The sequence below is a fragment of the Haematobacter genomosp. 1 genome (assembly GCF_002196855.1).
GTDB lineage: Bacteria > Pseudomonadota > Alphaproteobacteria > Rhodobacterales > Rhodobacteraceae > Haematobacter.
This window is the reverse complement of record NZ_NIPW01000040.1, coordinates 1-57,671: the sequence shown is the minus strand read 5'-3', so window position 1 is coordinate 57,671 and position 57,671 is coordinate 1. Positions and strand designations below refer to the sequence as shown.

The 57,671-nt window shown below is 65.2% G+C and carries 47 protein-coding genes (1 of these 47 running past the window's edge); 19 read left to right on the top strand and 28 right to left on the bottom strand.

All coding sequences use genetic code 11. The features are described 5' to 3' along the window. On the bottom strand, nt 1–110 hold the 5' portion of the coding sequence (locus CDV49_RS17500) for a chloride channel protein (RefSeq protein ID WP_256947392.1). Its footprint begins 1,489 nt before the window's first position; only the first 110 of its 1,599 coding nucleotides appear in the window; its start codon is at nt 108–110; its stop codon lies off the left edge, out of view. A gap of 273 nt (nt 111–383) precedes the next feature. On the opposite strand from CDV49_RS17500, the gene CDV49_RS17495 reads away from it, so the two are divergent. Continuing rightward, nucleotides 384–1,622, top strand: a complete 1,239-nt coding sequence (locus CDV49_RS17495; RefSeq protein ID WP_088216674.1) for a DUF937 domain-containing protein — start codon at nt 384–386, stop codon at nt 1,620–1,622. Between the two features lie 942 nt (nt 1,623–2,564). Here the strand turns inward: CDV49_RS17495 and CDV49_RS17490 are convergent. Beyond that, entirely contained in the window at nt 2,565–2,789 is a 225-nt protein-coding gene (locus tag CDV49_RS17490) for a DUF1902 domain-containing protein (RefSeq protein ID WP_035713504.1), read from the bottom strand. 414 nt (nt 2,790–3,203) lie between these two features. Here CDV49_RS17490 and CDV49_RS17485 point away from each other — a divergent pair, with 414 nt between their 5' ends. The 3 genes from CDV49_RS17485 (at nt 3,204) to CDV49_RS17475 (ending at nt 5,862) form a co-directional block, all read left to right on the top strand. Next, nucleotides 3,204–4,460: an Nramp family divalent metal transporter gene (locus CDV49_RS17485; protein WP_088216673.1), complete on the top strand. Its 1,257-nt coding sequence runs from the start codon at nt 3,204–3,206 to the stop codon at nt 4,458–4,460. Nucleotides 4,461–4,569: 109 nt separating this feature from the next. Next, the gene (locus tag CDV49_RS17480; protein WP_088216672.1) at nt 4,570–5,301 is read left to right on the top strand and encodes a class I SAM-dependent methyltransferase; all 732 of its coding nucleotides are present in this window, start codon (nt 4,570–4,572) and stop codon (nt 5,299–5,301) included. Between the two features lie 291 nt (nt 5,302–5,592). Further along, a complete protein-coding gene (locus CDV49_RS17475) occupies nt 5,593–5,862 on the top strand; it encodes a hypothetical protein (RefSeq protein ID WP_088217279.1) in 270 nt (89 codons plus the stop codon). Between the two features lie 156 nt (nt 5,863–6,018). Here CDV49_RS17475 and CDV49_RS17470 read toward each other — a convergent pair whose 3' ends face one another. Both CDV49_RS17470 and CDV49_RS20955 read right to left on the bottom strand, forming a co-directional pair. Continuing rightward, the gene (locus CDV49_RS17470; RefSeq protein WP_179209255.1) at nt 6,019–6,771 is read right to left on the bottom strand and encodes a YbaY family lipoprotein; all 753 of its coding nucleotides are present in this window, start codon (nt 6,769–6,771) and stop codon (nt 6,019–6,021) included. 1,066 nt (nt 6,772–7,837) lie between these two features. Next, nucleotides 7,838–7,960, bottom strand: a complete 123-nt coding sequence (locus CDV49_RS20955) for a hypothetical protein (protein ID WP_256947391.1) — start codon at nt 7,958–7,960, stop codon at nt 7,838–7,840. A gap of 382 nt (nt 7,961–8,342) precedes the next feature. Here CDV49_RS20955 and CDV49_RS17460 point away from each other — a divergent pair, with 382 nt between their 5' ends. Beyond that, complete coding sequence (locus tag CDV49_RS17460) at nt 8,343–9,977, top strand: hypothetical protein (RefSeq protein WP_088216670.1); 1,635 nt, start codon at nt 8,343–8,345, stop codon at nt 9,975–9,977. On the opposite strand, the gene CDV49_RS20305 is transcribed toward CDV49_RS17460, so the two are convergent. Together CDV49_RS20305 and CDV49_RS20540 are read right to left on the bottom strand one after the other, a co-directional pair. Continuing rightward, the gene (locus tag CDV49_RS20305; protein WP_143413198.1) at nt 9,965–10,630 is read right to left on the bottom strand and encodes a hypothetical protein; all 666 of its coding nucleotides are present in this window, start codon (nt 10,628–10,630) and stop codon (nt 9,965–9,967) included. The two genes, CDV49_RS17460 and CDV49_RS20305, sit on opposite strands and share 13 nt — an antisense overlap. 435 nt (nt 10,631–11,065) lie before the next feature. Beyond that, complete coding sequence (locus tag CDV49_RS20540; protein ID WP_156969593.1) at nt 11,066–11,221, bottom strand: hypothetical protein; 156 nt, start codon at nt 11,219–11,221, stop codon at nt 11,066–11,068. A gap of 191 nt (nt 11,222–11,412) precedes the next feature. Here CDV49_RS20540 and CDV49_RS17455 point away from each other — a divergent pair, with 191 nt between their 5' ends. Beyond that, nucleotides 11,413–12,579, top strand: a complete 1,167-nt coding sequence (locus CDV49_RS17455; protein ID WP_088216669.1) for a hypothetical protein — start codon at nt 11,413–11,415, stop codon at nt 12,577–12,579. 29 nt (nt 12,580–12,608) lie between these two features. Here CDV49_RS17455 and murB read toward each other — a convergent pair whose 3' ends face one another. Beyond that, nucleotides 12,609–13,649 carry a UDP-N-acetylmuramate dehydrogenase gene (gene murB / locus CDV49_RS17450; protein ID WP_084684211.1) on the bottom strand — a complete coding sequence of 347 codons (1,041 nt, stop codon included), beginning with the start codon at nt 13,647–13,649 and terminating at the stop codon, nt 12,609–12,611. Further along, nucleotides 13,639–14,952, bottom strand: coding sequence for a UDP-N-acetylglucosamine 1-carboxyvinyltransferase (locus tag CDV49_RS17445; RefSeq protein WP_088216668.1), 1,314 nt, complete (start codon nt 14,950–14,952; stop codon nt 13,639–13,641). Before CDV49_RS17445 ends, murB begins: the two co-directional genes overlap by 11 nt. Nucleotides 14,953–15,240: 288 nt before the next feature. Between CDV49_RS17445 and CDV49_RS17440 the strand changes: the two genes are divergently transcribed. After that, a complete protein-coding gene (locus CDV49_RS17440; protein ID WP_131389083.1) occupies nt 15,241–16,302 on the top strand; it encodes a glycosyltransferase family 2 protein in 1,062 nt (353 codons plus the stop codon). Between the two features lie 46 nt (nt 16,303–16,348). On the opposite strand, the gene CDV49_RS17435 is transcribed toward CDV49_RS17440, so the two are convergent. From CDV49_RS17435 to CDV49_RS17395, 10 genes are all read right to left on the bottom strand, one after another. Then, nucleotides 16,349–17,056 (bottom strand): beta-1,6-N-acetylglucosaminyltransferase, encoded by a 708-nt coding sequence (locus tag CDV49_RS17435; protein ID WP_256947390.1) that lies wholly within the window; start codon nt 17,054–17,056, stop codon nt 16,349–16,351. After that, nucleotides 16,962–17,201 carry a hypothetical protein gene (locus tag CDV49_RS20535; protein WP_179209253.1) on the bottom strand — a complete coding sequence of 80 codons (240 nt, stop codon included), beginning with the start codon at nt 17,199–17,201 and terminating at the stop codon, nt 16,962–16,964. The genes CDV49_RS17435 and CDV49_RS20535 overlap by 95 nt, the downstream gene beginning before the upstream one ends. 29 nt (nt 17,202–17,230) lie before the next feature. Beyond that, nucleotides 17,231–18,241, bottom strand: coding sequence for an NAD-dependent epimerase/dehydratase family protein (locus CDV49_RS17430; protein WP_088216679.1), 1,011 nt, complete (start codon nt 18,239–18,241; stop codon nt 17,231–17,233). Nucleotides 18,242–18,254: 13 nt separating this feature from the next. Further along, nucleotides 18,255–19,559: a UDP-glucose dehydrogenase family protein gene (locus tag CDV49_RS17425; protein ID WP_088216665.1), complete on the bottom strand. Its 1,305-nt coding sequence runs from the start codon at nt 19,557–19,559 to the stop codon at nt 18,255–18,257. Nucleotides 19,560–19,668: 109 nt separating this feature from the next. Further along, nucleotides 19,669–20,985, bottom strand: a complete 1,317-nt coding sequence (locus tag CDV49_RS17420; RefSeq protein WP_088216664.1) for a lipopolysaccharide biosynthesis protein — start codon at nt 20,983–20,985, stop codon at nt 19,669–19,671. Nucleotides 20,986–21,112: 127 nt separating this feature from the next. Beyond that, entirely contained in the window at nt 21,113–22,162 is a 1,050-nt protein-coding gene (locus CDV49_RS17415; RefSeq protein WP_035713479.1) for a glycosyltransferase, read from the bottom strand. Between the two features lie 249 nt (nt 22,163–22,411). Further along, on the bottom strand, nt 22,412–22,882 hold the full coding sequence (locus CDV49_RS17410) for a glycosyltransferase (protein ID WP_035713477.1): 471 nt from the start codon (nt 22,880–22,882) through the stop codon (nt 22,412–22,414). Next, nucleotides 22,879–23,277, bottom strand: coding sequence for a hypothetical protein (locus tag CDV49_RS17405; protein WP_218822000.1), 399 nt, complete (start codon nt 23,275–23,277; stop codon nt 22,879–22,881). The genes CDV49_RS17410 and CDV49_RS17405 overlap by 4 nt, the downstream gene beginning before the upstream one ends. 622 nt (nt 23,278–23,899) lie before the next feature. Continuing rightward, nucleotides 23,900–24,406: a VPLPA-CTERM sorting domain-containing protein gene (locus tag CDV49_RS17400; protein WP_088216661.1), complete on the bottom strand. Its 507-nt coding sequence runs from the start codon at nt 24,404–24,406 to the stop codon at nt 23,900–23,902. A 389-nt stretch (nt 24,407–24,795) separates the two neighbouring features. Next, the gene (locus CDV49_RS17395; protein WP_373447814.1) at nt 24,796–25,830 is read right to left on the bottom strand and encodes a replication initiator protein A; all 1,035 of its coding nucleotides are present in this window, start codon (nt 25,828–25,830) and stop codon (nt 24,796–24,798) included. A gap of 612 nt (nt 25,831–26,442) precedes the next feature. On the opposite strand from CDV49_RS17395, the gene CDV49_RS17390 reads away from it, so the two are divergent. The 3 genes from CDV49_RS17390 to CDV49_RS17380 all read left to right on the top strand — a co-directional run bounded on the left by CDV49_RS17390 (nt 26,443) and on the right by CDV49_RS17380 (nt 31,557). Continuing rightward, nucleotides 26,443–27,831 carry an AAA family ATPase gene (locus CDV49_RS17390; protein WP_035713472.1) on the top strand — a complete coding sequence of 463 codons (1,389 nt, stop codon included), beginning with the start codon at nt 26,443–26,445 and terminating at the stop codon, nt 27,829–27,831. 355 nt (nt 27,832–28,186) lie between these two features. After that, the gene (locus CDV49_RS17385) at nt 28,187–29,326 is read left to right on the top strand and encodes a ParB/RepB/Spo0J family partition protein (RefSeq protein ID WP_242685137.1); all 1,140 of its coding nucleotides are present in this window, start codon (nt 28,187–28,189) and stop codon (nt 29,324–29,326) included. Nucleotides 29,327–29,682: 356 nt separating this feature from the next. After that, a complete protein-coding gene (locus CDV49_RS17380) occupies nt 29,683–31,557 on the top strand; it encodes a hypothetical protein (RefSeq protein WP_088216659.1) in 1,875 nt (624 codons plus the stop codon). Nucleotides 31,558–31,611: 54 nt separating this feature from the next. On the opposite strand, the gene CDV49_RS17375 is transcribed toward CDV49_RS17380, so the two are convergent. After that, the gene (locus CDV49_RS17375) at nt 31,612–32,619 is read right to left on the bottom strand and encodes an acyltransferase family protein (protein WP_088216658.1); all 1,008 of its coding nucleotides are present in this window, start codon (nt 32,617–32,619) and stop codon (nt 31,612–31,614) included. 72 nt (nt 32,620–32,691) lie between these two features. Next, complete coding sequence (locus CDV49_RS17370) at nt 32,692–33,405, bottom strand: acyltransferase family protein (RefSeq protein ID WP_143413196.1); 714 nt, start codon at nt 33,403–33,405, stop codon at nt 32,692–32,694. Between the two features lie 1,170 nt (nt 33,406–34,575). Here CDV49_RS17370 and CDV49_RS17360 point away from each other — a divergent pair. From CDV49_RS17360 to CDV49_RS17345, 4 genes are read left to right on the top strand one after another with little or no spacing between them, the layout of a single operon-like run. Further along, entirely contained in the window at nt 34,576–35,754 is a 1,179-nt protein-coding gene (locus CDV49_RS17360) for a glycosyltransferase (protein ID WP_088216655.1), read from the top strand. A 42-nt stretch (nt 35,755–35,796) separates the two neighbouring features. After that, on the top strand, nt 35,797–36,777 hold the full coding sequence (locus CDV49_RS17355; RefSeq protein WP_035714984.1) for an NAD-dependent epimerase/dehydratase family protein: 981 nt from the start codon (nt 35,797–35,799) through the stop codon (nt 36,775–36,777). Beyond that, nucleotides 36,774–37,940, top strand: coding sequence for a DegT/DnrJ/EryC1/StrS family aminotransferase (locus tag CDV49_RS17350; RefSeq protein ID WP_088216654.1), 1,167 nt, complete (start codon nt 36,774–36,776; stop codon nt 37,938–37,940). Before CDV49_RS17355 ends, CDV49_RS17350 begins: the two co-directional genes overlap by 4 nt. After that, nucleotides 37,933–39,147 (top strand): hypothetical protein, encoded by a 1,215-nt coding sequence (locus tag CDV49_RS17345; RefSeq protein WP_088216653.1) that lies wholly within the window; start codon nt 37,933–37,935, stop codon nt 39,145–39,147. The genes CDV49_RS17350 and CDV49_RS17345 overlap by 8 nt, the downstream gene beginning before the upstream one ends. Here the strand turns inward: CDV49_RS17345 and CDV49_RS17340 are convergent. The 3 genes from CDV49_RS17340 to CDV49_RS21135 all read right to left on the bottom strand — a co-directional run bounded on the left by CDV49_RS17340 (nt 39,065) and on the right by CDV49_RS21135 (nt 41,817). After that, on the bottom strand, nt 39,065–39,697 hold the full coding sequence (locus tag CDV49_RS17340; protein WP_179209251.1) for a VanZ family protein: 633 nt from the start codon (nt 39,695–39,697) through the stop codon (nt 39,065–39,067). The genes CDV49_RS17345 and CDV49_RS17340 overlap by 83 nt on opposite strands. 341 nt (nt 39,698–40,038) lie before the next feature. Beyond that, complete coding sequence (locus tag CDV49_RS17335; protein ID WP_035714978.1) at nt 40,039–40,782, bottom strand: SDR family NAD(P)-dependent oxidoreductase; 744 nt, start codon at nt 40,780–40,782, stop codon at nt 40,039–40,041. Nucleotides 40,783–40,788: 6 nt separating this feature from the next. Beyond that, complete coding sequence (locus tag CDV49_RS21135) at nt 40,789–41,817, bottom strand: AMP-binding protein (protein ID WP_373447816.1); 1,029 nt, start codon at nt 41,815–41,817, stop codon at nt 40,789–40,791. On the opposite strand from CDV49_RS21135, the gene CDV49_RS21130 reads away from it, so the two are divergent. Next, a complete protein-coding gene (locus CDV49_RS21130; protein WP_373447815.1) occupies nt 41,725–42,054 on the top strand; it encodes a pentapeptide repeat-containing protein in 330 nt (109 codons plus the stop codon). The genes CDV49_RS21135 and CDV49_RS21130 overlap by 93 nt on opposite strands. Nucleotides 42,055–42,695: 641 nt before the next feature. On the opposite strand, the gene CDV49_RS17325 is transcribed toward CDV49_RS21130, so the two are convergent. Further along, on the bottom strand, nt 42,696–42,977 hold the full coding sequence (locus CDV49_RS17325; protein ID WP_035714976.1) for an acyl carrier protein: 282 nt from the start codon (nt 42,975–42,977) through the stop codon (nt 42,696–42,698). A 45-nt stretch (nt 42,978–43,022) separates the two neighbouring features. Then, the gene (locus tag CDV49_RS17320) at nt 43,023–43,478 is read right to left on the bottom strand and encodes an acyltransferase (protein WP_051911470.1); all 456 of its coding nucleotides are present in this window, start codon (nt 43,476–43,478) and stop codon (nt 43,023–43,025) included. A gap of 581 nt (nt 43,479–44,059) precedes the next feature. Between CDV49_RS17320 and CDV49_RS17315 the strand changes: the two genes are divergently transcribed. Together CDV49_RS17315 and CDV49_RS17310 are read left to right on the top strand one after the other, a co-directional pair. After that, nucleotides 44,060–46,561, top strand: a complete 2,502-nt coding sequence (locus CDV49_RS17315) for a hypothetical protein (RefSeq protein WP_088216651.1) — start codon at nt 44,060–44,062, stop codon at nt 46,559–46,561. 612 nt (nt 46,562–47,173) lie between these two features. Continuing rightward, nucleotides 47,174–49,387, top strand: a complete 2,214-nt coding sequence (locus tag CDV49_RS17310) for a right-handed parallel beta-helix repeat-containing protein (protein WP_035714972.1) — start codon at nt 47,174–47,176, stop codon at nt 49,385–49,387. A 206-nt stretch (nt 49,388–49,593) separates the two neighbouring features. Here CDV49_RS17310 and CDV49_RS17305 read toward each other — a convergent pair whose 3' ends face one another. Further along, nucleotides 49,594–49,821 (bottom strand): hypothetical protein, encoded by a 228-nt coding sequence (locus CDV49_RS17305; protein ID WP_131389012.1) that lies wholly within the window; start codon nt 49,819–49,821, stop codon nt 49,594–49,596. A 576-nt stretch (nt 49,822–50,397) separates the two neighbouring features. Here CDV49_RS17305 and CDV49_RS17300 point away from each other — a divergent pair. Continuing rightward, nucleotides 50,398–51,009: an acyltransferase gene (locus CDV49_RS17300; RefSeq protein ID WP_051911475.1), complete on the top strand. Its 612-nt coding sequence runs from the start codon at nt 50,398–50,400 to the stop codon at nt 51,007–51,009. Between the two features lie 294 nt (nt 51,010–51,303). Continuing rightward, nucleotides 51,304–52,731, top strand: coding sequence for a mannose-1-phosphate guanylyltransferase/mannose-6-phosphate isomerase (locus CDV49_RS17295; RefSeq protein WP_088216675.1), 1,428 nt, complete (start codon nt 51,304–51,306; stop codon nt 52,729–52,731). Nucleotides 52,732–53,012: 281 nt separating this feature from the next. Here CDV49_RS17295 and CDV49_RS17290 read toward each other — a convergent pair whose 3' ends face one another. Both CDV49_RS17290 and CDV49_RS17285 read right to left on the bottom strand, forming a co-directional pair. After that, a complete protein-coding gene (locus CDV49_RS17290; protein WP_088216650.1) occupies nt 53,013–55,502 on the bottom strand; it encodes a hypothetical protein in 2,490 nt (829 codons plus the stop codon). Nucleotides 55,503–55,598: 96 nt separating this feature from the next. Next, on the bottom strand, nt 55,599–57,671 hold a 2,073-nt coding region (locus tag CDV49_RS17285; RefSeq protein ID WP_143413194.1), incomplete at its 5' end, for a right-handed parallel beta-helix repeat-containing protein.

Genomic DNA, 57,671 nt, shown 5'->3' with positions numbered 1-57,671 from the left:
GAGGGGGGAGAGGTGCCGCTTTCCCCGCCTCCGGCATTTGCGGTGGAAGCGGGTCCGGCTTCGGCCGGTTCCTGAAGCGGGTGCGTGGCGGGGGGCCTCTTGTAGGGCATGACACCTCCGGGATTTCCTTTCCCGCCTGCACCCGTTCGGCGCTGGACGCAAGCTTCCTGCCCGTCCTGCGGCTGTCCAGCCACCCCCTCCGGCCGATCTTTACTGACAGCCCATCGTTCCCCCAAAGGGAAGGATGGCCATTTCCCGCTTTTTCGCCGTTTTTAGGGGTGGCTTTTGCACCCATTGCGATATGTCTACAAGTTCGGGGCATTCCGTGCCGGGACGGATACGGAAAGGACCCCTGCAGGAACGGCTTTCCAGAGGGAGGTTCCATGTCACTCGTTCAGACGCTTTTAACCACGGTATTGTCCGGTCCTGTCGTGGACCGCATCGCCGGGTTGATCGGGGTCGATCCTGCCAAGGCGCGGCAGGCGATCACGGCGGCAGCCCCTGCCTTGCTGGCGGGTCTCGTCAGCGCAGCCACCAATCCGCAGGGCAGCAAGGCGCTTGTTTCTGCGCTTACCGGGCTCGGCAAGCAGGAGGGGGATCCGCTGGCTGACGACCTGACCGCCACCGGGGCGGGCGTGACCGGCGTGGGGGGGATACTTTCCTCCCTCTTCGGGGAGGGGACGCTCAAGACGCTGTCCTCCAAGGTAGGGGATTACGCCGGTCTTTCGCAGGAGAAGTCGGCCCCGCTGATGGGGGCGGTGGGCAGCCTCCTGCTCGGCTCGCTCGGCAAGGCCGTGGCGGCGCCGGGGGCTACGCCCGCGGGTATCCTCGATCAGCTCATCGCCGGAAAGGATGAGATCGCCAAGGCCCTGCCTTCCGGCCTGGCCCAGAGCCTCGGCGCGGCGGGCGGGTTGCTCGGCGGGCTGGGCGGGGCTGCCGCCTCTGCGGCGACCACGGCTTCGACTGCCGCGGCGAGCGGCGTGGAATCCGTGACGGCCAAGGCCGCAGCCGCCAAGACGGCCGTGGAAACACCGCCTGCCGCCACAGCGAAACCCGCGGCCACTCCCAAGAAAGAGACACCGCCGGCCCAGAAAAGCCCTTCGAAACTGCCGCTGATACTGGGGGTCGTGGTACTGGCCCTGCTGGCCGCATGGGCCCTCGGCGCCTTCCGCTCGCCGCCCCCGGCTCCGCCCGCTCCCCCGCCTGCGGCAGCCCCGGCGCCGACATCTACGCCGCCCGCGACCTCAACGGCCCCCGAACCAACAACTCCCGCACCAACCCCGGCACCGACCACCACCCCGGCTCCGTCCGGCGGGCCGACGGATGTGATCACAGGGGCTATCGACCGGCTGCGCAGCACGCTTGACACCGTGACGGACCGCGCCAGTGCCGAAGCGGCGCTTCCCGCCCTGCAAGGGGTGAGCGACAGTCTCGGTTCCGTTGCCTCGATGGTGAGCGCCCTGCCAGATACCGCGAGGACTGCGATCAACGGGGTCATCAACAGTGCCCTGCCTGCCCTGCAATCCACACAGGAACGGCTCTTCGGCAATAGCGAGATCGCCGAGGTGATCCGCCCGGTGCTCACCGATGTGATGAGCCGCCTGCGCGGGCTGGTCGAGTAACAGGTCGACTGATCTTGCGGGAGGCACCACGAGCCTCCCGCAATTTGGCAATCCGGGTCACCCCTGTCCGGGGAGCGGCTCCTTCCTGCATGGGTCGGAAAATCCCCGTAGAGGTCGCCGCCCTGCTCCTGTTGCGGGGCCAAGAGACAGGGGCCAAGGGACAGGGGACGACCCCACCCTTCCCCTTCGGCGCCAGCCCACCCGCCGTTTGCTGAGCCGATCCACACCTTCAGCCCGCTTCCGATGAACATGGCGTCGTCGCCAGCGCCCCTGGTTCGCTCAGCGCCGTGGCGGCGTCCTGAAACACCGCCCCTGGCAATGGCACGACCGCGACTTCGGCAGAGCGCCTCCACCCCCCCCGGCAGCGGCGGCGGCCCCATTGCCAATGCATTGCGGCATGTGGAACCGCTGCGCCAGGACAGAAGGGCCCATGCCGGCGCCTTCTGAAAGTCCGACCCACGGAAAGGCTGGCATTTCAGGCGACAGGCCGGAATGGGGCGATCACGCTCCGCCCGATCAGCGGCGCCGGGCCACGCGTCGCAGCCCTTCTGGCAGGTGACGTCGACCTGACCGAAGCCCCGCCGGTGCAGGAAGGCGACCTTGGGCAGCCAGCGCAGGGGCTGTGGCAAAGGGGCCGCGCGGCAGCTCGCTATCCGCATGGCCTCCGGCGGACGACCGGGCCTCATGCTGCTGGAGGAGCAGGCCCTTGGCGTCTCGGTGAATAAGTTTCGGTGGAAATGGTAGAAATGATGGCGATGACGGGGATCGACCCGCTCCCGCGACAGCCTTGCATGCTCATCATATAGGGCAGCCTTGCTGGCAAAGGGCCGTGAAAGGCAGAGAGCCAGACTACAGGTCAGGGAAGCATCATGACCCGCAGGATCCGCAACAGGACGGGATTCCAACGCGGATTTCCCTGCCGCCCTCCCCTTCTGAGGCCATTCAGGCCCTGCCCTGTTCCCCCTTCTGGAGACCTGCTGCCGGCCGTGACCGGGCGAGAAGGCTTCTCAGAACTCCCGGCAGCCGCTCCTGCAACTCGCCGAAACTATGGGCGGAGAGCCTGAGACCGGCGATATCGCCGGAGGTGGCCGTCCAGACTCCGGCGGCATCGTTCCAGCGGGTACTGACGGTAATCTTCGGCTGTGGCATTCCAGTCCTCTCGATCATCTTCTGTTCCTCAATCTCCGCACCCCCTGCCGGGTTCCCGCGTCTTTTGCGTCTGCGGCGATGGGGCGCGGCGCCTGATTGCTGTGATGTGGTTGCCGGGGTGGCCCGTCTGCGACAGGCCCGCAGTACTCAGGCCCGGAGCAATCGGCGCTGGACACCCGGCCCGGAGCATCCGGCCTAAACACCTGACCCCGAACACCCTGGACACTTGGCCCGGATTTGGTCGCCTTCGTGCCCATTTAGCGCGCACCGCCCGCCAAAGAGGCACAGGAAGAAGACAAATATCTTACCTTGTGTGACAAAGCGACACATGACACTCCCTTCGTTATGTGCCGAAGGCCCTTTGGCGGGCGCATCGGTTGCCTAGGGCAGGTGCGCCGATTATGGGGGCCTCATTGTAACAAGGGAGTGAGGATGACCCAGCAATCCCAACAGGCCGCCGAGCCGAAGTGGAGCATCGTCGGGCCTGGGCTCGTCGTGGCCGCGACCGGCGTCGGGGCGGCCGACCTTATCGCCACCACTGTCGCAGGCAGCAAATACGGCTATGCCCTGCTGTGGTCGGTGATCGCAGGCTGCATCATGAAGGTGATCCTGGTGGAGGGCGCTGGTCGCTATACCCTCGCCACGGGCAACACGATCTTCGAAGGCTGGTCGAGCCTTGGCAAATGGACCAGCTGGTATTTCGGTCCCTATATCGTCATCTGGGGCTTCGTCTATGGCGCGGCCGCCATGGCGGGCACGGGACTTGCGCTCTATTCGCTGTTCCCCTTCTTCAGCGTCGCCGTCTGGGGCATCATCTCGGGGCTGCTGGGCATGGCGCTCGTCTGGTCGGGCAAATACGACCTGTTCGAGAAGGTGCTGACCGTGATGGTCATCCTGATGTTCATCTCGATGGTCGCCGCCGCCGCCTTTACCGTACCGAACCTCGGAGAGATCGTGCGGGGGCTCGTCCCTCATATCCCCGAAGGCGCGATGATCAACGTGCTCTCCGTCGCGGGCGGCGTGGGCGGCACGATCACGCTTGCCGCCTATGGCTACTGGTTGCGGGAAAAGGGCTGGGGCACGCCGCGCTACATGAAGGTCATGCAGATCGACAACGGCGTCGCCTATCTGGTGACCGGCATCTTCGTCGTGGCGACGCTGATCGTGGGCGCGGAGCTGCTTTACTCGGCCAATATCGCCATCGGTGGTGGCGATCAGGGGATGGTGGACCTCGCCACCGTGCTGGGCGAACGCTATGGCACCTGGATGAGCAAGCTGTTCCTGATCGGCTTCTGGTCGGCGGCCATGTCCTCTCTCGTCGGCGTGTGGAACGGGGTGAGCCTGATGTTCGCGGACTTCCTCGGCCATGTGCAGGGCAAGCCGCATAACGACCCCGACCGGCTCGCGGGCGGACGGTATTACAAGTTCTACATCGTCTGGCTGACGATCCCGCCCATGGTGATGCTGTTCCTGGGCCAGCCGGTCTATCTGATCCTGGCCTATGGGGTGCTCGGCGCGCTGTTCATGCCCTTCATGTCGGTGACGCTGCTGTGGATCCTGAATACCGACCGCGTGCCGAAGCAATGGCGCAACGGGCTGTTCATCAACATCATGCTGCTGCTCTGCACGCTGGCCTTCGCCGCTCTCGCGGTGGATCAGCTCCGCGGCGCGATCATGCGGGTGTTCTGAGCTGCCCTGAAAACCGGAAAAGCCCCGCCTTCGCGCGGGGCTTTTTCATTTGGGGCTTCTCCTTTCAGGCAGAGGTCGGGCATGGTCGGCCCCCGGCATGAGGGAAACCATGGCCCAGAACATCTACGACACCCCCGATTTCTTTGCCGGCTACAGCCAGCTTCCGCGCCAGGTTCTGGGGCTGGCAGGCGCGCCGGAATGGGACGCCATCCGCGCCCTGCTGCCGGATGTGAGGGGCGCGCGCGTGGCTGATCTGGGCTGTGGCTTCGGCTGGGCCTCCCGCTGGTTCCGGGCCGGGGGCGCCGCCTCGGTTCTGGGGTATGATCTGTCGGAGAACATGATTGCACAGGCGCGGGCCAGGACCGATGATCCGGCCATAGAGTACCGCATCGCTGATCTGGAAGGGCTCACCCTGCCCGCGAGTGCCTTCGATCTGGTCTACAGCGCGCTCACCTTCCATTACATCGTCGACTTCTCCCGGCTGGCCGACATGATCCATCGGGCGCTGGTGCCGGGGGGCAGCCTGGTCTTCACCATCGAACATCCGGTCTACATGGCCGCGGCGCATCCCCGCTGGACGGAGGATGAGGACGGCCGCCCGACCTGGCCCGTCAACGGCTATGCCGATGAGGGGGAGCGGCGCACCGACTGGTTCGCACCCGGAGTGGTCAAGCAGCACCGTAAGCTCGCCACGACGCTCAACACGCTGATCGCGGGCGGTTTCGATCTGCTGCGGCTGGACGAATTCGCCCCGACCAGGGCACAGGTCACCGCCATGCCGGAACTTGCGGTGGAGCGGGAGCGGCCGATGATCCTGCTCGTCGCCGCCCGGAAGCGCTGAGATATCGGGATCGGCACTGTAGGGGCCTTCAGGCGCCGTCAGGGCGCGGGCATGGACCATTGACGGATTTCCGTTTTCTTCCAGCCATACTTTCTGTGATCACAGTAAGGGAGATGCGGCAAAGTCAATCGTGACTATCGGAAAATGTATGTGCGTTAGTGCACATATCATGTGTGATTACGGTACTTATCTACTTTTATGTTTGAGCCTATATCAGTGCCGTAGCCGATGGAAAGATCGGTGGACCGCAAGAGTGAAACTGCAAGACGGTCCAAACGAAGGATGAAAGAGATGTTTGCCAAATCCATGCTCGCCGTTGCTCTTCTGGGTCTTGCCGCTCCCGTCATGGCGCAGGGCGTCAATCCCGGCAAAGCCCAGCTTGCCCAGCAACTCGGTGTGAACCCCACGGAATTCAGCCTGAACGAGCTGGTCCAGCTCGACAATGCGAAACGCAACAATGACCATGAGCGGATCAACCTGATCCTCAGCCATGATGCGATGGTCACCCGCGGTGCCAACACCCCTACCGCGCTGATCGTACCGGATTACGTTGACGACTGATCCCCCGGATCACTGCACCACTCGCACAGGGCACGCCATTCGCGTGCCCTTTTGCTTTGCCGCCTGTGTGCCGATCCCGGGCAAACAGGCACGCGACGGGGGCTTTTCCGCCATCGCCGCCCGATGCGGCTTTCCGGGATATTTCTGGCGTTCCGCTCATCTTTCGGTGCTGCGGAACGCCGCAAGCCCACCCCCAGCCTCATCAAAGAGGATAAGGGCCTGACCGGTGGGATCTATCTGCCAGCGCCGCGCCGCTTCGAGCGCCTGGAAAAGCGCCATTTCCTGCCCCATCGCGATGGGCGGACAGGCCATCATCGTGCTGGCGACGCGGCCGAAATCGATCCGCTCCCCCTCTATCCTCGCCTTGCCGGTGATCATGTTACAGCCGCCAGAGCCGGACAACGTGCCATCTGCTGCAATCTCGATCACCGACTGGACGCCCGCCTCCGCCGGCTGACCCATGAGGCTTTCGAGCCGCCAGAGGCCCGCGGGGCTTGCGGCGGGGGTGGCGACGCGTTCCACCACGATTTCGGCCTGCCCTTCCGGGTGCTCGAAGGCCGGATGATGGGCTGTGGTGATGAAAAGCAGCTGCCCCCCTGCCGTGATGCGGGCCTGCAACGCATAGCTGTGGTTCGGCACGATGGCGGCCGCGTCATAATCCAGAGCGAAGGGAAACGGCGCGGCATGGTCGGACTGCAGCGTGGTTTCGCCAAGAACCGTCGCCGGCGCATCGGCGCGGGAGACATCGACGAGCTTCACCTCCACTTCGGCTCCGGGCGGCAGGGCCATACGCTCCCGATAGGTGACGGTTCCACGCAGGGTCTCGGCGGAAAGGGGACTGGTGGAAAGGGAACCGGTCAAGACAGCCGCGGCCAGCATGGCGCAGGCAGGGAAGCGGGAACGGATCATCTGCGGCCTCTTCATGTAAGGGCATGGACCGGCAGTGTAGCAGGGGCAAGGCCACTCTGTGGAGCAGTCAGCCGCTCCCTGACATTCTTTCGCCCGCGCCCCCCTGTGATCACATGTTCAGAGCGGCGGGCCGCAGGGCATCGGGGGGCCATGCCTTCAGGAAGCGGTGAGTGGCATGGCAACGGCGCGCGGCAATGACGGCTGATGTCGACAGGTGATGCATCTGCATTCCACGGCCGAGGCTGTCCTTGGCCATTTGGAGAAATGGTTGTCGCCTGTTCCGCTCGTGGCAGCCAGCAGGCCTGCCGCCCTTCAGGCCAATGCCCGATGGCTGGCGACCTCCTGCCGCTGCATGGACCAGGAGAGGCAACCACAGAACCGCTGGGCGATGGAGGCTTCACCCGCCGCCACCGTGATCTGTAACAACACGCCTCTTTACTGGGATATCGGATACTGTAGGCGCAGAATTTTGCGATTCCGCGCCCCACATGAAACGACCAAACTGTCCTTAATTATTACCGATAAGTTGCGCTTATCGAATGAGATGCAATAATGACAACGCGGCGTCTGAGAACCACCCGCAATGATCGCATGAACCGCCGAAATGGGCGGCTATCCGGGATTTATCGTGTTCTGAAAGTCCTCCGTCCCGCCATCCCTACGGGCCGCGATGACCCCGGCGGGTGCAGGGCGCAAGAATGATGCCGAAACGGGTTGCCTTCTTACCGGTGCTGCGCTGGCTGGCCGCTTCTGTGGTTCACGGCGGAGGCGCATAAAATTCTGACCCCCGCACATCGTTCTGAGCGACAGGGCCGTGGTGTTTTCCCATCCAGATGTTCTCGACGGGGCCAATTGGCCGCCACACGGCTGTCCGGGAACGGGGCGGCGGGTGCCTGAGTCCCCCCCCTGCGCCCGATCGACAGCACGGGATGGTTCTGTTCGGCCACGCCTCACTTGCCGGTCCACGGCTTGAACTGTCGTGACAGAAAATCGTTGGCGACAGCCAGATCTCCACTCCTGGCATGCAGGGACCGTTTCCTCCGCTGCGGGCTTCCTGCTGCCCCGCTCACAGATAGCCACCGCCATTGAGCAACGCCTTCTTCCACGGGGGGATCCTCATCGGATGCACGCCGTATTCGGCCGCCAGCTCCGACACAGGGCGCTCGCCTTTCACGGATCCCAGCGCCATCGCGCCTCCGTCACTGTTTCGGGGGGGAGCTCAGCCCGCGCTCGGCGGGAATGGTCTCCTCTCGGAAGACCCCGGGGCCGATGGCCTATCGGGAACCGGATCGTCCCATCTCGCGTGACCTGCGGCGTGTATTCCCACAATGGGTTGAAGGGAAACACCGATGTCTGGGAGGGCAACCGCGACTACTTTACGAGTAACATCGTCCCTGGCCCAATGCTGCGTGCATAAGGAATCTGAGCATGGCACTATTTCGGTATCGGCCTCGGGCGGCAGGGCTCGCGGGCAGCAGGCTCACTTCCTCGCCCCTCTGATCACGAGATCGGGCTACGGCTTGCGTGCGCTACACGAGGAACCCGTTAGGTATACGACAGTGGGAGCAGTTATGTCGGGCATGCTGGACCATGACCCATACCCTTCGATCCGGGACGGCGTGCCGAATTTCGCTATGGACGGCTGGGTCTATGGGCTGCGCGGGGACGAGATCGAGGCGCTGGAACGCGCCGTGACCTTCTCTGGCCCGGCTCACGCCACCTTGGAGGGGATGGCGGTCGAGTTCCGCCTTGTCGGTACGGGAGGCGAGGCGGTCACCGGCTGGGTAAGCGCAGGCAGGATCACCGGTGGGGCATGGAGCGTCAGGCGGTCGATCCCGGCCACGAAGCATTGGTGCTGGCGGGAGGTCCGCCTGACAGCCAGCCCGGAGATCGTGGCGCGGAGCGTCGGGCGCTGCGCTGTCGGGTTCAAGCATCTGCTGGTTGGCCCGTCCTCGCTGGCGCGCGGAACCCAATGCCCCAATCCGAGCGTCTACGGCGCGGCGTTCACCATGCCTCCCCTGCCGGACATCGGAAAAGTTGCCTACTGCACCTTCTGGGAAGGGAAATCCACATTGGCCGGAGGGTCTGATGAAGCTCCTGCCCGGTACGGAATTACAGGGTCGGGGACGCCCCCCGTCAGCACGACCAATCCCGACAGCTTCCAGAACTGCGGCCAGATGCTCCTTGCCCAACAGCTTGCCAGCATGGTTCCGGGCATCCACGCCATCGTCAACGCCTCGGAGGCGGGGCGAGGCGTCTGGGGCGGGTCGAGGAACCTCCTCCGAATGCAAGCCGAGATTGACCAGCTTCAGACGATGATCGACCTGGCGGGAAACGACATCACGGTCCTGCTGTTCAACGAAGCCGTCAACGCGGGCAGTGCCACACAGACGCTGGCATCCGTCCTCCGAGGGGGGGCGCCCGGCCAACTCATGCACTTCGACCAGATCATTCAACCGGGCTATAGGCTGGTAAATGCGCCCGCGCGTGGCCAACAGGCGGTCAATTCAAAACCTGCCAAAGACCAATATATCCAGTCAGCCATCCAATTCGCCGCTGAAGGGGGCGTGACGGGTGTCCTCGCTCTTACGCGCATGGATTTGCGCGACACCGCAGGCTTGGTCGGAAACCTTACAGCGCATCCGAGGCAGGACGTTACGAATGGCGCTGTCTTGCAGGCCCCGATAACGGGCATGGCGCTGGCAAGCGCTCTCGGACGCGGCCCGGGCATTCCTCATTTCGGACAAGCCAGATTTGGTAATGCGCGTCGAACGGAGATCATCGTGCCTGTCGTCGCGGCGAACCGCGGGAATATATCGGCCCTCAATCCGAAGAACATCTCGGGATTCATGTGGACAGACGTGGCCGCCGGGACGACGAGTTCGTATCTCTTGGCAAGCCTGTCGGATGGGGAGATCACGATTGTTCACCCCGAAGGAAAGGCATTCCCGGTCAGCACCAAACTACGCATCACTCCGAGCCTCTATCACAGCGCCGGGGGCTACTTCCAGCAATGGCCGGGAAATGGGCAGCCGGGAGCGACTGCGATGAACGACGCCGGAGATCAAACCGTTTTCGAGGGGATCGTGTGGGAGGCATATCCGAAGGGGTTGTTCGAATACGGCCTCCCGGTGATAGGGCAGGTCAGCAAGGATGGTCTATATCTGCCGGTCTACGAGAAAACGGTGCTGCCCTACGCCCCCTGACGCGCCTTGCGCCTGCGCCCGACTGCCCAAAGCGCAGCCGTCCCTGCCAGAAGCAGCGGGGCGGCAGCGGGAAGGGGGACGGGGGCGGGGGGCATTTCCCACGAGTTATCTGGAAAGGTGAAGTAATCTGTGCGAAAATAGACGGCATCAACTGCGGGGTATCCGTGCCAGTCAGTCAAGAGATTATAATCGGGGGAAATTAACTCAGCGGTTACGCCAAAGCTCCCCCCTTGCAGAATGGCATCGACTCCCAGAGTATTGTATCCGTGTTCCCAAAATCCCCACAATGAAATCGACAGATCTTCGTCGAATTTTATATCGAACTGTATATGGGCTACTCCCCATGGAGGCTCACTTCCATTAAAGGACTTGAGAACAGTCCCTACAGGTAGACCGTATTCTGCGGGGGATGAATACCATACCCCCGGCACGATGTTATCGGTAATTACTTCCATGGATACGGAGAAATCGGGAACGTTCGGCATTACAACCTTAATTTTACCATCGCCGATTCTATTGTTGGTGCCGCTCTCAAAATACCAGGCATGCGATATGCTGTATTCGTAACGCGCCACAGCCGTATACGTCACAATCGCTGCCTCAGCCTGCCCTACTGTCAGGCAAGCCGCAGCCGCCAGAGCAAACGCTCTCATCCCAAATCCTCCGATTAACCAATCGGCCTCACGGTGCCGTGAGGCCGACGATTCGAGCAAGGGTAAAGATTAAGATGTATCAGTCTGCAGGGATGACGGATGCCTCAAGGCGGATCAGCGCCTTCGTCGCGCCCAGCAGGGGTGAAGAGCGTGGGGTTTCTGATCGGAGACAGCGCCTTGTAAAGGCCTCCCGGCTCAGGCCTGCATCTCGGCGCCCGCGACATGCCACGGGCGCGATCCCCGGTTGGGGCAGCAACACCAGCGGGGAACCCAAACCACCGATCACACGGGGCAGGATCCAGGGGCATTATCGGACCGGACCTCGGAGGAAGCCGATCCCTGGAGATCGGCCTGAATATTATAACGAATATCGTTAAATATCGTACTGAACGAAGATCCTTCGGGCACCAACGCAGACCCTCGGTTCGTCCAAATTCAAGCCACAGGCTTGCGCAGCGCCTCCCAGAGCATCTTGAGTTCGACCTCCGAGAGCAGCCGGTGGAGGCTGCGCTTGATCGACTTCGCCGGCACGGTCAGCAAGTGACAAAACTCCTCCGTGGACACCACAGCCTGGGCGCTATCACCCAGCATGCAATGCAGACGCTTTCCTTAATGTTCGCCCGATGCCCGCTGTGCATCCGCACCGCCATCAGCAGCTCGCAGCCGACATCGGGTGCGCGGTGGAGATGAATGCCACGAAGAACACAACTCGGTAAGGTTATGCTTGCTTGAATCTCTTCGCACCCGCAGAATCCTGAAGTCCTCGTGTGCAGGAGAGAAAAATGCAGCCGGCCGTGTCCCGCATCTCTTCCATCGACCTATTTCGCTATCTCACCGTTAGCTTCGCGCTTTTTTCTCACACACTTCTCTTCTTGAAGTCGGACGCCCTCTCGGGTGGCGATGTGATACTGGGGCTGAAATCGATCACCCGCACCGCAACGCCTGCCCTGATGATCCTGTTCGGGGTCATGGCAGAGATTGTCTACCTGAGACGCTACCGAAGCGATCCGGACAGGGCAGCGCAGGGCATGATTTCGCGCGCGATCATCTGCTACATCTGCTATGTTGCGCTGGTCGTTCTCGCCTTGGTCTTCGGCCATGTGAGAGGAGGACAGGCTATACGGGCGACGCTGCTGGTGGCGCCCTCACCTTATGCCAATATCTTCAAAATCTATACCTTTCTGCTGCCGATTACACTCCTGCTTGTCCAACTCCGGGCGCGCACGGGCCTCCTAGGGCCTTGGGTGGTTGTCGCAGGCATCTGGCTGCTAGACTGGATTGTGCTGGACCACTTGCCCGCTCCTCCCGTTTTCGCCCACTTCGCGGGCTTCCTGTTCGGCATCGGAACCTCATGGGGACCGAGTATCCTGCACAGTCTAACACTCGTCGTGATGGGCATGACCCTGGGTGCCGCTTTCTTCAGCCCTTCCCGGCTGACAGAGAAGGCCGAGATGCATGCGGCCCGCCTCTGGCTCGGCATGGCCACTGGCCTGAGCCTGCTGCTGTTAGGCACGAAACTCGGCTGGTTCGGGTTGCATGGCGTTCTGCTGCGGATCGCGGACATCACGCAATGGCGGGGGGATAATGACATCGGCTATTACGCCTATGGCCTGCTCTCCGCCCTCGGGCTTCTGTTCCTCGCCCGATCAATCTGCATTATCGCTCCCCAGTGGGTCGTCACGCCGCTGGCCCGGATCGGCGGTGCGACGCTGGCCTATTTCTTCATTGGGAATGCGCTTCTCCTGATTCTGCCATCGCTCGACTGGCTACCCTTCTGGGGCAAGGCATCGTTCACGGTGGCTTTCCTTGTGTTCTGCGGAGGCGCCACCCTGATCTGGGACCAGCTAAGGAAGGCATTCCCGGTCCTACAGACGCCGGTTCGTGTCGCACAGCAGATGACCGGCCTATTGCTCGGACACAGAAAAAGCCGCACCCTGTCCAATCCCTAGCGGATGCCCTCTTCGACAGATAGCTGTGGTCAGAGCGCGATCCGGCCCAGCAGGCCAATATCGAACCGCCCTGCGTCGGTGAAATCATGCGCGGGGCGTTCCTCACCCTCGGCGCTGACGAAGCGCGCCTCGCAGTCCATCCTGTAGCCTGTACGGGCGTGGACAGTCTGCCGGATATGGGCAATCAGGGCCAGAACCTCGTCCGATGTAGCGCCGCCCCGGTTGACGATGAAATTCGCATGGAGCGGCGAGACCTGAGCCCCGCCCAAGGCAATGCCCTTCAGTCCCGCCTCCTCTATGGCCTTGCCGGGCGGGCCGACCACCGCATACATCGCGGGGTTCGACAGGAAGGTAGAGCCGCAATTGGGCAGGTTCTTCGGGAATTTCCGCCGGCGGGAGGCAAGGATGTCGATCATCTCGCGCCGGATCGCCGCCGGATCTCCCGGTTCCAGTTCCAACTCCACTTCGGTGATGGCACAGCCACGGCCCTGCAACGCCGAATGGCGATAGGAAAAAGCCATCTCTTCCTGCGTGAGACTGCGGATATCTCCCTCCGGCGTCACCACGGTGACGCGGCGGACATGAGCGCCGACGCCCTTGCGCTGGCTCCCGCCGTTCATCAGCACGAGCCCGCCGATCGTTCCAGGAATGCCTGCCACATGCTCAAGCCCCGTGAGCCCGCGCCGTGCCAGTTCCAAGGCCAAGCGTGGCACCCAGAGGCCACCGCCGCAGATGACTCGCGTCCCCTCGATGTGCAGCGCGGACATGGCCCGCCCGATCCTGAGCACGAGGCCGCGGTAGCCGTGGCTGTCCATCAACATGTTGGAGCCGTCGCCCAGAATGAAGACCGGTACGCCATGCGCTCGCGCCAACCGCAGACAGGCCGCCACCTCCGTGCTGCTTTCCGCCTCCACCAGCAGATCAGCCGGCCCGCCGATCCGCCAGCGAACCTCTTGGGCCAGCGGCCGCCCTTCGGCGATACGGGTCACTCCCGCCTGACGCAGTGCCACGAGAAGGGCCGCGATAGGTGCGGAGACATTTGCCCGCAGCAAAGCTGCCTCAGGCGGCATGCCGATCCTCACGCACCTCTATACGGCCACCGATGGTGCGCAGCTTGCCCTCCAGGTCGTTGTACCCCCGAAGCGCCATGTGGACATTGTTGATGATCGACCGCCCGTCGGCACAGAGCGCAGCCATCACGACAGCCATGGAACCGCGCAGATCGGTGGAATCCGCCACCCCCGGCTTGAAGCGCGCCGACCCGTTGATGGTGATCTTGCCCCGTTCCGCCGTCAGGTGGTCGCCCTGAACGAGCTTTGCCAGTTCACCCACGAAAGCAATGCGCTCCGGGTAGCGGTAGTCATAGACCCGAGAAGTGCCCGCCGCCGCCAGCGCAAGGATGACGTAGAAGGACTGCATGTCCGAAATCACACCCGGATGCGCCCCACAGGCCAACTCAAACGGCTGGACAGAACCGGAGGTCAGGCATCCCGGCGTCACATGCACCGAACGGGAGTTGCGGAAGAAGTCGATACCCGCCTGCTGCAGATGCAGAAGCGGCACTTCCATGCTCCCGAAAGGCACGTTATGCACGGTGAGTTCGCCGCCTGAGAGGATGCCGTAGACGATCCAGGTCAGCGCCTCGATCCGGTCGCTCATCACCGACATATGAGTGCCACCGAGCGGCTGGCCCCGCCCCTCCACCACGATGTGGCTGGAGCCGAAGACCTCTATGTTCGCGCCCATGCGGCGCAGGAAGGCGATCAGGTCCTCGACCTCCGGGGTGATGTAGGCGTTGTATATCTCGCTCCGCCCCTTGGCGATGGCAGTGCAGATCAGCGCCGTCTCCGTGCCGCCGACGGTGGAGATGCTGAAACGGATTTCTCCGCCCTGAAAGCCTTGGGGGGCTGTGATCTCGATATGGTCGTCCTTTTCCGTCACCTCGGCGCCAAGCGCCTTCCATACCATGATGTGCTGGTCATAGCCGCGCCCGCCGGCCGAGCCGCCGCCGATAGGGCAGCCGCCGGGATAAGGGATGCGCGCGATGCCGGAGCGGAGTACCTGCGCCGCCGAGAGCAGATAGGTCGTGCGGATCGGCACATCGTAGTCGTTGCGGGTTAGCAACCGGGACTTGAGCGCCTGCGCGCTGATGGAGGCCTGCTCCGTCTCGCGGTCCAGCGTGATCTCGGCCCCGAGCTTGCGGCAGAAGTTTACCTTGTGACCGACATCGACCAGTTCTGTGGGAAAGTTGCGCAGCGTGACGGGCTCATCGCTGAGCAGAGCCGCCGAGAGAAGCCGCGTTGCAGAATTCTTCGCTCCACTCACCCGGACATGGCCGCGCGGGACGATCCCGCCGTCAATGATTGCGTACATCCGCTTTCACCTAATGATGCTTGAAAACATACTGTGAGGCTCCACAGGCCTTGTCTCGACCGTAAACCAGTTTCTTCTTCCTGCCAATCGCTGCAGTGCAAAAGATACCGCTAACGATTCTATCGGCATATCTCTTTTTTCTAACAAAACATGATGGCAACCTCCAGACCCGCCGATTCATCTCAAAGTTAATCTCTGCATTGCAGCTCGGCCACTTGAACCCCGGGATCCATTTGATACTGTTGAGAGGCAGTGGCCTTCCTGCAGGGTTCTTGCGAACCGGATTGGATGAGAATGACTCCTTCCCACCCCCGATCTCCGAAAGTTTCAGTCGTCTGCGCCTGGTACAACAGGGCGGATTTCGTGCGCGATACGGTAGACAGCCTGCTGGCCCAGGATTTCGATGATTACGAGATCGTGCTGGTCAATGACGGCAGTCCCGATCCCCGTGTGCGAGAGATCCTCGACAGCTACGATACTCCGCGCCTCCGGGTGATCCATCAGGCGAACGCAGGCTTCGTGAGCGCGATCCGCAAGGCCATCGACAGCTCAGGCGGCGAATACATCGCTGTCATGGGAGCCGGCGATGCTTCCCTGCCTGCGCGGCTGCGCAAGCAGGCTGAATTCCTCGACACCCACCCCGATCATATCGGCGTCGCCTGCGGTCTGCGGGAGGCGGAGGTAGATCGCGACTGGAAGATCGTCAAGGTCCGCGACCTTGGCCTCAAGGCGCGGCCCGAAATCACGCATGAGCAGGTTCTGGGGCGCATCCACTCCCCCTTCACCCATGGCGAGGTGATGTACCGGCGCTCCGCCTACGAGGCGGTGGGCGGATACCGGCCGTTCTTCCGTTTCACCCAGGATCTGGACCTGTGGTGCCGGATGTCGCGCTACGGGGGCAAATATGCCGTGATCCCGGATGTGCTTTACGAACGCCGGCTTTTCGCCGGCGACGGCATCGCCACCGACATGCAGAAACATGTCGCCCAGATCACCCTGGCCTTCATGGCGCTGCAATGCGCCCGTGAATGGGACCGGCAGGGGTTCGATTCCATCGATGTCTTTGGCCTGCAGGCCGGCCTCTTCCGGGAGCCGAGCGCCCATCTGGCCAGCTATCTGGCCAGGATCGCGGTGAAATATCTCAAGGCCGGGCTGGTGGAGGAGGCACGGTTCTTTGCCCGCCTCTCGCTTCAGGAGCGCCGGACGTCTGCGGGAAGGATCGCCCGCGGCATGATCGCCCTTCAGGGCGGGCGCTATTCCGGCCGGATCGTCCAGACGGCCTTCCGGTTCCGCAAGATCCAGGATCCGCGCCAGATGCGCCCCATTCCCGCGCTGAGGCCGCAGCCCTAGCTTCGGCGGCCGGGCCCTTCGCGGGATCCGGCCGCCGAGGGCCGGATCACCCCCCCAGGCTCTCCCTGCGCCCGGCATCCTGGCCGGCGGGATGGAAATCCACGAACTTGCGCCCCATGAGGTGCCAGTCCCGGCGCATCTCCTCGTAGAGAGCGGCATCGATGGGCTCGGGATTTGGCTTTCCGGAGATCCATTTCATCGCCGTGGGCGTCGGCCCGTCTGTCTCGAAGCCGAGATGGGCGAAGAGCGTCTGGAAGAACAGCTCGTCGCTGCAGAAGACCAGGCGGAAGGCGTTGAGATACCAAGGATTGGCGTCAAGGAAGGCCACCATCGCCTCGGCAACCGGCCGTTCGATTAGCCACCATTGCCAGCCGGCATGGGGGCGTATGCCGCGCAGCAGTTTCGCCACATTCCTGCGCGGCAGGAGCCGGTCCACCGCCCGCGTGACCCAGATCCCCCGGGGCCCCAGGTCGAAGAAGAAGCGCTTCTCGAGCCGGGTCATCGTCCGGTCGGGGAAAGGCATCTCGCGGACATCCATGAAGTTGCCGCCCTGCCCGCCATTCGCACGCGCCGCCGCCGCGATTCTCGCACGGATCTCTGCGTCGGAGCGCAGGGGGTAATCCTGCCCGCTCATCAGATAGAGATGGGTGACGGCGGGATCAGCCAGCGCCGCCCGCAGGAGCCGGAGCGAGGCCTCGACCTGGGAAAAGCCCCCCCCAATAGACCTTGACGCGATCCTCAACGAAGGTCGCACGCTCGAAGAACAGCCGGAAGGGCGCGATGTCGGATTTGCGGTCGACATGGACGTAGCGGACCCAGAGCTCCCCGGACAGCCGGTCGAGCAGCTTTTCCAGCAGGTCGGGCCGGTGATGTGCCTGGACGAGGGCAGCGATCTTCATCAATGCACTCCTGTCATGAAGGATCCGGTTCAGATCCCGTAATACTCCCGGTACCATTCCACGAAGCGGGCCACGCCGTCGCGGATGTCGGTGCGGGGGAGGGGATGGCCCAGCAGCGCCTCGATCAGCCGCGCATCGGCCCAGGTGGCGGGCACGTCGCCGGGCTGCATGGGCAGGAAGTTCTTGGCCGCTTCGCGCCCGGTGGCGGCCTCGATGGCGGAGACGAAATCCATCAGCGGCACGGGCGCGCCATTGCCGATATTGACCACCCGCCAGGGCGCCACCGGGGAGAGGCTGTCGAATTCTCCCACCGGCTCCTGCCCGGGCGCCACGTCGATCAGCCCCGCGATCCCCTCCACCAGATCGGCGACATAGGTGAAGTCGCGCCGCATGTCGCCGTGGTTGTAGATGTCGATGGGCTTGCCTTGCAGCACGGCCTTGGTGAACTTGAACAGCGCCATGTCCGGCCGGCCCCAGGGCCCGTAGACGGTAAAGAAGCGGAACATCGTCGTGGGCAGGCCGTAGAGATGGGCATAGGAATGCGCCATCGATTCCGTGGCCTTCTTCGTCGCGGCGTAGAAGGACATCTGGTGGTCGGCCCTGTCCGTCTCCGCATAGGGCATCCGGGTATTGGCGCCATAGGCAGAGGAGGTGGAGGCCAGCAGCAGATGTGCGGGCGGCACCGCCCGCGCCGCCTCCAGCACCTCGAAGGTGCCGATGAGGTTCGCCTCCACATAGGACCGCGGCGCGTCGATGGAATAGCGCACCCCCGCCTGGGCTGCGAGGTGGATCACCGCATCGGGGCGGAACTCCTCCATCAGGCCGCGCACCAGCCCCTGATCCTCCACGCGGCCGATCACCGCGCGGAAGCCGGGATGTGCGCCCAGCATGGCGTGGCGCTTCTCCTTCAGCGAGACCTCGTAGTAGTCGCTCATCGCGTCGAGGCCGAGGACCTGCCAGCCATCGGAGAGCAGCCTTTCGGCCAGATGGTAGCCGATGAACCCGGCCGAGCCGGTGATGAAAGCCCTCTGCCCCGCCATCTTCTCCGTCCCCTCAGCGCCCGACGCCGGCATAGGCGGCAAACCCCGCCTCCAGCACGCCGGTCTCGTCATAGACGTTGCGCAGGTCGGCCATCCTCGCCACGGCCATCGTCTCCGCCAGCCGGGGCAGGTCGAGGGCGCGGAACTCGTTCCATTCGGTCAGCAGGACGACGCAATCGGCGCCCTTCGCCGCCTCATAGGGATCCTCGCTCCAGGCGACGCCGGGCAGGAGCTTCTCCCCCTCGCGTTTCCCTTGCGGATCGACGACGGAGACCTGCGCCCCCGCGCCCACCAGCGCCGGCACGATGGTGAGCGAGGGCGCGTCGCGCATGTCGTCGGTGTTGGGCTTGAAGGTCACGCCGAGGACGGCGACCTTCTTGCCGTTGACCGAGCCGTCGCAGAGGTCGACGACCTTGTCCACCATGCGCCGCTTGATCGCGTCGTTCACCGCAATGACCGTCTCCACGATCTGCATCGGCACGGCATGGTCCTGCCCGATGCGGGCCAGCGCCGAGGTATCCTTGGGGAAGCACGACCCGCCGTAGCCCGGCCCCGCATGCAGGAACTTGTTGCCGATCCGCCCGTCGAGGCCGATGCCCTTCGAGACCTGCTTCACATCCGCGCCGACCTTTTCGCACAGCCGCGCGATCTCGTTGATGAAGGTGATCTTGGTGGCGAGGAAGGCGTTGGCCGCGTATTTGATCATCTCCGCCGTTTCCAGATCCGTGTAGAGGATCGGGAAGTCGCGCAGGAAGAGCGGGCGATAGATCGCGCCCATCACTTCCTTCGCGCGCTCGGAGGTGACACCCACCACCACGCGGTCGGGGCGCATGAAATCGTCGATCGCAGCACCTTCGCGCAGGAATTCGGGGTTGGAGGCCACGTCGAAGTCTGCGGCCGGATTGGCGTCCCGGATCTCTGCGGCCACCTTGGCATTGGTCCCGACGGGCACGGTGGATTTCGTCACGATCACCGCATAGCCGGTCAGCGCCTCGGCCACCTCGCGCGCGGCGGCGAAGACATAGGTCAGGTCCGCATGCCCGTCCCCCCGCCGCGTCGGCGTGCCGACCGCGATGAAGACGGCATCCGCACCCTCCACCGCCTCCTTCAGATCGCCGGTGAAGGACAGCCGTCCGGCCTGCACGTTCTTGGCCATGAGCTGATCGAGGCCAGGCTCGTAGATCGGCACCTCGCCCCGCTTCAGCATCTCGATCTTGCGGGGGTCCTTGTCCACGCAGACCACGTCATGTCCGAAGTCGGAAAAGCACACGCCGGAGACGAGGCCCACATAGCCCGTGCCAATCATCGCTATCTTCATGGGGAGGTTGCCTTTTGATGCTTGTTCAAGGGGGTGTTCAGAAAAGGAGGGGTGTTCGGGAAGGTTAAAGCGACAATCATCTGCCCGCACAACTGCGAAACGTTCCGCCTCATGCAGAACTCCCCTCTCGCTGCCGGCGGGCGGCGCGCGCGAGCTCGAAGAAGACATAGCCGCTGGAGAACAGGTAGAAAAACACCATTATCATGCTGTAGCTGGCCACATAGACCTCTGCCTCCGCCCCGGTGCGCCGGCAGGCCCAGTAAAGAACCAGCAACAGGGCCACGCGCAATCCGTTGATGATCAGATAGGCCGCCAGATTGCCCATGATGTTGAACACCTGCATGAGCGGCGTCGAAGTGACCTGGAACAGCATGTAGAGCGCGAGCCATGAGGCGAAATATCCCGCCTGCGCCCAGTTCGCCCCGAAGACCAGGGAGAAAAGGGACGGTCCCCAGAAGGTCACGACGAGCGTGGGCAGGATACCCACCAGAAACAGCCGCTTCTGGATGATCTTGCTCAGATCGAAGATGCGGCCCGCCTGACGCCGGCCGAGCTTGGCGATCTCGCCGTAATAGGCATTGCCGAGGGTCTGGGAGATGATCACGATCGGCAGCGCCATGACCTGCATGGCAAGGCCGAACTGCCCCGTCGTCGCGGGATCGTAGAGCGAAGCCGAAAAGATGAGGGGCGCCTGCATGGCGAAGGCCAACAGGAAATGCGAGGGCAGCCGGTAGATCGGAAAGCTGCGGAAGCGCCAGGCGAAGTAGCGCATGCGCCGCCAGGAAACCATGCGGAAGCTCTTGCGAAAATCCGGCAGGAAGGCGCGCAGCATCCGCCCCGACCCTCCCCCGCTTGCAAGAACCCCGCCGAGCAGCAGGCCGATCGGCCCGGCAGCGGCAAGGCCGAACCCGATCTTGGCGAGGCTGCTGGTGATGGACTGGCTGATCTGGGACTGCGAGATCACCCGGTAGTTCCGCCGCCTGACGCCCCAGGACAACAGCATCTCATAGGTTACCGAGGCGATCAGGCCCACGGGGACCAGCCACCACCAGGGCGCCAGATCCTCCATGGACATGCGGGCGAAAAGCCGCTCTCCCCAGAAGAACAGCACAAGCGTCACGACCGCGATTATCGTGAGGGCGCAGGTCAGGGAAAGCACGAAAAGGTTCATTGCCGCGCCGTCGCTGCGCTGCTGGGCGATCGGCGTGCCATAGCGCAGCGTCAGCAGCGGCGCGATCATCCCGGTAAAGGCGAGCATGAGCGCCGCGATGCCGAAATCATGGGAACTGTAGAGCCGGGTCACGATCGGATAGCTGGCAAAGCCGATGACCCGGGCCGCCATCCCGCCGATCGCCAGAATGCTCATGCCCCGGAACACGGCGCCCGCGGGCCCGCCGAACAGGGCTGATTTCAGTTTCTGCCGCATGGGTGCTCCGCGGGAAGGAAGGGGGGATTGCATGCCAACGGGCGTTCCACTCTGGTCGGGTTGCCGCCCTGCGGCGGGATCGGAGGTCATCGTTCCGCTGTCACTCGCCACTCCGCCATCATCCCTGTCACCCGATACCGAGATCCCGCGCCAGACGCAGGTATCCCTCCCCCAGCCGGTCGGGAGGCAGTTTCAGCAGCTGATCGAGCGCGCGGAGCGCGTCGCGCGTTCCCTTGAGTTCCGCCCGCGCCTCTGCCGAACGGATCCGCGGCAAAAGCCCCATCATCCGCAACCGGGCATAGGAATAGGTGCGCGCACGGATATCGGCGACCTGCGCCGGAGCCAGCCTGCCCGAGCCGAACTGCTTGGCGAAGATGAGGCCACGGTTCAGGATGCTCATCGCGGCGTGATGATACGGATCCGGCCGCCCGGCGGGGGCACGATGGTGATAGACCCGCGCCCGCCTTGCCGCCACGAGCGCACCGAACCGCATGGCCTGAAAGCTCGCGTCGATATCCTCGAACAGGCCGTAGCCCGCGAAAGCCTCCTCGAACCCGGAGGGGCGGATCGCCGCGGTGCGGAAGGACATGAGATAGCCGGTCATCCAGCCGACCTTCACCGCATCCTCCTCCTCCAGCCAGTCGGGAGCGGGCACGAGATCGGCAAGCGCATTGCCCATCGCGGGGAAAGGATTGCGGTCGGCGATGCCCCGTTCGAGCCGGTGCCGGAGCCGCTTCATCCGTGCCTCGCTCCGATGGGCATCGCTGATCTGGTAGCTGCGCCCCAGATCGATGCCGGGGGGCGGCTCGGGCGCATCGACGCAGCGCACGCCGGCGATCATCTCCTCCCCGTCCCGCTCATAGATGCGCAGGAGCGCCTCCGTCGTGCCCGGATGACAGAGGGAATCGTCGTCGGGGAAGAACACGACCGGGGCCGTCACTTCCGTCAGGCCGAGGTTGCGCTGCCGCGTCAGCCCCTTGGCCGACCGCATGAGGCGCAGCGGCACGTCGGACTGCGGGCGCAGCCGTTCGACCAGATCAGCAACGGGCGCCGCATCGTCCGAGCTGTCGACCACGATGATCCTTGAGGGCCGGCGGGACTGCCCGATCAGCAGGGGAAGGCAGAGTTCAAGCGCATCCGGGCGGTTTCGGGTAGCCACGACAACGTCGAAATCCATAAGTCTGGCAGCCCTTGCGCTAGTTCGTCCCCGCATCGGAAGGCCCCGATACATTCTTCAATATAAACGGAAGTTCGGGAAACACAAAGTGGGTTCTGCATTGCAGCATCGGAGGGCCGGCCTGCAGGCAGGGCTGTGCTTCGGGGCACTCCCCTCCGTGAGGAAAGCCCCTGCCCGCGCGGCCTCCCCCTCCCTCCCCGGCTCCCGCGGGTTGCCGGGGCCCGAAACGGCGCGATGAGGCGCAAGCGATCAGGAAAAGATTTCCGCCCGGAGACGGGTGAGCAGGTTCTGACGGGAGAGGGACTCCTCCGCCTTCATGGGGGCGAGGTCCGGCTCCGACAGAAGGGCTTGCAGATCCTCGCGCGTCTCGGCGATGTGGATGCCGGGGATGCGGTTCATCTGGGAAACCGTCGCGAGCTGGTGATCGTTGCGGTGTTCGCCGAAGGCCACGCGCCGCGCCATCAGGACAAGGGGTTTCTCCGCCTTCAGCCCCGACAGGATCGTGCCGATCCCCGCATGGCCCACGATGACGCGCGCCGCGTCGAAATGCTGCTTGAACTCACGCGGGGCCAGGAAATCGACGCTTTCAAAGTTGGCAGGTTTCACGCGGGCATTGCCGATCTGTCCGAAGATGGCCTCCTGGAGGCTGGGCGCGACCTCGTCCATCGCCTTCACCAGACGATCGAACGGCAATTGGGTGCCAAGGGTCAGAAAGATCATATGACGCTTCCCCAGTAGGCCGGCTGGTTCTCCTTTTGCGCCAGATGTTCCCATTGTGTCAGGGTCACGTGGCAGAATTTTCGGGCCAGCTTGCCGCTCAACGACAGCTTCTCGGAATTGGCGATGCTGTCGATCCAGATGGTCTTCGCCCCGAAGACCCGGCCCCAGAGCAGGCAAAGAAGCCCGGGAGCGGCGCCGGTGGACAGAATCACATCCGGTTTCAGCCGGCTGACCAGAACGAAGGTCTCCCCCAGACCGCGCAGCATCTTCAGCGGTTCGTTCTGGTTGTAATCCCGGAGCGAAAGAAAGGCGGGCAGATCGTAATGCTCCGCCTGGCGGGCGTCGGTGCAGGCAAAGGTGACGCTCCCCCCCTCGAAGGCGGGGGCGATCTGCATGAGCTGCTCCCAGTGCCCTCCCGTTGATGCCACGGCCAGAATTTTGGGGCTGTGGGATGAGCCACTCTTCTTCATCATGGGGAGTTCTCGGCTGACAGGGTCACCCGCATGAAACCGGAAGTTCGCTCCGCGTGCAAGCGGTTGCAGGGGCTTTGGCGGCGCGTTCTTCGGCTTGGGCGGGAGAGAGGCTGCCCGGTCACAGGCCGGCGGGGGAAGCTGGGAATGTCATAGAAGATCGACAGGATGTAGATCGCTAGGCCGGGGGTCTGCAGGGTCGGGAGCGCCAGGTCGGGTACAGGTCGGGGATCGCGCTCCAGGCGTTGGCCGGCCGGTGCTGGTCGGGAAACGCTGGCCGGAAGACGCTGGCCGGGAGGCCGGGCCGGGGATGGAGGCAGGAAGAATTCCGCATCCGCCTGATACCGCAGCGGCCATGCGGGGCGGACAGGCCAACGGCTGGCCTCACATCTTCAGGGGCTGCTGGTTCAGATGCTGCTGGCGCGCGCAGTCCGGCGCGCAGGACATGTCTCCGTGCGGAGCGCTCATCCGACCCTGTTTCGCGCGCGAAACATCCGAAAGGAAAGACCGCCCGAAGGCGGCCTTTCCCGGCAAGGATAATCCGGTATCAGGCGGCTTTGGCGTCCGACCGGCGGGTGCGGGGGACGATACCCGCCGCGCCAAGGCCGGCCAGCAGCAGAAAACCGGCGGCCGGAAGCGGCACCGAGGACGGGGGCACCGCCTCGGATATCAGGGTGAGCGTCACGCCCACCGGGCTGGCCACGCCGTCAAAGAAGGTGACGTAGAAATCTTCCGATGTCGTGAAGCTGGGCAGCGTCCCGCCGGCGGTGGCAAGCGGCGCACGCCCGAAGAAGGTGCCGAAGGTGCTCCAGGTATAGGCTTGACCGCCGTTGATGGAGAAGGTCACGTCGAGCAGATCGGTGAAATCGCCCGATCCGGCCAGACTGAAGTCGAAGGTCATCGGGCTGTCCACGATGACGTTGAAGACCACCGTGCCGCCCGGAGAGAGCACGTCGGTGGCCGAAGTCAGCTCGCCTGCAACCGGTGTTATGGTGACCGCCGGAGCCGCGACGGGGAGTGCTGCAAGAAACGCAGCCGCGAGAAGATGTTTCATGTTGATCCTTATTGTTTGGGGTCGTCAGACCGCTTTGGGGGAGCGGAAAAACATTAATTCAACTTTTAGTAGCAAGACCAAGGTAACAAACTGAAAGAATTACAACAATAGGGTTAATACCGGATCTCAAATGCATCTTAAGGGTGCATTCCGTCAACAATTTAACAACCTTAAGGCGATCTTATGTAACAAAGACAACCTTTTCGTTTCTTGCCCCCCGCAGATGCCTCGGAAACTCGCCTGACTGTTTTCCGATCCGCAAAGAACCGCCCCCCGGAATCCGGCGGATTGTTTACGGTGAGAGAGGCGCGCCCCGCCTGCCCTGCCCTCCACAGACCCGGTCCGCGTGAAGCTACGATTCGGGAATGTTTCGCGCGCGAAACATCGGGTCAGCCCTTCTCTGCCGCCCGCGCCCGGACATAGCCGAGGAAGGCCTTCCGGGCGGAGGCCAGCCGCGGCCGCCCGGTCGCGGCCCAGTAGCGCCGCCAGTCCGCCTCCAGCGCATAGATATCCCAGCCGGGGGCCAGCGCCCGCGCCTCCTCGATCGCCTCGGGCGTGAGCTGCGGCGCGCCGAGCGGCGTGCGCGCCCGCTCCACCACCTCGCGCGGCGTGACGCGGAGCACATCGCCCGCCTCCTCCGCCAGCGTGTAATCGGGCAGGGTATCGGCGGCGATCATGTCGCGGATCATCTTGCGGAACACCCGGCGGGGAGAGGCGGAACCGGATTTCTTGTGCAGCACCTCGATCGACACCCGCCATTCCGGCTGCCGCCCGCAGTGCTTGCGCGCCAGCTCATAGACCCGCCGCTCCAGCGGCTTCCTGAGCCGGAAGTAGTCCCGCGAAAGCGTCAGGACCGATTTCGACAGCACGGCCCGGTAGAGCCAGTCCGACAGGGTGACGGAGACGGAGATCATCCGCCCGCCCCGGCTATGCCGCACGATCTGCCAGGCCTCGATCATGCCGAAGCCGGTGGTCGTCTCGGTTTCTCCGGTCACCATGTTGGTGGTGATGCGGGTGCCCGCCAGCCGCTCGAAGGCCTCGCGGAGCCGCTGGTAGCCGTCGCCCGACGCCTCCCGCCCCGTGGCCGCCATCAGGTCGGCCGCCTTGAGCCGGAGGCTCCGCGACACCGGGCGACCGGCGTTGATCGCGGCCATGAGCTGGCTCACGCAGAAGATCAGGATGTCCTTGTCGTGGATCGTGGCGAGGCCGCGGACGGAGGGGGTCACCGTGATCTCCACCCCGTTATGGGCATAGGCGAGGATGCGCAGGTCCGGCCGGGTGGAGAGCGAGAACATCGGATGCTCCATGCTCCCCAGATCGTCCTTGGGCAGCGCATCGAAGATATCCGCCACGAAGAAGCCGCCCCGCGGCAGTTCGGCCGGAAGGCTCGCAGCGGGTGCAGTTCCGGGCACAGTTTTGGGCACCGGCAGCCCCTCCGCCCGCGGGGGTTTTCGGCGGCGGGAACCGGCGGCCGTCATGCCCCCCGCCCCCGGCTGCCGCCCGGTTCCGCAGCCTGTGCCGCGCCTGTCTTCCGCATCTGCCCGACCCTCTCCGGTCCCCTCTGACGGGGTGACTCGTTTCGTGGTTTCAATGACACCCTAGAAAGCGCGCGTCCTTCCGTCCAGCGCCGCGGGGGAGGGCGATGCAGATCCTGCGGCCCGCCGAGCGTGGGATCGGAATCGGAGCGACGTGGTTTCCGAGTCGGAGAAACGGGGTTTCGGATTCACTCCTGCGCCTGCGAGCCACCGCTCACCCCGTGAAATCAGGGCTTTGCGGAGAGGGCGTGATCCCGTAACTGTGAAATAACTCCATACCTAACACCGACCCCCGCTGAAGCCGTGACAAGCGCGCCACAAATGAACGAAAAATTGCGCGCGCCCCTCCTTCGGAACCCCTTTATTTGCTGAGAAAAAATGGGCTGTGTTCGCTTTTATGTTTCATGTACCGCGTTTTGTGATATGTCTTAAAAAAAGCGATACATTGGTGGATAACCGCCGCGCGAAAGGGGCAGGTGCAGACCTGCCGGAGGGATGCAGATGAGCACGGGACCGGAGGCCGATCCTCCCTATTTCAACATCTCGCCCGATGCGGCGCTGGCGGAACTGGGCGCCCCGGTGACCAGCCGCGGCTTTGCCGAAATCGCCGCCGCCTGTGCCCGCGGGCGGGAGGATCTGGTGGGCCGGGGGCTCGATGCGCAGGGGCAGAAACGGCTCCGGCTCTTCTCCACCTGGGAGATCACCAGATACCTGATCCCCGTCGCGCCCCAGCATTTCCGCCGGGTACTGCGCCAGAACCCCGAGCTGCCGCAGGGCGCCTCGGAGACGGAGGGTGGCGCCAAGTGGTTCACGCTGGACGAGGTGCTCAGGCTGCGCGCCCATTTCGCCGCCGAAGGCTCCCGCGCGAAGGAATATCAGCCCTACCGGCCGAAGGGTCAGCCCGCCAAGATCGTCGCGGTCGCGAACTTCAAGGGCGGGGTCGGCAAGACCTCCACCGCCGCACATCTGGCCATGTCGGCGGCGCTCGACGGCTACCGGGTGCTGGTGGTCGATCTGGACAGCCAAGGGTCGATGACCTCGATCTTCGGCGGTCAGGTGGCGGATGAATGGGGCACGGTCTTTCCGCTGCTCGCCCGCCACTATGCCCGCCACCTGCGCGTCTCGAATGCCGGGCGGATCGACCGGGGGGAGGCGCCGATCCCGATCGACGACACGCTGAACGACGCGCTGAAGGTCACGGCGGAAGAGCTGATCCGCCCGACCCACTGGCCGAACATCGACCTGATCGGCGCGCAGCTCAACCTCTACTGGGCGGAGTTCCAGATCCCCGTCTGGCGCATGGCCGCGCGCGGCTGGAAGCTCTGGGACGCGCTCTCCGAAAGCCTCGCCGAAGACGGGGTGCTGGAGAAATACGATCTCGTCTTTCTCGATACGCCCCCCGCGCTCGGCTACCTGACGATCAACGGGCTGTCGGCGGCGGATATCCTGCTCGTCCCGATGGGGGCCTCCTTCCTGGAGTTCGATTCCACGGGGCGGTTCTTCGACATGCTGCATTCCACCTTCGCCTCCATCGAGGAGGGGGAGAATGTGGCGGCCCGCGCGCTGGGGCGGCCGGAGCTTTCCTTCGAATGGGATGCGGTGCGCGCATTGGTCACCCGTTACGACGGCGCGCAGCAGGCGGAGCTGGCGGGGCTGATGCAGGCCTATCTGGGCCGTACCCTCTCCCCCTCCCGCCAGGGGTTCACCGCGCTGATCGGCCAGGCGGGGGAGCAGGTCGCCGGCATCTACGAGGCCGATTACCGCGACTTCAACCGCGACACCTATATCCGCGGGCGGGAGACATTCGACGCGACCTATGCGGTGTTCAAGAAGCTGCTGCTGGGCTGCTGGCGGCGGGATGAACTGGCGTCGCGGGAGGCGGCCGAGTGATGTTTCGCGCGCGAAACATCTCGGGTCGTCCAGAGCTTTTGCAGGGGCTTTTACAGGGGCTTTTGCAGACCAAGGCAAGCGGCGTGATCCCGGAGCTGGCCCGCCCCGATGCGGCCCGGATGGCGGCCCATGGTGGCTTGCTGCCGGATGTCGCGGCGGCCGGGTGGGGCAAACCCCGGTGCCGGCAGAAGCCGACCAGGGCCGGCGGGGATGTCCTCATGTCCTGCCGTCCCGCCAGCTGGCCCGCCAGCAGGGCCTGTCCCGCTTGGTCTGCCCCGCGTGGTCTGCCTGCCCTGGTGGCCCAACCAAATCCTGATGTTTCGCGCGCGAAACATTCCTGACCCGGAGGAGTCTCATGGCCCGCAAGCGCCTCACCCTGCCCTTCGCCGCCGAGCCTGACCCGGCCGATATGCCGGAGGGCCCGCTGGAGACGAAATCCATGCCCTTCGGCCCGGCCTCCCGGGCTGTTTCGCCCGTCCCGCCCGCCGCCCCCGCGCCGCGCCCGCCCCCCATCTCCCGCATCGCAGCGGAGACGGCGGCCACCGCCGCGCTGGAGGCGCTGGCGGGAGAGGTGGCGGAGGCCCGCGCCACGGGACGGATGGTGGAGGCGCTGCCTCTCGACACCATCGACACCGGCCATCTGGTGCGCGACCGGGTGAGTTTCGATGGCGAGGATTTCGACGCGCTGGTGGAAAGCCTGCGCCTCCATGGCCAGCGCGCCCCGGTGGAGGTGATCGACCTCGGCCAAGGCTTCCGCTCAGATCTGCACCTCAGTTCTGCAGACGGCGAGACCCGGGGCAGGGTGATGGGACAAGGCGATGCCGCGCGCGATGCCGCTCCCGAAACTGGGCGCCGCTACGGCCTGATCTCCGGCTGGCGGCGGCTCTCCGCGCTCCGGCGGCTCCATGCGGAAACGGGGGAGGCGCGGTTCGCAACCGTGCTGGCGCTGCTGCGGACACCCGAAAGCTCGGGCGCCGCCTATGTCGCCATGGTGGAGGAGAACGAGATCCGCGCGGGCCTGAGCTATTACGAGCGGGCCCGCATCGCCGCCAAGGCGGTGGAGGCGGGCGCCTTCGCCGATCGGGGAGAAGCGCTCCGCAGCCTTTACGCCACGGCGAGCCGGGCCAAGCGGTCGAAGATCGGCTCCTTCCTCAACCTCTACGACGCGCTGGATGGCAGTCTCCGCTTCCCGGCAGCAATCGGTGAGCGGCTGGGGCTGCAACTGGCGCAACGGCTGGCGGAGGAGCCGGAGGCGGGGGCGGCTCTGGCCCGCCTTCTGAGCAGCGGGGAGAGCGCGGATCCGGCCATGGAACTGGCCACTCTTGCCCGGTGGGCCGAAGCACCGCGATCCGCCCTCCGGCAGAAGACCGCCGCACAGGAGATCCTGCCCGGCATTGCCATGACGGGTGGCGCAAGGCGCATCGTCCTCAGCGGCCCGGCAGTGACCCCGGCGCTCCGCGACCGGCTCGCGGAATGGCTGCGTCTGCAGGGCTGACGTTTCGCGCGCGAAACACGGGGGAGCTCGTGTTCGCCTTCGGGGCCAGGCGAAACACGTGGGGAGGCCGAGCGTGTCGCCTGAGGGAGCTGAATGTTTCGCGCGCGAAACATGGCCGGAGAGGGAAGCGGCCCCGAATAGCGGTGACGGATCGGGTGAAACAGGATGGTCCTCCACATCTGCCCTTCCGGCCGCTCCCCCGGGGGTGCCGGCAGCAGACAGGCGCGCGGCCCCTGCGCAGGGCCAGAGCTCTGGACGGGATCGGAAAGTGATTTGCATTGCCGTCCCAAGGCGTCAGTCTCAGACGGACGGGCCTGCCGCTCCCCGCCGGGCCGCCAGATGCGGACGCTGACGCCATGATCCTCCCTGCCTTCCCCTGCCGCCGGGCGACGATCCATGCCCTTTCCCGGGCGAGGCACCGCTCGCCGCCGGGAAAACGGGGCGCCTCGGCCCTCCGCCTGCTTCCGGCGACCTTGCTATGCGCCCTGCTGGCCACCGCCTTCGTCGCGCTGCCGGTGACGCGTCCCGCGGCCGCCTCCCCCCCTTCCGGGCAGGTCGTGACGCCGGAGCCGACGGAGACCTTCACCGTCAGCTCGTCCGACGGGACGGTCCGGATATCGGGTCTGATGCCGGAAGGATCGCAGATCGGCTATACGTCGGACCCGCAGCGCCAGGCCGTCATCGTGCCGCCTGCGGGCGGTATCGTGCGCATCGTGTCGCGCAGCCCTGCGACGACGACCGATGCCTATGGCCGGACGATCCACGGCGCCACGCTCAATCCGGGGCCGGAGCGCCGCGGATATGATCAGCGGGCCAAGTCCCAGGACGGCCGTATCAACGCCATGCATCAGCCCGAGGCGGTGGCGCAGTTCCCGCTCGAGATGCGGCGGGGGGACATCCTGGTGGCGGCCCGGTCGCATATCCGCCGCGCCGGAGACTCGGGCACGTCGCTGGTGGACGAATATTTCGGCCTGATGATCGGCGACACGCTGCCCGGGCCCAACGACTTCGCGCCCCCCGTGAACCGGGCGGCGGTGGCGCCCATCGTTCTGGAGCGGGTGGATGTGGATCACATCCTGCGCGTCCTTCCGCGCCGCTCCGCCGCCGGCACCCGCCCGCCGCGCGACCTTGAGGCTTATCTGGCGCGGGCGGAGATGTTTCAGGCCTCGCTCGGCACGAACACCATTCCGGGAAACGGCGCGGAGCAGGGCGGTTACCGGGAATACATGCCCTATGGCACGGGGGTGATGGACAGCAACTACGGGCGGGAGGTCGCGGCGATGCAGGCCGCGATCCTGCCCCTCCTGTGGACCGATGCCGGCAGCCCCGAGCAGGTCAGGCGCGCGGTGAAGGCGGTGATTTCATGGGGCATTCAGGTCCGCGGTCTCGATCTCGGCCCGAACGGGGGGCTGTGGTCCTTCATGTTCCCCATGGTCTATCTCGAGCAGCACTGGGCGGGGGCGGATCTCTCAGGGTTCATCATCGGGGACCGGGGGCAAAGCTCCCCCGCGGGCGGCAACATCCTCGGCCAGTATTACGTGGAGACGGAAGAAAGCCTCGCGCGGTACCGCACCCCGCATGAAAGCCTCGACCTGCCGTTGATCACCCGCATCCGCACCGTTGTCAGCGTGGCAGGGCCGAAGGTCACCATCTCCAACAGCGAGACGGAACGGCCGAACAGCAACATGAGCAAGGGGGGGCTGGCGGGCCTGCTGCTGAAATCCGTCGACGGTGCCAAAAGCGCCCGTATCTCCCAGCCGCGGGGGGGCAATGTGAGGGGGGATATCACCCTGACCCTCATGGGAGGCAACCCGTTCCGTCCCGGGGATCGGGTCTTCATGTCGGAGGACGGGACGCTGAAACCCGGCGATCCGAACTGGGCGATCCGCTGGGGCACCGATACGCGCAGCGCGCGTCAGGCGGACAATCCCTCACCCTTTGCGGATTACCGGGTGATCGCGACGGGGCTGGAATTCGTGATGGCGGCGCAGGCGCTGGGGATCGTCCAGCCGTCCTGGAAGGCGAGCCTTGTGGAATATGCCCGCCGCACCGTTCCCCCCACGGGGCGGGAGTTCGGCGACTATCCCTCTGCGCAATGGCCCTATCCGCATATCTCCGAGGACGAGGTGACCGGGCACAACAATCCCCGCGACACATGGGGCCTGCGCCTGTGGCGCAAGCATTGGCCGGAGCTGGCCAAAATCCCGCAGAGACCCGCTTCGGCGCCGTGAACGGGTTCTGCGGGGCAGGGTCGTGATGGGCTGAGGGCCGATTGCCCGCCAAGGTCAGCGCCAGCGTCCCTCGCCATCCGGGGTGACATCGAGTTGGCTCGGGGCACGCAACGCGCCGATCCGCGCCCCGAAATGCTCCATCAGGCCCTTTGGCGCGCGGAACAGCCAGGGGGCAAAGCGATCCGTGATCCGGCGCAGCGCAATGGCCAGAGCGACACAGGCGAGCGTCACCGCCGGTACGGCCCAGAGGGCGCTGTGGGAATAGCCCTTGGCCATCTTCAGAAACGGGCCCACCATTGCGAAATGCAGCACGAAGATCTCAAGCGACCGGCTCCCGACGAAGGTGAAAGCGTGCTGCACGGCGACAAGGTGTTCGGAAATCAGGATCGACGCCGAAAGGATCAGCATCACGCCCGACAAGGACAGAAGGAAGACGAGGTCCAACCGGGAGGCGAGCAGAGCGGCCATCAACGCGGCCGCCAGAGCGAACCACGGCCAGCGGCACAGCGCGGACACCATCTGTCGACCATACCAGACCGCGAAGAAGAAGAATGCTCCGTATCTGACAACGCTGCGCTGGTGGGTGGACAGGCTGCCCCAGAAATCCTGCGGCAGATCGTGGTACACAAGCAGCGACAGGGTGAGAGACAGCGCGAGGGCCAGCGTCTTGTGCCTGCGCAACAGATAGGAAAGGAGCCGGTAGATGATCAGCCCCCAGAGGAACCAAAGGTGGATCTCCGGCCTGTACCAGGATGTGAGGATATAGCTTGTCGGGCGGCCCTGAACCACGGTGTAGATCACCGTCCACAGCCCGCATATCCACAGCAGGTCCAGAAGCTTCCGGTTGAAGAAGTCTTTCCATGGACCGGACAGGGAATGGGCAACGACGACGCCGGACACGAAGAAGAACAGCGGCATCCGCATGGAGAGCAGCGGCGCGTTCACGGCAAAATAAACCGGATGAGGCGTGAACCCGACCGATGAGGACACCATCAGAACATGCCAGAACACCACGAGAATGACAGAAATGCCCTTGGCGGTATCCAGAGCATGAAGACGCATGCCGCTGTGTGCGGCTGGCTTTCCAGTCACAGCGTTTATCCCTTTATTTGAGGTGGTGCTTTTCCGGCGCGGCTAGCGGAGCCATTTCCCGATCTGGGGAAGCTGCATGACCAGCGCCGCACCCAGGCTCAGCAGGCAGATCATGATGCCGCCGGCGAAAGTATGGGTGGCAATGCCGAGAATGGCGCCGGCCACGCTCAGCATCAGGATATGCACAAGATAGATATCCATCGAGAGCTGTCCCAGTTTGCGCGTCCAGCCGAATTCCGGCGTCCGCACCATCAGCGACAGCACCATGATCGGGGGCGCAAGGATCAACTGCTGCGTGCCATCCATCCCCGCGGCCCGCAACACAAGCCCGAACAGGCAGATGATGGCTGTCACGAAAATCAGGATCCAGCCGGAGTTCCGCACGGCGAAAAGCAGCATTCCGACGCCCACGGAAGGCAGGTACAGCACCGACAGCCGGAGGATCAGGGGCAGCTCCTGCCATGACCAGACCTCCAGGCAGGCGATGGTGGCCAGGGCAAAGAGCACCAGCCAGAACAGGAGCGGCCGCCAGCTGGAAATCTGGAATGTCGTCTTTTGTGCCAGAAGGATAAGGACAGCGCTGACGGCCAGTGCCCAGGGCAGGAACCACAATTGCCCGAAGCTTCCGACCGGCGGGTGCCACGCCTGAAGCTCTTCGATGAGGCTGCCGCCCGTCATTACGGATTGTGCGACCTTTGCAAGGATCTGCAGGACACCCCAGATGAGGAATGGGTAGAGCAGTCGCCGGCCCCGCATCGCGATGCCGCGCCCACCGGTTCCTTGCGTCGCTGCAGCCCATTCAGAGTGAACCAGATCATCGCGAGGATGAAGAACCCGACAGCCCCCTGTCCGATGACGTTCAGCGGCGCGCGGGCATGGAACTGAACGATGACCAGCGCCGCGAGAAAGCGGATATAATCGACGGTGGGATTATAGCCGAGAGATATGCGGGGACCACGGCCTTCAAAAACGACCGGAGCTTGGGCAGTGTTCGGTGTGGTCATTATTCTTGCCTCTATTTTGCTCCTATGGGAGCGCGGGTTCAAATTCGATGTCCACGCCGGGAAACTGGGTATCATGCAACTGTATAAATGTTGCAGAAGCAAGCCTGTTGCCGGGTGGTTTAATAAGGCAATTCTGTAAGTTTATCAGAGAAATGTCCAACATTTTCTGACGATATATCCGATGTTTTTCGACATCAGGGCGGCTGTATTAATTGCTGTATAATTTTGCAGGACAGGGTGCGATCTGCCAAAGCGTTCGGCAGCAGCAGAATTTTCATATGAAGATGACATGAAAGGCGTGGGGTGCGCGGGAGTGGCGGGGGGTGAATGATCGATTCAGGACAGATATCCGTCACGTGAGCAGGACTTCTCCGAATGATATTAGATGCATCTTGATGGACCGGAATTGGCAACAGTCCCGGAGAATTAGCCACCCGGTTCACACGAAAGAAACACAGCGGGCGTGTTCATGGCAGAGCGGGCGGAAAGATGGAGCTCATGATGAAGGTTCCCTGCTTTTCCATTTGGTCTCCGCCATGATCTTGATGGGCCATGAGCTCGATCGACCGCGATCGGGCCGCTCCTTGATCGGGCGAGGCCGCAGACTTCGCAAACAGCAGGCAGGGCTGCCTGCCTTGCCGTCCGGCCCGGACGATTGCCGCCTGTCGCCGGCAAATCGTATTCCCGTCCGATGCTTCCCGCCCGATGCGGTTTGCGAAACGGCGGCCCGCGCTGTCATGCGGAAGGGCCGCCGCTCCACCGTCAGGCCGGCCCGACAAGGCGGCCGTCTGGGCCGGCCCTGCACGGGGCGGTTCGAAGAGTCCCGTCAGGTGAAACCCGAACTCTGCATATCGATGGATTTTCCGGCGTGATCCTCGGCCGGAAGCGTCCTAGAGTCGCATGACATAAGGGGCCGGCGATCATGCGCATCCTTCATCTGTCCGCGGATTATCCCGACCCGATCAACCCCCGGAAGCCGCGCGCCATCGCCAATCTCGTGGCGCTTGGCGGCGCGGCAGAGACCTTCGTGATCTCGCTCAACCGTGGGGGAGGGCTGGCGCGCCTCGCTATTCGGGACTTCGCCGATGCGGCGGGCGGGGATCAGCGGGCGGTGATCTACCGGGGCTGGCCGAAGGGGATCGGCCTGCGGCGGGATCTCCTCGCTCTGGCCGACCGGCTGGTCGCCGATTGCGGGGCGCGGGGGCTCAGGCCGGATGTCATTCATGCGCACAAGCTGACGGTGGAGGGGATCGTCGGCTGGCGGATGGCGCAGCGCTGGGGCGTGCCCTTCGTGCTGTCGGTGCAGGGCAATACCGATCTGCGGATCCTGCGGGCGAAACCCCTGCTCCGCCCGCTCCTGCGCCGGGTCTGGCAGGAGGCGGCCATCGCCTTCCCCTATGCGCCCTGGGCGGCGGAGGGGGTCGTGGCGCATCTCGGGCCGAGACCGGCCCCCACCGTTCTGCTCCCCTGTCCGGGGCCGGCGGATGCGCTGATCGCCCCCGTCCTGCGGGGGCCGCGACTGGTCACGGCGTTTCAACTGGCCGATCACCGGCGCAAGAACCTTTCGCGGCTGGTGGCGGCGGCGGCCCTTGCGGCGCGGGATATGCCCGGCCTCACGCTGGATATCCTGGGCGACGGGCCGCAGGAGGTGCGCCGGTCGCTCGCTCGGATGATCGCGGCCCGCGCGCCGGGTGTGGCGCGGCTCGCCGGACCGGTGCCGAACGGGGCGGTTCAGCAGGAGTTCAACGCCGCCGCGGCCTTCGTGCTCGTCTCGCGGGCCGAAAGCTTCGGGATGGTGTTTGCCGAGTCGCTGCTGGCCGGTACGCCCTGCCTCTATCCGCGCGGTCAGGCGATCGGGGGATATTTCCGTGAGGGCGATTTCACCCTGTCCGCCGATCCCCGGGATACCCGCGCCATCGCGGCGGCCATGCTGCGGATGGTGCGGGAGCAGGGGGAGATGAAGGCCCGCCTTGCAGATGCGCAAGGCAGCGGAGCGCTCGATTTCCTCCGCCAGGAAGACATCGGCGCCCGCTATCGCGGGGGGCTGGCCGATGCGCTGCAGAATCAATCGACAGAGGTGAGGCAATATCTTACCTTATAGATAGTTAATTGTTCAAAAACATAATTTTCCTCTGGAGAGGCCATGCGCGTTCTGATCACCGGCGGGGTGGGACTGATCGGCTCTCACCTGACACGACGGCTCCTGGACGAGGGGCACGAAATCCTCGTGCTCGACGATTTCACCTTCAGCTATTCGGCGGATCTCTCTCCGCGCATACAGACCGATATCGCCTATCGGACCAGTGTGCTGATGAAGGGCGCGCGGATCGAACGCTGCTCGACGATGGAGAAATCGCGCCTGCGCGCCCTGCTGACCGGCTTCGGCCCGGACTGCGTCGTCCATCTGGCGGCCATCCCGCTCGTCACCGTCGTCTCGCGGCAGGTGGAGGCGGCCGCCCGCTCCCTCTCGGAGGGCATGATAAACCTGCTGGAGGTGTTGCGCGAAGCTTCCGGGGTGCGGCGGTTCGTCTATGCCTCCTCCTCCATGGTCTATGGCGACTTCCAGCAGGATCCGATGCCGGAGGAGGGTCCCTGCAATCCCGTGAACGTCTATGGCGGGCTGAAGCTCGCGGGGGAGGTGCTCGCGCGCTCCTATCTGAAGCCCACGGGGATGGAGACGGTGATCGTGCGCCCCTCCGCGGTCTATGGCCCGACCGATCAGCATCGCCGGGTGGTGCAGAAATTCTGCGAGGCGGCGCTGCAGGGCGGGTCGGTCATGCTCAGCGCGAAGGACCACACGATGGACTTCACCTATGTCGATGACATTGCCGAGGGGTTCCGGCTGGCCGCGACCCATCCGGCCGCAGCGGGGGAGACCTTCAACATGACCTATGGCCAGGCCAGGCGCCTGATCGACCTTGTGGACGTGATCCGCAGCTTCCACCCGGCTCTTGCCCTCGGTTCGGATACTCTCGACGATCACGACCGGCCGACGCGGGGCACGCTCTCCATCGCGAAGGCCAGGCGGCTTCTGGGCTATGCGCCGCGCTATCCGCTGGAGGCGGGCATCCCGGCCTATCTCGCGCATCTTGCGGGGCGCGACTGGCGGATGGCGGCGGAATGACGGTGCAATCCCGCCCGACGGCATCCGAAACAGCCAGCGGCACGCCCGAACCGGTGCCCTTCTTCGGTATCGCGCGCGAGAATACCGCGCTGGAGGCCGAGCTGCTGCCCGAGATCTCGCGCATCCTGCGGGCGGGAGAGATGGTCAACAATGCCGATGTGCGCGCCTTCGAGGCAGGGGTGGCGGAGACGGCGGGGCGGGCCCATGCCATCGCGACCACCTCGGGCACGGATGCGCTGGCCTTCGCGCTGATGGCGCTCGGCATCGGGCCGGGGGACGAGGTGATCGTGCCGGATTTCACCTTCATCGCCTCCGCCTCGGCGATCCTGCGCACCGGGGCGCGGCCGGTCTTCGCCGATATCGGAATGGGGGAGGCGGAGCGGGAGGAGGCGCCCTGCACCCTCGACCTCTCCGATGCCGAGCGGCGGCTGACGCCGGCCACGCGGGCCATGGTCTGGGTCGGCCTGTTCGGCGGTATGGGCGACCCCGCTCCGGTGGAGGATTTCGCCCGCCGCCACGGGCTTTTGCTAGTTGAGGATGCCTCGCAGAACTTCGGCGCCGCCTGGCGGAACCGCCCTGCCGGGGGGATGGGGGATATCTCCAGCTTCAGCTTCGACCGGTTCAAGGTGCTCTCCGCGCTCGGCACCGGAGGGGCTGTCGTCACCGATGACGGGGAGGTCGCAGCGCGGCTCCGCGCGTTGCGCTATCACGGGATGCACGAGGGGCAATCCCGCATGCTCGGCTTCAATTCGCAGATGCCCGCCATCACCGCCGCGGCGCTGAACGTCAAGCTCGGCCACCATGCGCGGTGGGTCGCGGAGCGGACGGCCATTGCCGCGGCCTATGACGCGGGGCTTGCCGGCCTGCCGGTCACGCGGCTGTCCTGGCCGCGGGACTGCCACCATGTCTGGCACAAATACGTGCTGCTCGCCCCCGACCCGGATGCGCTGGCCGGTCACCTTGCCGCCCGCGGCATCGCCACCCGCCGCCATTATGCCCGCCCGCTCCACCGCGAGCCGGTCTTTGCCGCCTTTGCCGATGGGGCCGGTTATCCCGCGGCGGAGCGGCTGGCCGATGAGGTGCTGTCCCTGCCGATGCATGCCCAGCTCACCGGGGAGGAGGTCGCGCGGGTGATCGACGCGGTGACCGGCTTTTATGCCTGACACCGGTATATCTGACACCGGTATCCCTGAGGCCGGGCCGGATCGGGGGCAGGACGCCGAAGCGGCCCGCCCCTGGGCCGGGGCAGAATTCGGCGCAGAATGCGGCGCCGAATCCGGCGCAGAAGCGGGGCCGATCCACGACGCGCTGATGATCGGCACCGGCCCGCCGATGCTGTTCCAGGCGATCGTGCTTGCCGAAGCCGGGCAGCGGGTGATCCTCGTCGATGCCGCATCGCGCCCGGGCGGGTCGTGGCACCTGCCCGAGGTGCTGGGCTACCGCTCGGTCGAGGTCGGTGTGCATCTGATGGAGAACCGCGCCCATATCCACCGGGTGATCGAGAACCTGCTGCCGGAGGAGGAGATCCTCCGCGACACGCCGGATTTCGGCCTCTGGCGCGGGCGGCGCATTCCGATGCGGCTCACGCGGGTGCTGCTTCACGGGCTGGTGGCGGGGAAGTCCGCGCTCCGGGGAAAGCCGGAGAAGGCGGGCCATGCGTTCGCCAATGCCGGGCTGGCGCTGCGCCATCTCGGCCTGCCGATCCTTTATCCCCGGGGGGGATACAGCGCGGTCATGGCGGCGGCCCTGGCGCGGCTGGAGGCAGCGGGCGCGAGGGTGGTGCAGGACTGCCGGATCAAACGGATCCGTATCGGCCCGGCGGGCGTGCTGGCCGAAACCGCACGAGGCCCGGTCCGGGCGCGGAGGCTCGTCATGTCATCGCGCGCCCATGCGCCGATCGCGGGGATGGAGCCGCTCTGGCAGGATTGCCTGCGCCTCCGCACCTTCAGCGCCGTCCTGCATCTGGAGGGGCCGCCCCCCGGTTTCGCGGGTTACGTGGAGGTGATCGGGCACGGGGTGGTGAAGCGCGCCCGGAACGTCACCGCCTTTGCCGTGCCGGCCGTCGCGGCGGGCCGGTCGCTGGTCACGGTCCAGTTCCGCGATGATCCCCGGATCGCCGATCCCGCCACGCTGGGCGAGGAGGCGCGCGACTGGCTGGCGCGGCTCGGGCTTCTGGCGGCGAAAAGCCGGGTCATCGGCACGCACCGGGATGATTTCGATCTGGCGACCCTGCCCGCACGGGCGCTGGCCGCGATCGAGGCACGTCACCCGGACCGGGTCACCGTGCTCAGGACGGTCGATCTCGGGGATCAGGGCTATGCCGTGGCGCCTGCTCCCGCCCGCCTGCCGGTTGCCCGCGCGCTTCCCTGAGGGCCCGTCCTCCGCGCCACAGCGCGAACCCCGTCATCACCCCCGCGAAGTTCATGATCAGGTCGTCCACGTCGAACAGCCGGTAGGGGCAGGGATAGAGGCCCCAGTTGCCGGTGATCTGGGTGAGTTCGATCCCCAGGGTGAGCGTGGCGGCAAATCCCGCCGCCAGCAGCCACCGCCCCGTCACGCCCGCGAGAGCGAGGCCGATCACCATGCAGACCAGATAGTTCATGATCGTGGAGGCCACGGTGAGATTGGTCACCCAGGCGGAAAACGGCGCGCCGTTTTCGATCAGCCGGGTGAAAGCGGGCAGGAAGTGAAAGGGCTGAAACTGGGTATGCACCTCGTCCGGCACACAGGTGAATGTCGCCCGGTCGGGAAAGGGATAGAGGGCGAGGGTGATCATGAACAGCGTCGAGAGCAGCAAAAGCAGCCCGCTCCCGCCGATCCGCCGTCCCACGATCCGCAGCCCCAGAGCCGCGCCTGCGGTCATCAGGGTCGCATAGACAAGGGCCATTGCCAGATAGGTGGCGATCTGGAGGGAGGTCATGGTTTCTTGGCTTTCCGGTCTGTCTGAGGGCCCAGGGTCTTTGGGTTTGGGTCTTTCGGGAGTGGACCTTTTGAGGGCGGACCTTTTGGGGAAGGCAGGCGCGCCGCCCAGCATATCGCCGCGCGCCGCCGCCGTCAGCGGGCGCGCGCGCGACTATCGGTCACGACATGTCCCCTGCGGCGTTGCCGCGGAAGACCTGCCCGACCGCCCGTCAGACAGCCTGATGTTGCACCCCTCCGCCAGCGGGGACGCATCCCGCGTCCCGCTCCTCAGAGCACGACTGCCGCCGTGCCGGAACCTGGGGCCTGCAGTCGGAGCCGCCCTGTTTCGCGCGCGAAACGTCAGGCCGTGGAGCCGCCGTCCACCGTGATGACGGTGCCGGAGACCTTGCCGCCGTCGGGGCCGAGCAGATACATCACCGCGCCCGCCGCATCGTCCGGATCGGGCAGGCCGAGCGGCGCGCGGCGCTTGATCGAGTCCATCTTGTCCGACGGAATGCCGAGGCTCATCTCCGTGACCATGTAGCCCGGCGCCACGCAGTTGACCGTGATCCCCCGCTTGCCGAGTTCGCGCGAGAGCGAGCGGGTGAACCCCTCCAGCCCCGCCTTGGTCGCCGCATAGGCGGCCAGCCCGTTGAACCCGGTGGAGGCGATGATCGAGGAGATCGAGATGATCCGCCCCGCCCGCGCCGAGAGCATGGAGCGGGAGGCGTATTTCGCGAAGACGATGGCGGAGGTGAGGTTCACGTCGATCATGTACTGGATGTCGGTCAGGTGCTGGGTGGCGAGCACCCCGTCCTTGCCGATGCCGGCATTGTTGACCACGCCCCAGATCGGCCCGTGCCGGTCCACCGTCTCGCGGATGAAGGGGGGGATCGCGTCCAGATTGCTCACGTCGAACGGGTGGAACTCCACCTTGTCCGCGCCGTATTCGGCGATCAGCGCCTCATAGGCCGGGGTCAGCTTCCGCGACAGGCCGACGAGCCGGTAGGACGGATCCGCCGCCACCCGGCGGGCGATGGCAAGGCCCAGGCCTTGCGAGACACCGGTGACGATGACGGTCTTCAGGTTCGGCGGGGTCGTCATGGGGGATCAGGCCTTTGCTTGGGAACGGACGATCTTGCCGGCGGCATTCGTCTCCAGATGATCGGCGAAACGCCACATGGCGGGCACGGCCTCCCGTTCGAGATGGGCCTGTGCATGGGCCATGAGCTCCCGCTTCAGCGCCGCGCGGTCGGCGGCGGGGTCGGCGGGGACGATGGTGGCGACGAGCAGGTTGCCGGTGATCGGGCTGGATTTCGCCGTGACCTGGGCAAGGCTCACCCGCGGATCGGCGGTCAGCACCGCCTCCACCCGTTCGGGATAGACCTTCACGCCGCCGACATTCACCACACCGCTGTCGCGGCCGAGGAAATGCACCCGCGCGCCCTCCGTATCGGGGCGGATCTCCACCTGGTCGCCGGTGCGGACATAGCCCTCCGCATCCATGTCGAGCTGGTTGTCCCCCAGATAGCGGGTCCGGTGCGCCTCGGGGGGGCGGAGCCAGAGCATCCCCTCCTCCACCCGCATGGCAAGGCCGGCGGGGGCCTCGGCGGAGAGGTAGCTTTCGGGGAAGCCCGCCCGGCCGTCGTTCACGGCAAAGCCCACGCCGATCTCGGTCGAGGCATAGATATGGGTGACGCGGGCCTTGGGGAACCGCGCGCGGATCGCATCCAGCACCGGCTGTTCGGCGATCTCGCCGCCCAGCGTGATCTGGCGGAGGGGCAGCCCCTCCACCCCCGGCGCCATGAGCAGCCGCCGCCAGAGCGTCGGTGTGGCGGAGAGATGGGTGACACCTGCCGCCGCCATCTCCGCGACCTGCTCCCCAAGGGCGGCGTCGCGGTCGATCGCGGCCAGCGTGCCGTGGCCGGTCATCGCCTGCAGCCCCACCTGCATCCCGGCAAAGCGGGTCATGTCGTAGAGCAGCCCCCAGACCGGCAGAGCCTCCGGCCGCGTTCCCCGAACGGACCGGGTGAGCGAGGCCACGCTATGGGTGACGATCTTCGGCACGCCGGTCGTACCCGAAGTGGTCATGAGCCAGGTTGTGGCGACGGGCGCTGTGGCGCCTGCCGGGCCACGCACCGCCTCCGGGGTGAGGGTGGGGAGGGCGCCTCCGCTCCGGCCGGGAGCCGCGCCGGCCGGAGCCGATTGCGGGTGGCCGGACTGTGTAGGGTCGGACTGTGTAGGGTCGGATTTTGGGGGTTCAGACTGTGTAGGGTCGAACTGTGTAGAGCCGGACTGTGGGGGTTCAGACTGCGGGGAGCCAGACTGCGGAGAGCCAGATTGCGGGGAGCCAGATTGCGGGGAGCCGGACTGTAAGGCGGAAGCCGCGGCAGTCGCGGTTGCGTTGACCGCTGATGCCGCTTCGGCGCTTGCCGCTCCGGGTGAGGGGGCAGCGGCTTCTGCGCTCGCCCTGCTCCCCTGCGCCGTTTCGGACGCCTCGGCGGCGGTTGTCCCGACGGTCAGCCCAAGAGTTGGCCCAGTGGTCACCCCCGTGGATGGCCCCGTGGTCGCCGCAGCGGCTGGTCTGGCGCCGCCGCCCGATACGGCGTCTTCCGGTGCGGCGTCTTCCAATGCGGAGGGAGCGGGCCGTGCTGCGAGAAGCTCCTCCCGGTCGGTAACGATATGGGTGATCCCCGCCACCCCCGCCAACGCCTCGACCACTTCGGGCGAGAAGCTGTAGGAGGCGAGCAGCAGCGCCTCCACCCCCCCGTCCAGCGCGACGAGCGTGCGCGCCAGCGCCCCTGTGTCGTGGATGGAAAGCAGAACGCGGGCCGAGGGCGGAAGCCCTTTCGGCCCCTCCGCCAGCGCCTCGGCGACGGTGATGTCGCGCGCGTTTTCCCGGATCAGCACATCCGTTCCCGGACGTGCCGCCAGCCGTTCCCTGAGTGTGGCCATTACTGCCCCGGCAAACCGTTCAGAAATCATGCAGCCGGCAATCCGCCAGCCTGCCCGCCCGCTCAGACGGCGGGGCGGTACTTGTCGTAGAAGGCCACGAATTCCCCGAAGGTGCGGGGATAATAGGCATCCTCCGCGATGGTGAACGGGTCGTAGCCCAGCTCTTCCTCCAGGGTGGAGACGAAGATGGCGAAGCCCAGGCTGTCCAGCCCGCTTTCCAGCAGGACCGTATCGTCGTTCAGCTCCGGCGCGGGCTGGCCCGGCACTTCCACGTCCCAGACGTCATTGAAGACCTTGCGGATGGCGGAATTCAGGTCGGCATCCTTGTCCAAGATGGCGTTCATGTTGTTCTCCTTGGGAAGCCGGGGGAGGTCCGGCCGGTTGATAGATCAGTGGGCGACGGGGCTGTCGTTGCCCTTGTCGAGACGGATGCCCCATTTGCTGGTGACGATGTTCTGTTCCACGACCTTGCCCGGATTGCCCATCACGACGCTGTTCGGCGGCACATCGCGGACAACCACGGTGTTGGGAGAGATGATGCAGCCATCCCCCACCTTCACTCCGGCAAGAATGATAGCGTTGAAGCCCAGAAAGCAATTGCTGCCCACGTAAGTGTCCTTCCACGTGCGGGTGACGAAGTCATGGGTCAGAATTGCTGCACCGCCCGTAATCGCGGTGTAATCCCCGATATGCACACCCTTCGGGTTGGTCCGGTCCAGCCGCGCACCGCGCGAGATGCGGACATGCTCTCCCAGATCCATGCCATAGAGGTGGCGGTATTTGAATTCGGTGATTTTGACGAGGATCTTGAAGAGGCGGGTTCTGATTTGACTGAAACCTGACACGGGGGCGGCACTCTCAAAAAACAATGACTTGAGTCTGCCTAAACTTGGCAAAGTATACAAGGCACCTCTCCGCCTGAGAGGGTTGTATAGGCGGCAACGAGCCGTTTCCGGGGGGCGGAATGCCCGGAAAATTGTCTCGCATTCCATCCTTCCGGTTGCATTCCGCAGCGGGCAGCCTGCCGCGGTTTCCCTCCGGTGGGTCCCGGGGCATATCTGCCCCGTCCCCCTTCGCTGCGCCGATTCTGTTGCTGCAGTGCGGCATTAGCAGGCTTTTCGTGACGGGAGGAGAGAGAGACATCCCGTTCGCCGTGCTGTCTCTCCTGACTTGCCGGGCCGCTTCGAGCAGGCCGTTGCCGCAACGGGGGGAGGAGCGTACGCCCTGCCAACGCCTTGCTTACCCCGGAAGAGGTAGCTTGCCCGCTCATTGCACCGGATCCCGGTTTTCCGGGGTCCGCATCTGGGCAGGAGATGGAAATGGGACGGCAGCGGAAGCGAATCGCCCCCTGGCCGGGGATCACCCCGGCAGGCGGATATCCGAGGAAAACCACCCCGCGGCACGGGAAGCGGAGGCTCGGAACGGCATGATCCATATCGGAACCTCCCTTACCCGCCTGATCGGTGCCGGTCGCGGCGGCAGAAGCGTCACTCCCCCCGCAGAGCCGGAATTCTACCCGGACGTGCCGCCCGTTCCGCTGGCGGCGGCGGGAGGCTCGCTGAAATTCCCCGAAGGCAACTGGAACATGCATGCCGGGCGGGCGGGCCTGACCGGATGGAAGGGCCTGCTCCATCAGGGCTGGAGTGAGGTCTTTACCGGCTCCGGCACGCCCTCCGCGCTCTTCGCCATGGTGCGCCTGCCGGTGGACAAGCGGGACGGGCCTTATACAAAGGCGATCCTGGGGCGCGAGGGCAGCGGCGGAAACCGCATCCGGCTTGCCTATGGCAATCCGAACAACTCCTCCTCCGCCTCCCGCAACCGCTTTCAGGGCTATCAGTACGGCGCGGGGGGCGCGAGCGTGAACCTGCGCAGCGCTCCCTGGACGGAGGATGCGGCGCTGGTCGTCTTCTGGCATGACGGGACGGACCGGTGGGGGGTGGACTGGTACTCGCTCCTCGATGGGACGCACCATGCGGGGGAGGTCTCCAGCCTCACCGGGGTGAACCCCTCCGGTGCGGCGCTGTCGGGCTTTACCGTCGGGGGCGCGCAGAACATGACGGCCTTCGCCACGGATACGAACCCGCTTGTCGAGGAGTTGTGGGATGGTGAAATTGCGCTCGTCGGCTATCTGAACGGCACGGTCGCCCCGGCGGAATGGGCCGCACTGGCCCGCGGCGCCCGTCCGCAGGATGTGCTGCCGGTCCCGGCCGTCCGCTGGATACGGGAGCTCGACGGCACGGCGGCCAGCCTTGCCGCCCCTGCCTGGGCCACAGCAGACCGGACCCGGCCCGCGGTGCCCGTCGCCGATGCCTCCCCCTCTGCCGGGGGGACGATGCTCCTTCCCGGATCGACGCTCCGCCCACAGTCGGCCACGCGCTTCGTCACCTTCGATCAGAGGTCGGCGGGCATGGTCTTCGGGCTGAAGCCGGGGGAGACCCTGGCATCGGTGCCCTTTGCGGGACGCGCCTCCGGGCCGGTGGAGATCCGCGTGTTCGAGGCGGAGACCGGCAGGATCGTCCGCGACTGGGTGCCGATGCCCCTTCCGGCGGCCCCGGAGAACGGCATCTGGAGCGGGCGGGTATCGCTGCCGGAAAGCGCGAACGGCTGGCTTTTCGCCGATGCGCGGCTGGTGGGCGCCCCCGAGGTGGTGGCCCATGCGCGCAGCGAATTCGGCGTGGGCTACAAGTTCATGATCATGGGGCAGAGCCAGACGGCGATGCCCATGGTGAACATGACGACACGGCTCGCGCTGGAACCGGGGGCGGCGATGAGCGGCTCTGTCGCGACGCTGGTCAATCTCGGCCTGCGGCGGATCCTCGGCGCGGAGGCGCGGCGTCCGGTGATGGGGCGGATCGGCACGGGCGTGGGATATGCGCCGAGCGATGGTTTCGTGACCTTCCTGAACCAGTTCCGCCGGTTGAAGCCGAAGACCCCGGTCATGATCCTCAACGAGGCGGTCTCCGGCACTTCCATGCGCGCGCTTCTGGCGGGAGAGGTCGATACGGCCACCGACCGGCAATGGGCCGACATCACCGACAAGCTGGACCTCTGGGGACGGGATGTGACGGCGGTGCTGTGGAACTGGCTGATGAACGAGGGTGCGATGAACGGCAGCAATGTCGTGCCGCTCATGTCGGCGATGTTCCTGCCCGGTCACGCAGGCGACATGGCCCATTCGCTGGTGCGGGATCTGGAGCCGGGCTGGACGCTCGGCGTGCTGGGCGGCGACCGGGAAAGCCGGATCATCGGGCGGGAGGGGATGCGCGCGGCCCGCACCGCCTTTGCCCATGACAACGGTTTCACGCTGGGGCCGGTCGTTTCCGATTACCGGATCGAGAATGCGGGCGGCCCGCATCCGGGCAAGCAGTTCACCAATCCCGGCATCCTGGGCTATACGCCCCCCGAAACCTTCGATCACGGCATCCCCCGCTTCATGCAGCGCATGGGGGTGATGGCGCTCCAGACGATCGGCGGGCTTTCCGATGTGGAAGTGCATCCCTGCTACGCCAATCCCCGGTTCAGCGCCGATCGGAGGAAGATCCTCATCGACGTGGTGGCGGTGACCGGGGGCCGGATCTACAGCCCCGCGCCCACTGCGCTCAGATCGTGGTATGTGAAGGAGGAAGGCGATCTTTCCTTCGTCAGTACGGGGGAGAAAGGCGCCCAGGCCGTGCTCAATACCTCTGTCAGCCCGCCGCAGGTGGAGATCACCCGCGCCTCCGGGACCTGGGCGCCGGGCGTTGTCGTTCAGCGCATGGACGATGGTGAGAAGCGGGCCGACAACGATGGCGCGGCCGAGGATACGATCCATGCGGGCGGCCTCTATGAGGCCTGGGCGCAGGATCCGCTGGGATTCGGCTTCCCCGTGGTGGGCATGCGGGATGAAAGCGGTCTCTGGCGCAATCTGTTTGAAAGTATTGTTTCCTAAAGGAATACAATAACCGGGATGCTCCGAGGTAATCCTGATGCGCGTGCAGAAAGACGAAACCCGCCGGCTTGGCGATCTTTCGCCCATGTGAGGAAGGGATTCGGTGTCTGAGAGCGCGCCGCCCGCTCAGGCAGCCCTTTGGCTGATTCCCGGAAATCCGCCCGCCGTCTTGCAGCGGGCGGATTTCAGCCGCCGTCCTGGGCCAAAGCAGGACTTTCCAGGTGCTTTCCGGGCGCTCCTGCCGATGCCGCGCCGAATCCGGTGTTCCTTCCCGCCTGTCTCCATGAAGACAGGCAATCTTAATCTTTCTCCCGTACGGAGAATCACGCGCCTTAATGCAAGTCTCGGGCGAAACTGGCGAAATATCCCGAATGCCCGCTTTGGCAGTGGGACAGCCCGATGAAAAGGGTTCCACAAGATGGAAAGCAATGCGCGAGAAAACGCTTACCGAGTGACCGTTTCGCGAAATATTGCCCAATCTTCCGCAGATGAGCCATTCTGCATTGCAGAACATGTCTCGCTTATTATTTTTGTTGTGGAAATAAAACCGTAAGTTGTTCACCATGGTTTGATACAACCATAGGTAGAGCTGCGGGAGCATGCGGAGACGATATGGCGATCAAACTTGTAGATTCGGTTGATGATTTGCTTTCGGCTCTTCGTGTCGTGAAGGGCGGAGATACGATCCTTCTGGAAGATGGAGATTATGGATATCTCTACCTTTCCAGTGGCTTGAAAGGGCAGCTTCCGGAGTATGACAGTACCGTCACAATTGCGGCGCTCAATCCGGGAAAAGCGACCTTCTCCAAGATGGATGTGCGCGGAGCCAGCAATCTGGCTTTCGAGGGCCTTGATGTCTCCAACTCACTGCAGATCTGGTATAATTCCAGCAATGTAGCGGTCAGAAATTCCACCATCACCAACCTGACCGTTCGCGACACACAAGGCGCGGACATTTCCGGCAATACGATTGGGGGGGGGAGCTTCGGCCTTGTCCTGCAGGCGGCTTCCGATGTGTCTGTCCGGGGCAACTATATTCATGATGTGACCACCGATCTGGTTCGGATCGTCGGAAACAGCCATGACGTCGTGGTCGAGAACAACCTTATCTCCGATACGGTCGCCCGCCCGCCGACCCACCCCGATCTCATCCAGATGTTCGGCCTGAACGGGGCGACGCCGCATGACATCACGATCCGCGGCAATATCCTGCACGACGATCTCTCCACAGGATCGGTGAGACCTCAGGGCATCTTCATGAACGGCCCGATGGGGGCCACGGGGTTCCAGGATATCCTGATCGAACAGAACCTTATCTGGACGCAGCATATCAACACGATCTATATCAACGGGGCGGACGGGAATTTCGTCATCCGTGACAATTCCATGATCGCCACGCAGTGGAGCAACGGCGCCAATATCCGTCTCGCCGGCTGGAACAACGAAGGCATCAGCGTCACCGGCAACGTCTCCCGTGCCATCGGGGACGAGGGGAACGGGACGACGGCCTGGAACAACTACAATTTCGGGACCGGCAAGTGGTTCAACGCCACCGGCGATCAGACCGACATCTTCCAGAGCCCGCAGTATATCGGCTGGAAGAGCTTCCTGCCTGTCGCCGGATCGGCCATTGATTTTGGCAGCGGCTACGGCGCTCAGGGAAGGCTGAAGGAACTGCTGGCGGGCGTGGACAACGACTTCGGCGTGACACGTCTGGTAATGGAGGAAACGGATAACCTCAGCCTCAAGGGGCACAGCAAATCCTGGTTCCGCTTCGCCGACGGCGGCACGCTCGACCTCGACGAGGCGACGGTTTCGCTGACCTTCTCGGCCAATTCCGCCTCTGGAGCGCGCACCATCCTGTCAAAGGATTCCGCCGGTCTCGATCATGGTTTCTCGGCGACGGTGAACAGCGGAACGCTCACCCTCCGCTTTGAGGATGACAGCGGGATCAAGACCATCGTCCATGACGGGATTGCCGCGAAAACCGATTACAATCTCGTCATGTCCTTTGACGATGGCAAGGCGACAGCCTGGCTGAACGGCCGATCCATCGGGCAGGTGGAGACCGGGATGGACTGGTCCAAGAACGGCTCCGATCTGATCCTCGGCGCCGATGGAGGGCTTTCAAAATACGGGCCGAGGTCGTTCTTTTCAGGCACCGTCGGAGATCTGCGCATCTATGACCAGGGAATGACGTACAGTCAGCTTTCGGCCCATGTCGATGCGCGGGAAAGCTATCTCGCGGCGGTGGAGGCGGCCAAGGACACCTCGCATACGGTATTTTATCACGGCGGGATCACCGACTTCAAAAACACGGTGAGGGATGCCATCGTCACCGAGACGGATGACAAGTTCTCCACGACGGAAGGAACAGTGGCGCTGAACTTCCGTCCCGAACTGGTCAATGGCGGAAGGGGCCTCGTCTCACGGGATTCCACCGGGCTGGGGGATGGATTCCACATCGCCATCAGCAACGGCAGCCTCGTCGTCAAATTCGAGGATGACGACGGCACGCAAGCGCTCCGGTACGAAGGCATCGAACGCTACAAGGATTATTCCGTCGTGGCGAGCTTTGGAAATGGTGTCGCGGATGTGTGGGTGAACAACACGCATCTCGGCCAGGTCGAGACCAATATGGACTGGACCGACAATTCCGACAGCCTCATTCTGGGAGCATTGAACTCCAACAGTGCGGCCGGGACGACCTCTGCGATGCACGGGGCATATTTCGGCGCGCTCAACGGGGTTCTGGTCGTGGACGAAAGCATGACGCCACAGGAGCTGGCGGCCTATATCGACGCCCATCCCCTCATTCTCGTCTGAAGCGGTTCCCCCATGATGCAGCGGTATTCTGGGGGATCATTTCAGGGGACGAACCAAGCAATGCCTGTTCCCAGGGGAATGGGGCCGATGCGGTTGCCGCAAGTGATATATTCGCATTCCTTCCGGCAGATAAGGCCGGCGGGTTTGACGGGTCTGCGGTTTTAAAGCGGCAGAACCCGGTCCTGACAGTATCGGAACGATAGGCGTCAGAGATCGATCAGTATCCTGCCCCGCAATTCGGGCGGACAGCCCCGTCCACAGACCGAATTCTCAGGCCGATATGCACTGGCGTCCGGGCCCATCATGAGGCCCCCTATGACAAAGGCGATGAGCAGCCAGATGGTGGCTATCTTGTCCTGTCGCTCGAATTTGGTGAGCGAGGTGATGAACACAATCACAAGCCCTGCAAGCAGAAGTGAAACGACCGCCATCATTTTCCGATCACCTTTGCCAAGACAGCTTCCCGAAGCCCCGGTTGCCGTAATACCGGTGCCCCGTGAGGGGCGCCCGTCCGCGCCATCGTTCGTGCCTGACCTCGGCCCCTGCGGGGGCCGGAGCCTCTGTCGTGCTGCGCGGATACCGCTCTGTTTCCGCTGAATTTCACGTCCTGCACGCCATCCTTGCGGTCCTGAGGAGTCCGGCCCAGTCCGGTCCAGTCCCGCCCGAAAACCGCCGGACGGCTGTCGGGCAGGTCGGGGGACAGGCCCGGCTTCTATCTATCATGAGAGCGCCTTTTGCGCCAGCAGGCAATACCTGACCGCACCTGCCAAAGAAGGATCCGGGGTGGGATAGGCCGGCCTCATTCGCGCGGCCTGGAAATCGCCGGTCGAAGCCACGCTGCAGGGCAGGCATGGCCGTGAACTGCCGAAGAAGGCGGCGCTTTTCCCATGGGGTGTTGTCGGGACAGCCTGTATCCGCCACCTGTAGTTGTGGCGATTGATCTTGTGCGGCAGCCTGATATTCAGAAAGAGGCCGGACATCCAGACCGGCAGGATGAAGGAACCGACCCAGTGCCGGCAGACAACAGCTCCTCTTCTTCCCAGGGTGCCCACAAGAAGCGCACCTCGAAACCGAAGCGCCTTCTGCGCCTCATCCTGAGCACCTTCGATCCGCGCGCCTGGGTGCATATGCTGAAGGTGGTCAATTACTACAACTACACCCATGTCACGCCCATGCGGACCCTGCGGGGGCGGATCGGCCCGCGTCCCGAGATCGCGCCGAACGCCTCCATTGCCAATCCCGAGAACATCACCGCCGGAAAGGTGCTGCATCTCGGCTCCGGCACCTTTCTCTGGGCCGGCCCCTCGGAGAAGGGGCGTGTGGTCATCGGAGACGACGTGACCTTCGGCCCGCGGGTCATGCTGACGGCCGCGAACTACCGTTTCAACGATGGCCAGCCCGTGCGGTCCAATGCCATGGACGAAAAGGAGATTTTCATAGGCGATGATGCCTGGATCGGCGCCTATGCGATCATCCTGCCGGGCGCCCGGATCGGCAAGGGTGCGGTGGTGGGGGCAGGTTCCGTTGTCACCGGCGACATCCCCGACTGGGCCATTGCGGTCGGTGCGCCGGCCAAGGTCGTGGGTCAGCGCCGGATCGCCGCCGTCAGGCCGCCTGCGTGACTTACGGGTCGGTGTGCTTCAGGGGGCGTCCTTCAAGGGGCGTGGCGCGGGGTTGTGTGACGCGGGCCAGCATGCCTTCGGGGGCCCGTCATCACAGGGTCTGCTGGACGCTTTCCCCCGCCTTGCCATTATGGCCGCGCTACCGCATGACTGTGCGACCTTCGCCTCGAAAAGCCGGCCCCTCGCAATACTGACCGCTAGGACGCAATGACCTGGCCAAGTCGTATTCCGGCCCGGCCCCTCTTCCTGCCGCTTGCCTTTCCGGCTGGCCTCATTCCGATCAAGGGTTTCTGCATGATCACTCCCGTCCTGCTCTGTGGTGGTTCCGGCACGCGTCTGTGGCCCTTGTCGCGCAAGTCGTTCCCCAAGCAGTTCGCCCCCCTGATCGGGGAGACATCGCTCTTTCAGGCTTCGGTGACCCGTCTTTCGGGAACGGAGTTCACGCCCCCCGTGGTGGTCACGGGATCCGACTTCCGCTTCATCGTCACCGAGCAGATGGATGCGATCGGCGTGAAGCCGCGCGCCATCCTGATCGAACCGGCGGCGCGCAACACCGCCCCCGCCATTCTGGCCGCCGCGCTCTGGCTGGCCAGAACCGACCCCGATCAGCCGATGCTGGTGGCCCCCTCGGACCATGTGATCCCGGATGCGAAGGCCTTCACCGCCGCCGTGGCCCGCGGGATGGAGCCGGCGCGGGCGGGGCAGCTCGTCACCTTTGGGATCCGGCCCACCCATGCCGAGACGGGTTACGGCTGGCTCGAACTGGCCGAAAGTTCAGCCGAGGCGCCCGTGGCGCTCTCCCGCTTCGTCGAGAAGCCGGGCCGCGAACGGGCAGAGGAAATGCTGGCCGCGGGCAACTTCCTGTGGAACGCGGGCATCTTCCTGTTCACCCCCGCCACGCTGATCGCGGCTTTCGAGGCCCATGCCCCCGCCGTGCTCGCCCCGGTGCGCGCGGCACTTGAGGGCGCGAAGACCGACCTTGCCTTCCTGCGGCTGGGACCGGAAGATTTCGGCGACGCGCCCGACATCTCCATCGACTATGCGGTGATGGAGAAGGCGCAGAACCTGACCGTGGTGCCCTTTGCGGCCGGCTGGTCGGATCTGGGCGGCTGGGACGCGGTCTGGCGCGAGATGGGGCCGGATGCGGCGGGCGTCGCTACCGGGGGCGACGCGCTCGCCATCGACTGCGAGAACACGCTGCTGCGGTCCGAGACGCAGGGGCTCGAACTGGTGGGCATCGGGCTCAAGGACACGATCGTCGTCTCCATGCAGGACGCGGTGCTGGTCGCCGACCGCTCCCGCGCGCAGGAGGTCAAGCAGGCCGTGGCCGCGCTGAAGAAAAAGGGCGCCAAGCAGGCCGAGAGCTTCCCGCGCGACCACCGCCCCTGGGGCTGGTTCGAGACGCTGGTTCTGGGCGACCGCTTCCAGGTGAAGCGGATCGTGGTCCATCCCGGCGCGGCGCTTTCGCTGCAGAGCCATTTCCACCGCTCCGAACACTGGATCGTCGTCTCCGGCACGGCACAGGTGACGGTCGACAACGAGGTGAAGCTGGTGACGGAGAACCAGTCGGTCTACATCCCGCTGGGCGCAGTGCACCGGATGGAGAACCCCGGCAAGGTGCCGATGGTACTGATCGAGGTGCAGACCGGCTCCTATCTCGGCGAGGACGACATCATCCGCTACGACGATGTCTATGCCCGCGGTCAGGGCGCCAAGGGCTGAACCGGCAGGGGGCGCCGATAAGCGGACGGCCCCCGACTGTGCTGGCCTCCTCCCTGCTGCGACGCGGCCATGAGAAACATGCCCCGGAAGCGCACCGGGGAAGCGTGCCGGGGGATGCCTGCGCTGCCTGAGGCAGGCGGCGGTTCTGCACCGTGATCGGCCCTTGGGCGACCGGCACAACGCCACGGGCCTGTCGCCGGAGCCTCCGGCCCGGGATGCGTCAGAGCCTGGTTCGCCGGAGCCCGGATGCGTCGGAGATTGCGTCAGCGCCCCGGCTGGCATCAGGGGGCTGCGAGACGCATCTCGAACAGCGGACGCCAGCGGCCCTTGCCGTCCTTCATGCCGACCACGGGAAATCCGAAGCCGAACGGATCCTGTGACCAGCTTTCATAGATGCCGCCTGCGTGGATCGCATCTTCGGCCGCGCCATCCTTGTCGGGGCGCTTCTCGCCGTCGTCCATGCGGCGGACGAGCGTGCCGACGGGCCAGAGCCCGGTGGCCCGTGTGATCCTGACCTGCGGGGGGGTGACGGAGGTGTCGAGTTCGGCGATCGCCCCCAGCGCGATGGTGGGAACGAAGGCCGCGTCCTTCCCTGGCTCCTTCACATACCAGGAGCGGAGCGCAGTAGGCGCGGGGCTGTAGATCCGGCCCCCGTTCACCGCCACCACATCGATGAGGATATGTCTCCGGTCCCTGGTCAGGCGGGCATTGGCGTAATGGGGGTGCACGGCGGTATCCGGGATCTCGCCAATCGTCTGGAGCGCCATCACCGCCAGCCGCTGCATGAAGCGGGCGCTGCCATGGTCGAATGTCTCCGGCGGGCCGTAACGGCCCTGTTCGGGAGTGTCGAACTGCGCCGGAGGATGCGCCCCGCCGCTGTCGCCGATCCGGTAGTCCGAAACGACCGGCCCCAGCGTGAAGCCATGCTGCTGGGCAAAGGCCGCGCGGGCCGCGCGCATCCCCTCCCGCCCGTTGACGCGGCTTTCCCGGTCGCTGGCCAGCACGCCGAGCGTCCAGCCCGGCTCCAGCTCGGCCGTCAGCGAATGGGCCATGTCGCCTGCGTGACCGGGCAGGAACATCGCCGACATGAGCGGCGCCACGTTCTTGCCGTTCATCGCGCCCTCGTTCATCAGCCAGTTCCACAGCACCGCCGTCACATCCCGTCCCCAGAGATCCAGCTTGTCGGTGATGTCGGCCCATTGCCGGTCGGCCCGGGTGGTTTCCCCTCCGAGCAGCCGTGCCATGGAGGTGCCGCCCACGGCCTCGTCGATCAGCATGAAAGGGGTGCCGGGTTTCAGGCGGCGGAACTGGTTCAGGAAGGCGACGACCCCGTCGCCCCCCGCCTGCGGGCCGGCCCCGATCCGGCCCATGACGGGCCGGCGCGCCGCATCGCCCAGCTCCTCCCGCGCTCCCAGCGCAAGGAGCCGGGCCACGGAGCCTGACATGGGCGCGTCGGGGGTGAGCCGCCGGGTCGTGTTGTCGAGCGGATAGGACGTCTGGCTCTGTCCCATGACGAGGAACTTGTAGCCCACGCCGAATTCGCTGCGTGCATGGGCGATCACCCCGGGCGCTTCCGCCAGCCGCGCATCGGCAAAGAGCCAGCCGGCCTCGCTTTCGGGAAGCGGCAGGCTCCCCGACCAGCGGTTGCCCTGCAGCGGTCCCATCGGGGTCCAGTCCTGCACCACCTTGCCCGTGGCCGCCTCGATGACGCGAAGCTCCACCGGGCCGGAGGCCTCGCCCGAGAAGGGCACGTCTCTCGCGCGCTCTCCCCGGTGCAGGCCGAAGACCATCCCCGCCGATTTCTGCTCAAGGGTGACATATTCCGTCTCCGACTGGCGGCGGAGGGTCGAGCCGGGAGTCGTCCCTTCGGGAGCGGCGGCGGTTTCCGCCACGCTGGCGGTGGGCGCCGTGCCCTCTCCCGGAGCGGGGGAGAGGCTGCCGGGTGTTCCGTCGAATTCCCGCAGGAAGGTGAGGTCCGCGGCGGGCAGCACGGCCCGGAACGGCGCGCCGCGGGCGATGCGCGACCAGTCCTCCGGGGGGGGAAGCGGCCCGGTGACGATACCGACGGCGCCGATTTCCCCGTCCCACAAAGGGTCACGCCCCGGATTGGCCGGCCCCCCGAAAGCGGTGAGGCTGCCCCAGCCGCCGATGTTGAAAGGCGCGATCTCCCCGCTGTCCGTGACCCCGGTATCCGTGAGGGGTGGCCCGGGATGGCGGTCGCCGGTCCGGGGGGAATACCAGTCGATCTGCCATGTGCCCGCCCCGTCGTGCCAGAAGACGACAAGGGCCGCCTCCTCGTCCCAGAGGGCGCTTGCCAGGTCCACGGCGCTGCCCCGCCCTCCCATCTGGGAGGCGGTGAAACGGTTGCGGAGTTCGGGGACGGAATGTCCGGGATTGCCCAGGCCCAGCCGGAACCGGTTCCCGCCCTTGCCCGCATGGCCCATGATCCCCTTCGTCAGCCGTCCGTCGCGCTTGTCGAGCGGCAGGCGCAGAAGGGCGAAGATCGCCTGCGGACGCCCCGATCCGGCCAGGGCGATGCCCTGCCCGGGCTGAAGCAGCAGGCCGCGCCCCGCCCGGTCGGATGTCCAGTTTCCTTCCGGGAAGCGGACCGATCCGCCGGGAGCGCCGGGATCGACGGCCGGAACCGGCGGATAGGGGGAGGCGGCGGAGAGCGAAGCCCCCCCGGCAAGGCCCATGAGCAGCGCGAGTGCAAGACACCGGCGGAAGCGGCGCAGAAAGGCGGAAGGCGTCATGAAGGCGGAGGGTGTCATGAAAACAGGCTCCTTTCCCGGCCTTTATGACGCAGCCTCACTCGCTTTCAAGGCGAATGAGGATGAGTGTTTCGCCTATCGCGAGATCGTGCGACGTCAGAGCAGCAGATGCGCCTCCGCGCCCAGCACATCGGCGAGTTCTGCGGGAGAAAGGCCGCGGTCATAGACGGCGAAGCCGGAGATCGCGCCGTCGAAGGCCCATCGCAGCGCATCCTGAGTTCCGGCGGTGCTGCGGGAATTGTCGGCCCCGACGATCAGGGCCTCGGAGTTCTGCTGCCAGTCGATGCCGGTCTGCACCTGACCGATGAGCGCATTGTCGAGCCAGACCTGCCCGATGCCGCCGCCGAAGGCGATCTGCAGGGCGTGGCCGGTTCCGGCCTCTATGCCTTCGTGGCGGATCATGGCGGTGGTGCGGCCATCCTCGAAGGCGATGTGCAGGGTGCCGCCGCTGATCCAGGCGCCAAGGCCGTGGCCGGTGCCTTCGGCATCCTTGGAGAAGAGCGCGCGATTGCCGTCGACGCGGTCGGCGCTGAAGCCGAAGGCGATGGTCGCCTCTGGCAGGGCGAGGGCGGGGTCATGCGCAATGGCCGTGACCGGGTCCAGCCGCTGGGCCAGCTTCTCCGGCAGCACGAGGTTGCCCGACAGATCGAGATCGCGCAGCCCCGCAAGCCGGAGGGCGGGGCCGGCGCCGGAGCCGGGGGAGACGGGGATTTCTGCGCCCAGCACATCGGCGAGTTCTGCGGGGGAGAGGCCGCGGTCATAGACGGCGAAGTCGGAGATCGCGCCGTCGAAGGCCCATCGCAGCGCATCCTGGGTTCCGGCGGTGCTGCGGGAATTGTCGGCCCCGACGATCAGGGCCTCGGAGTTGTGCTGCCAGTCGATGCCGGTCTGCACCTGACCGATGAGCGCATTGTCGAGCCAGACCTGCCCGATGCCGCCGCCGAAGGCGATCTGCAGGGCGTGGCCGGTCCCGGCCTCTATGCCCTCGTGTCGGATCATGGCGGTGGTGCGGCCATCCTCGAAGGCGATGTGCAGGGTGCCGCCGCTGATCCAGGCGCCAAGGCCGTGGCCGGTGCCTTCGGCATCCTTGGAGAAGAGCGCGCGGTTGCCGTCGACGCGGTCGGCGCTGAAGCCGAAGGCGATGGTCGCCTCTGGCAGGGCGAGGGCGGGGTCATGCGCAATGGCCGTGACCGGGTCCAGCCGCTGGGCCAGCTTCTCCGGCAGCACGAGGTTGCCCGACAGGTCGAGATCGCGCAGCCCCGCAAGCCGGAGGGCTGCCAGCAGCTCCCCCGGAAGGTCCCCCGGAAGGTCCCAGGGCGGGGACGTGATCCCTTCCCCGGCCAGAAGTTCCGCCAGCTTGTCGAGCGCACCGAAACCGGCGGCGGGCCCGTCGGGATCGCGCAGAAGGAAATCCCGCCAGTCGCCGCCCGCCCCCTGAAAAAGCTCCGCGGCGGCCTTGTAGCCCTTGTAGAGATAGTTCTCCCCGATGGTGGAGGATTTGGTTTCGTCCAGGATGGAACTGGCGAGGTTGCCCTCCACCGTCACACCGGAATTGTCGAAGCCATTCTTGAGGGTCAGGCGGATCACGCCGCCCTTGAAGACCTCCGGCCCGGCGATGAGGGAGTTGTTCAGAATGAAGACGTTCTCCTGCCCGCCGTCGATATAGATCGTGTTCGGGCTGCGGACGGAGACGAGGTTGTCCTCGATCAGGATGTTGCGGAACCCGGTCTCCTGCGGGCCGGACAGGAAGATGCCCTGCGCGATGATCAGGCCGGTCGCCGGATCGTCGTAAAGGTAGTTGCCCCGGATGATGATGTCATGCGGGGTCATGCCGTCATAGCCGTAGATCTGGATGAGGTCGGGGTGGATGTCGGGCGTGGCCGCCACGGTATCCCACAGGACGTTGTTCTCGATCAGGCCGTTGTAGCTGTTGCGGCTGATCTGGATCAGGTCGGCGCCCGCGCGTTCAAAGACATTGTCCGTGATGGTGAAGTCCGACACGGAGAAGAGGTTGAGGGTGTATTTGCCTTCCGAGACATGGTTGCCGGTGATCGTGGCGCCCGCCACGTCGCGGAAGTAGAGCGCGTGCCCCACGCTGTTCGGGTCGTGTCTCGGAAGTGGTGGAAATTTGAAGGCGGCGTAATCTCCGGGTGAACTGACACCCAGCCA

Excerpts from the sequence above, each read along its gene's own strand:
- CDV49_RS17495 (WP_088216674.1), top strand. The coding sequence starts at position 384 with ATGTCACTCGTTCAGACGCTTTTAACCACGGTATTGTCCGGTCCTGTC.
- CDV49_RS17490 (WP_035713504.1), bottom strand. The coding sequence starts at position 2,789 with ATGATCGAGAGGACTGGAATGCCACAGCCGAAGATTACCGTCAGTACC.
- CDV49_RS17485 (WP_088216673.1), top strand. The coding sequence starts at position 3,204 with ATGACCCAGCAATCCCAACAGGCCGCCGAGCCGAAGTGGAGCATCGTC.
- CDV49_RS17480 (WP_088216672.1), top strand. The coding sequence starts at position 4,570 with ATGGCCCAGAACATCTACGACACCCCCGATTTCTTTGCCGGCTACAGC.
- CDV49_RS17475 (WP_088217279.1), top strand. The coding sequence starts at position 5,593 with ATGTTTGCCAAATCCATGCTCGCCGTTGCTCTTCTGGGTCTTGCCGCT.
- CDV49_RS17470 (WP_179209255.1), bottom strand. The coding sequence starts at position 6,771 with ATGATCCGTTCCCGCTTCCCTGCCTGCGCCATGCTGGCCGCGGCTGTC.
- CDV49_RS20955 (WP_256947391.1), bottom strand. The coding sequence starts at position 7,960 with ATGGCGCTGGGATCCGTGAAAGGCGAGCGCCCTGTGTCGGAGCTGGCG.
- CDV49_RS17460 (WP_088216670.1), top strand. The coding sequence starts at position 8,343 with ATGTCGGGCATGCTGGACCATGACCCATACCCTTCGATCCGGGACGGC.
- CDV49_RS20305 (WP_143413198.1), bottom strand. The coding sequence starts at position 10,630 with ATGAGAGCGTTTGCTCTGGCGGCTGCGGCTTGCCTGACAGTAGGGCAG.
- CDV49_RS20540 (WP_156969593.1), bottom strand. The coding sequence starts at position 11,221 with ATGCTGGGTGATAGCGCCCAGGCTGTGGTGTCCACGGAGGAGTTTTGT.
- CDV49_RS17455 (WP_088216669.1), top strand. The coding sequence starts at position 11,413 with ATGCAGCCGGCCGTGTCCCGCATCTCTTCCATCGACCTATTTCGCTAT.
- murB (WP_084684211.1), bottom strand. The coding sequence starts at position 13,649 with ATGCCGCCTGAGGCAGCTTTGCTGCGGGCAAATGTCTCCGCACCTATC.
- CDV49_RS17445 (WP_088216668.1), bottom strand. The coding sequence starts at position 14,952 with ATGTACGCAATCATTGACGGCGGGATCGTCCCGCGCGGCCATGTCCGG.
- CDV49_RS17440 (WP_131389083.1), top strand. The coding sequence starts at position 15,241 with ATGAGAATGACTCCTTCCCACCCCCGATCTCCGAAAGTTTCAGTCGTC.
- CDV49_RS20535 (WP_179209253.1), bottom strand. The coding sequence starts at position 17,201 with ATGAAGATCGCTGCCCTCGTCCAGGCACATCACCGGCCCGACCTGCTG.
- CDV49_RS17430 (WP_088216679.1), bottom strand. The coding sequence starts at position 18,241 with ATGGCGGGGCAGAGGGCTTTCATCACCGGCTCGGCCGGGTTCATCGGC.
- CDV49_RS17425 (WP_088216665.1), bottom strand. The coding sequence starts at position 19,559 with ATGAAGATAGCGATGATTGGCACGGGCTATGTGGGCCTCGTCTCCGGC.
- CDV49_RS17420 (WP_088216664.1), bottom strand. The coding sequence starts at position 20,985 with ATGCGGCAGAAACTGAAATCAGCCCTGTTCGGCGGGCCCGCGGGCGCC.
- CDV49_RS17415 (WP_035713479.1), bottom strand. The coding sequence starts at position 22,162 with ATGGATTTCGACGTTGTCGTGGCTACCCGAAACCGCCCGGATGCGCTT.
- CDV49_RS17410 (WP_035713477.1), bottom strand. The coding sequence starts at position 22,882 with ATGATCTTTCTGACCCTTGGCACCCAATTGCCGTTCGATCGTCTGGTG.
- CDV49_RS17405 (WP_218822000.1), bottom strand. The coding sequence starts at position 23,277 with ATGCAGATCGCCCCCGCCTTCGAGGGGGGGAGCGTCACCTTTGCCTGC.
- CDV49_RS17400 (WP_088216661.1), bottom strand. The coding sequence starts at position 24,406 with ATGAAACATCTTCTCGCGGCTGCGTTTCTTGCAGCACTCCCCGTCGCG.
- CDV49_RS17390 (WP_035713472.1), top strand. The coding sequence starts at position 26,443 with ATGAGCACGGGACCGGAGGCCGATCCTCCCTATTTCAACATCTCGCCC.
- CDV49_RS17385 (WP_242685137.1), top strand. The coding sequence starts at position 28,187 with ATGGCCCGCAAGCGCCTCACCCTGCCCTTCGCCGCCGAGCCTGACCCG.
- CDV49_RS17380 (WP_088216659.1), top strand. The coding sequence starts at position 29,683 with ATGATCCTCCCTGCCTTCCCCTGCCGCCGGGCGACGATCCATGCCCTT.
- CDV49_RS17375 (WP_088216658.1), bottom strand. The coding sequence starts at position 32,619 with ATGCGTCTTCATGCTCTGGATACCGCCAAGGGCATTTCTGTCATTCTC.
- CDV49_RS17370 (WP_143413196.1), bottom strand. The coding sequence starts at position 33,405 with ATGCGGGGCCGGCGACTGCTCTACCCATTCCTCATCTGGGGTGTCCTG.
- CDV49_RS17360 (WP_088216655.1), top strand. The coding sequence starts at position 34,576 with ATGCGCATCCTTCATCTGTCCGCGGATTATCCCGACCCGATCAACCCC.
- CDV49_RS17355 (WP_035714984.1), top strand. The coding sequence starts at position 35,797 with ATGCGCGTTCTGATCACCGGCGGGGTGGGACTGATCGGCTCTCACCTG.
- CDV49_RS17350 (WP_088216654.1), top strand. The coding sequence starts at position 36,774 with ATGACGGTGCAATCCCGCCCGACGGCATCCGAAACAGCCAGCGGCACG.
- CDV49_RS17345 (WP_088216653.1), top strand. The coding sequence starts at position 37,933 with ATGCCTGACACCGGTATATCTGACACCGGTATCCCTGAGGCCGGGCCG.
- CDV49_RS17340 (WP_179209251.1), bottom strand. The coding sequence starts at position 39,697 with ATGACCTCCCTCCAGATCGCCACCTATCTGGCAATGGCCCTTGTCTAT.
- CDV49_RS17335 (WP_035714978.1), bottom strand. The coding sequence starts at position 40,782 with ATGACGACCCCGCCGAACCTGAAGACCGTCATCGTCACCGGTGTCTCG.
- CDV49_RS21130 (WP_373447815.1), top strand. The coding sequence starts at position 41,725 with ATGGGTGACGATCTTCGGCACGCCGGTCGTACCCGAAGTGGTCATGAG.
- CDV49_RS17325 (WP_035714976.1), bottom strand. The coding sequence starts at position 42,977 with ATGAACGCCATCTTGGACAAGGATGCCGACCTGAATTCCGCCATCCGC.
- CDV49_RS17315 (WP_088216651.1), top strand. The coding sequence starts at position 44,060 with ATGATCCATATCGGAACCTCCCTTACCCGCCTGATCGGTGCCGGTCGC.
- CDV49_RS17310 (WP_035714972.1), top strand. The coding sequence starts at position 47,174 with ATGGCGATCAAACTTGTAGATTCGGTTGATGATTTGCTTTCGGCTCTT.
- CDV49_RS17305 (WP_131389012.1), bottom strand. The coding sequence starts at position 49,821 with ATGATGGCGGTCGTTTCACTTCTGCTTGCAGGGCTTGTGATTGTGTTC.
- CDV49_RS17295 (WP_088216675.1), top strand. The coding sequence starts at position 51,304 with ATGATCACTCCCGTCCTGCTCTGTGGTGGTTCCGGCACGCGTCTGTGG.
- CDV49_RS17290 (WP_088216650.1), bottom strand. The coding sequence starts at position 55,502 with ATGACACCCTCCGCCTTCATGACGCCTTCCGCCTTTCTGCGCCGCTTC.